This is a genomic window from Ralstonia sp. SET104 (genome assembly GCF_003851545.1).
In the GTDB taxonomy this organism is placed as follows: Bacteria; Pseudomonadota; Gammaproteobacteria; order Burkholderiales; family Burkholderiaceae; genus Ralstonia.
The window spans coordinates 1-54,948 of the sequence record NZ_BHVX01000001.1 but is presented as its reverse complement, the minus strand read 5'-3'; the positions used below and the strand labels follow the sequence as shown (position 1 = coordinate 54,948).

The following is a 54,948-nucleotide window of genomic DNA, read 5'->3' as shown; positions in this document are numbered from 1 at the left end:
CAGGATGCGGGGATACATGCCGCTTGTTTGGCGGCGTTCAAGGACGAAGTGATGGAGGGGCGGGTTCACGCCTTCTTTGTCTCGGTCAACAAGACAATGACGAAGGGGCAGAAGTTAAAGGCCTTCAACGAGGCTAAAAAGCGCTTTGCGGATGCGATGCTGGGGATGCCTAAGCGGAAGGAGCTCAAAGTCAAACTCCAGCTCATCAAAGACCAGTTTCCCCTAATGCGCCAGATTGGCGGCTACGGCGACCGGTGGCTTATGCACCCGCTGCCGACCATGAACGAGCCCGAGAAGGCCTTGTGCCATCTGACGGGCCGTCCTGAACCCGAGCTTGACGCAGACCGATTGGCCGAGATGTTCCTGTATGGCTCCATGTACGGTGCAGACCGGTTTATGGAGCTCATCCGCCGGCGCCTGAGTATTCTTGAGCGAGCCGTCTCGACGTCCAGCGCTGCCGGCCGAGTCTGGTACGGCTATGCACCGTACAACCCCCAAATCATCGAGAAGCTACTTCTTATCCTTCGGGTGTACTGGAATTACTGCTTCGTGCCCAAGGGCAGCGAAGATGGGAAGACTCCCGCCGAACGTCTCGGCCTGGCCAAGGGCCGCGTCCATGTCGAAGATATCGTGTACTTCGACCCTTATGGCGCTCACTGACGCGGCACCTGGTGCAACGGCGAGGCTATTTGAACGCCATCGTGAATGAGCTCGTTCCTACCAGTAATCCCCGGCGGCCATGGCGGAGCATCTCCCGGTGTCTCCCATGCTGTGAGCCACATCTCGGCGCCATCGGTTGAGTCAACTACGATGCAAGCGACGTACATGCCCTGATTGAACATGGCCTCGAGATACCGTTGGGCATCGGTTGCCGTCCCGACCTGCCCCTCGTATTTGAAGGTCTCGTTGTTCCAAATCCAATCGACCGGGCGGCCTTCGCAATCGCAAACTCGAAACCGTTCAACCCGTTCGGCAGCAACAAGCTGTGCGAAGCGGGAGATGAAAGTTTCGCGGATGGCATTGAACTGCTCCCGAAACGCTGCGCTGCCTCGCGGCGCATTCACGTAGTGTGGCATTGATATTCTTCTGGACGGCGAGTCCCGTCGCCTCATCAAATACGCATCAAATAAAAAACCCCTGTAAGTCAATAACTTACAGGGGTATTGTGCCGAATTAGGCTCTTTCAATCAACTGCGACGCCGACGCTTTGGGCCGCTCGTTTACCAACACCTTTGTAGAACGGGTAGCGCCAAAAGCGAGGTTTTTTTTGTTCTGCCAGAACGACAAGCCTGCGCCGCGCGCGCCTTAGCCTCAGCAAATTCTGATTTATAGTTCCGCCCATTGTTTTAACTAAGCCATAGCCCCTAAACTCTGCGCACTGCTTTCGGTGCCATAGAGAAAGTGGTCGAGGTGTGGAAGCCTCGTGACTAGCGGGCAAGTGCTGAGCATAGGCGCTTGTCCTCATTTGCTATGGCTTGGCTTCGTCTTCAAAGGGCGAGCCAGGCTTGAACGGCTTCGGCCGTGCCGATTGCTAGTTATCGGTCTTCCACCTTGCCTGTGCTCGCCCACCCTTCTTAGCTGCATCAGCAGGGTCGGGCACACGGTTCCATTCATCCCATGAACAGGACGCCCAATGACCCAAGCCACCCCCCGAACCCCCGAATCCTCCGAACCCTCCGAACCCTTTGACGCTCGCCGCCTGGAAGCGCACGACGCGCTGTATGACAAGCTCGGCAAGCTGCGCACGATGCTGAGCATGTTGCACGCCAGCGGTTTTGAACACTTCCGCCGCATGGAGGAACACCGACAAGCGGACTACCTGGGGGCGTGCATGGAGCTGGCCGACAGCGCGTATGCGGCCATGCTGACGGCCGATGGATTTGCCGGGTAGGCTGCGCGCCGCGTGTTGATGGCGCCACGCGCGCCGGTGTTCAGTGGAAAAACAACATGCGCATGTCAAAGGTGTGATGCGCTTCGGCCGCCATCAACACCATCAGCACCAGCAACGCGAGCGGCGGCATCAGGATGGCGTACACCAGCGCCAGCCGCTCCCACATCATGTGCATGAACACGGATACGATCAGCCCCGCCTTGGCAATCATCAACACGACAATCAGCACCCAGCGCGTGAGCCCTTCCACGCGAAAGTAGTCCACCAGATACGACAGCGTGCTCAGCACGAACAGCAGGCCCCAGATTTTCAGATAGACGCTGATGCTGTGCTGCTGGCCGTGGGCCTTTGGCGTTTGCGGCGCAGAAGAAAGGTCGCTGTGGTCCATGCCATGCCTCACCACAAATAGAACAACGCAAAGATGAACACCCAGACGAGATCGACAAAGTGCCAGTACAGGCCCGCGATCTCCACAATCTGGAAGTTGCCGTGTTCGGCAAAGCCGGGCTGCACGATCTTGCGCGCAATCAGCAGCAGGTAGATCACGCCGCATGTCACGTGAAAACCGTGGAACCCCGTAATCATGAAAAAGCACGCACCAAACTGCGCTGCGCCCAGCGGGTTGCCCCACGGGCGCACGCCTTCAATCACGATCAGCTTGGTCCATTCAAACGCCTGCAGGCACACAAAGCTGACGCCCAGCAGCGCTGTGGCCAGCATGAGCGCGGCGGCACGTTTGGCGTTGCGCCGGTAGCCAAAGTTGACGGCCATCGCCATGGTGCCGCTGCTGCTGATGAGCACGAACGTCATGATGGCGATCAGCAGTAACGGCACTTCCACGCTGCCGATCTTCATGCCGAACACCTCGGCGGTGTCGGGCCAGGGCGCCGTGGTTGACATGCGCACCGTCATGTAGCCGATGAGGAAGCTGCTGAAGACGAAGGTGTCCGACAGCAGGAAGATCCACATCATGGCCTTGCCCCACGGCACCTTGAAGGTTTCGCGGTCGGCCGACCAGTCATTGACGATGCCGGGCCAGCCCTGCGGCAGTCCGTCTTGCAGGGCGTCGGCCGAATGGGTCGGGAGCGTGGGGTTGCTCATGGCGTGGCTCCATACAGCGGCCCGCAGATGGCGCTGACAAACGCGGGCGTGATCCACCACATGGCCGCCAGCAGCACAAGCCACACGGCCAGCAGGAAGTGCCAGTACGTCGCGCACAGGGCGATGGCACGTTGGGTGCGGTCAGCATTGCTGCGCAGGCGTGCAACCGTGACCGCCCAGACGACGAGGCCGCCAGCCACGTGCGCCGCATGCAGGCCGGTGAACACGTAGAGAAAACTGTTGGACGGGTTGACCGCCACGCCCTGCCCGCTGGCCGACAGTTGCTGCCACGCCGCCCATTGGCCAAAGACGAACAGCGCTGCCAGCACGCCGCCTGCCAGCAACCAGATCGTGCGGCGCGCGTCTGTGCGGCGCGCCAACTCCATCGCCACACTGGCCAGCGCCAGCACGCCTGTGTTCCACCACAGCAGCACCGGGTGCGGCACAGGCATCCAGTCGGGCTCGCGCATGCGCATCGCATAGGCCAGGATCAGCAGCGAGAACAACGCCGTCACCACGGCCATGAAGACGCGCAAGCCAATGCGCGCCGCATACGGTGATGCGGGCGACGCATCGGGAACGAAATGGCGGGGCAGGGTCGTCATGCGCGCACCCCGCTGGCGTGGAGGATGTCCGCTTCGGTTTCCGGTGCTCCGGACGGCGGCTCGTTCTGCGGTACGAAGTCATCTGCGCGGCCGGGCGGGCTGTACTCATATGCCCAGCGGTACACCACGGGCAGCGCCGGCCCCCAGTTGCCGTGCACGGGCGGGGTCTGCGGGGTCTGCCATTCGAGCGTGGTGGCGCGCCACGGGTTGGCGTCGGCCTTCTTGCCGCGCGCAAGGCTCCAGGCCAGGTTGAAGAGGAACAGCAACTGCGCCACCCCCACGACAAACGCAATAACGCTGATGAACGTGTTCAGCGTCTGCGCAGACGGCGGGATGAAGCTATAGCCCTCGTATGCGTAATACCGGCGCGGCATGCCCAGCACGCCCAGGTAGTGCATCGGGAAGTAGATCAGGTACGTGCCGATGAAGGTGATCCAGAAATGCGCGCGGCCCAGCGTGTCGTTCAGCATGCGGCCCGTCACCTTGGGGTACCAGTGGTAAAGGCCGCCAAATACCACCAGGATTGGCGACACGCCCATCACCATGTGAAAGTGCGCCACCACGAAGTACGTGTTGGACAGCGGAATGTCTACGCTCACGTTGCCAAGAAACAGCCCCGTCAACCCGCCAATGACGAACGTGCTGATAAAGCCGATGGCAAACAGCATCGGCACGGTCAGGTGGATGTTGCCGCGCCACAGCGTGAGCACCCAGTTGTAGACCTTGAGCGCGGTCGGGATGGCGATGATGAGCGTGGTGGTGGCAAAGAAGAAGCCGAAGTACGGGTTCATGCCCGATACGAACATGTGGTGCGCCCACACGACAAACGACAGCACACCGATGATGAGAATGGCCCATACCATCATCCGGTAGCCAAAGATGTTCTTGCGCGCGTGCGTGCTGATGAGGTCTGACACGATGCCGAACGCGGGCAGCGCGACGATGTACACCTCCGGGTGCCCAAAGAACCAGAACAGATGCTGGAACAGCAACGGGCTGCCGCCGGCATGCGGCAGATGCTGCCCCATCGACACCACCGCAGGCACAAAGAAGCTCGTGCCCAGCGTTTTGTCGAGCAGCATCATGATGGCCGACACGAACAGCGCCGGAAACGCCAGCAACGCCAGCACCGTCGCTGTAAAAATGCCCCACACCGTGAGCGGCATGCGCATCAGCGTCATGCCGCGTGTGCGCGCTTGCAGCGTGGTGGTCACGTAGTTGAGCCCGCCCATCGTGGCCGCGACGATGAAGATGGCGAGCGACACCAGCATCAGCACGATGCCCCATTCGGTGCCCGGTGTGCCCGGCAGAATCGCCTGCGGTGGATACAGCGTCCACCCCGCGCCGGTCGGCCCGCCCGGCACGAAGAAACTCGCCACCAGCACCAGCACGGCCAGCAGGTACACCCAGTAGCTGAGCATGTTCAGAAACGGAAACACCATGTCGCGCGCGCCCAGCATCAGCGGGATCAGGTAGTTGCCGAAGCCGCCCAGGAACAGCGCCGTGAGCAGGTAGATCACCATGATCATTCCGTGCATGGTGACGAACTGGTAGTAGTGGTTGGCGTCAATAAAGGCAAACTTGCCCGGAAAGCCCAACTGCAGCCGCATCAGGTTTGACAACACGAGCCCCACCAGCCCGATGGCGATGGCCGTGAGCGAATACTGCACCGCAATGACCTTGTGGTCCTGGCTCCAGACGTAGCGCGTCCAGAAGCTCTGGGGGGTGTGGTCGTGATCGGTGTGGGCGTAGGACATTGATCCTCCTCGCTACGGTTTCGCGGTGGTGGCGGCAGCCTCGCCACCTTGCGACTTGATGTACGCCACCAGCGCTGACAGCTCCTGCTCGCTCAGATCGAACGTCGGCATGATCGGCGTGAAGCCTTTGACCACGCGCGCTTTCGGGTCGCGGATGAACGCGCGCAAATACGCCTCGTCGACGTGCGCGGTGCTGCCGTCGGCCATGGTTTCTGTCTTGCCGTAAAGGCCCTTCCAGGTGGGGCCCACACGCGGGCTGCCGTCTACGCTGTGGCAGGCAACGCAGCCCTTGGCCTGAGCAAGTGTCTGGCCTTGTGCGGCCAAAGCCTGTGCACTGCCGCCCGCAGCCGGCGGCGCGGCCTGCACCTTCGCTTTCTGGCTTTGCTCAAACGTGGCCTGCTGCGCGAGCCAGCGCGCGAACGATGCCTCATCTTCCACCACCACCACGCCGCGCATGTTGGAGTGCCCGATGCCGCAAAGCTGTGCGCACAGGATGTCGTAGCGGCCCGCCTTGGTGGGCGTGAACCAGAACGTGGTGATCATGCCCGGCACCATGTTCATCCGCGCGCGGAACGGCGGCACATAAAAGTCGTGCAGCACGTCGCGCGAGCGCGCCAGCACCTGGATCGGCCGGTTGATCGGCAAGTGCAGCTCGGGCGTTTCGATCAGGTAGTTGTCGCGCCCGTTCGGGTCGGCGGGGTTCATGCCGAACGGGTTGTCGTTGCTCATGTAGCGCACGTCGGTGGCGCCGAGCTTGCCGCCGGGGCCGGCAAAGCGGAAGCGCCATTGCCATTGCTGGCCGAGCACTTCCATCTGCAATGCGTTGGGTGGGGGCCGCACGTAGTCGGCATACACGAACAGGCCGGGCGCCAGCAGCGCCGCCACCCCCACGGTGGTGATGCCGATCAGCCACCATTCCAGGCGCTTGTTGTGCGGCTCGTAAGCGGCGCGTTGATTGGGCTGGCCATCGCGATGGCGGTAGCGCAGCAGGGCGGCAACCACAAAGAGATTGATGGCGACAAACAGCACGCCGGTGATGACGATGGTGATCGTCAGCGTGTCGTCCATGCGCACCCAGTTGGAGGCGATCGGGGTGATCCACCACGGGCTGGCAAAGTGAAACCCCACCGCCAGCACGACGATCAGCACGAGCGCAATCGCAAGGGCCATGCGCGCCTCCGCAGAGGGAATCCCTCAACACGCTACAGACAGGCTAGGTCGTGCATATGGATCGTGCAAGGCAACGTAAGGACGAGGCGCACCCCGCGCGCGGATCGCGCCGATGCGCCATCTGTGTGCTGCGCCGCAATGCAAAACGGCCGCCTCCGGCATGTGTTGCAAGAGGCGGCCGTCTTCCGTTGGCGCCGCTCCGCTTGCGGCGCTGCGGGAAAGAAAGACGATCAGCGTGTCAGTGCATCCTCATTGGCCCATCTGCTGCGCACGCCGCTCCAGCATGCCGTAGGTCATGGCGGCAACTACGCCAAACAGCAGGTTTGCCAGCAATGGCCCCGAGCCGCGCTCCGACGCAAACCACGGAAACACCGCTGTCATGCCGTAGAAATTCACCACGTACGCCACGATCCCGAACGCCAGGCCGATGGCCGCCAGCATGCCGGGGCTCGAATCGAAGTGGAAGGGCGCGATGATGGCCCCGAGAATCATTCCCATGATGGCGCCCAGCACGAAGTGCAGCACGAGAGCCACGGCCACGATGCTGTAGCTGAACAATGACATCTCTTCCAGCGCGCCTCGGCCCATCACCATGGCGGCGATCTTGTGGGTCGGGCGCCAGGGGCTTTCATTGAGCACCATGGTTGACCAGAAGAACTCCAGCACGATGACCAGTGCGCCGCCCACGATCCCGGCCACGCTGGCTGCGAGCCAATCCGGCATGCGGCGCTCCCAATGATGCGATTGCATGTGCAGTTCCATACGAACCTCCTGCCGATGTATCTACGTCAGCACTTAGGCATCGGAAGCGCCACTTGCGGTGCTGCAAAGCGCCGCGCGCCACGTGCCCTTGCCAAATCAGTCTGGCAGATACGGGTGCCAACGCAAGGTACAAAATCCATGCGCGTCGCACAGCACTACGGCGTTTTGCTCGAACGTGAGCATCAGCGTGTCGGCAATGGCCGGGTGGTCGATGAACAGGAGCAGGCTTGGCTCCGGTTGCCACGCATGGGTGGGCGCACCTTCTGGCGGGCCGCCTTCGCCCGAGAGCCACGACATTCCGCGGGCGATGGCCCAGGCAAGCAGCTCGGCTTGCCGCGCAGCGTTTTCATCAGCAGACACCGCGTGCGAGAACGGCTGATGCGCCGTCACGAACACCGCCCACGGTGCACTGGCTTGCGCGAGCAATGCAGCCACGCAGGGGTTGACGGCATCGATGCGCAGCAGCACGTCGCCCTGCGGCGCGCTGACGCGATACCGCGCGCTGCGGTAAGCGGCAATCAGCTCGGGCGTGGGGGCGGGTGGATGGCGGTGCATTGTTGCGTCGCATGGTCGCGGCCATCTGATTTGGCGCAACGCAAAAGGGCGGTGGATGTCACAGAATAGCGTGTGGGCCGCCAAGATGCGGCCCCGGCACGGTATTCCGACAACCACTCTCCTGCGAGGCTTGAACCATGTACAAGAAAATCCTGGTCGCCGTTGACGGCAGCGAAACCAGCAAGCTGGCCCTGGCCGAGGCTGTGCGCCTGGCCAAGGCATTTCAGAGCGCCGTACGTGCGGTCTATATCGTTGACAGCCCAGCCATGCTGTTCGACGTTGGCTATTACGACCCGACGGAGCTGCGCAAGTCCTTCATCGAAGCCGGCACCGCGCTGCTGGCCGACACCGCCGCGATGCTCACCTCTGCCGGTCTGGAGCAGGAAACCGTGCTGGTGGAAACCCAGAACGTAGGTGAGGATGTGGCGGCTGCCCTGCAGGCCGAAGCGGTGCGCAGCGGCGCCGATGTGGTAGTGATCGGCACGCATGGCCGCCGTGGCTTGGCGCATGTCATGCTGGGCAGCGTGGCCGAGAAGTTCATCCGCCAGGCGACCACGCCGGTGTTGCTGGTGCGCGGCCCGGCCAAGGGCTGAGCATCGGGTTGTACGTTAGGCAGGCAGGAAGTCTCCTGCCTGCGCCTGCCGGATATCATGCGGGGCTCAAGCGTTGCGAACGCACAGGCGCACGCCCAGATTGCCCCAGACAAACGTATCCGTTGCCATCCCGCCATGAATATCCATCCCGACGCCGCACAGCGTCGCGCCATCCGTACCCTGACCGCACTTGAAGGACGCGTGCTCGGCGTTCTGGTCGAGAAGCAGCACACGGTGCCCGACACCTATCCGCTGACACTCAACGCATTGGCCGCCGGTTGCAATCAGAAAACCGCGCGTGCGCCGGTCATGTCCGTGACCGAGGCGGAAATCCTCACCGCCATCGACGGGCTGAAATCGCAGAGCCTCGTGATGGAAGGCAGCAGCAGCCGCGTCCCGCGCTTCGAGCACAACATGAACCGTGTACTCGGTGTGCCGAGCCAATCCATCGCATTGCTCGCCACGCTGTTGCTGCGTGGCCCGCAGACAGCTGCCGAGTTGCGACTGAACGCCGCGCGGTTCCATGCCTTTGCTGACGTCTCGTCCGTTGAAGCGTTTCTGGATGAGATGGCCGAGAGCGATCCGCCCACTGTCGTGAAGCTGCCGCGCATGCCGGGCGAGCGCGAAAGCCGTTGGATGCACTTGCTGTGCGGTGAAGTCACGCAAGCCATGCAAGCAGACGTGCGGCACAGCGGCGCCATTGACGAGACCATCGCGCCTTCCGAATTTGAAGCGCTGAAGGCGCAGCAGAAGCAATTGGCCGACAAGGTGGCCAGGCTTCAGGCGCTTGTCGAGCAGATGGCAGGTGAGCTGGGTATTTCGATCGACAAGTCGATGCTGTAAAAACGCGGCCGGCCCCGGCGTCGGGCTGGCCGCGTTGCCGTCAGCCTATGCGCCTGCCGAGACAAACAACGTGCAGGCGCCTTCTTCTGCCGCAGACACATTGCGGCGGAAGCCCGAGAACAAGTCCCGCCCAACGCCCGCGTGGTAGTGCGACAGATCCGGCGGCGTCACCTTGCGGGCATTCCATTCCGCCTCTGGCACGCGCACTGACAGCGTGCCCGCTTGCGCATCCAGCACAACGATGTCGCCGTCGCGCACACGCGCCAGCGGCCCGCCGTTAAGCGCTTCTGGCGTGATGTGGATGGCCGCAGGCACCTTGCCCGATGCGCCTGACATGCGCCCGTCCGTTACCAGCGCCACCTTGAAGCCGCGTTCTTGCAGCACCGACAGCGTGGGCGTGAGCTTGTGCAGCTCGGGCATGCCGTTGGCAGCAGGGCCCTGATACGGCAGCACGGCCACAAAGTCGCGCTCCAGTTCACCCGCCTTGAAGGCGTGGATCAGATCGTCCTGCGCAAGGAACACGCGCGCCGGTGCTTCCACAAAACGATGCTCCGGCTTGACGGCCGACACCTTGATGACCGAGCGCCCGATGTTGCCGCCCAGTACGCGCAAGCCGCCGTCGGGTGAGAACGGCTCGGCCACGCCACGCACGATGTCGGTGTCGAGCGAGGCCGCGGCGCCATCGCGCCACACGAGCTTGTCACCGTCCAGGAAGGGCTCCTGCGCATGGCGGCGCAGGCCGCGTCCCATGATCGTCGTCACGTCGTCGTGCAGCAGGCCGGCATCGATCAGCTCGCGGATCACGATCGACAGGCCGCCCGCAGCCTGGAATTCGTTCACATCGGCCTTGCCGTTCGGGTACACGCGCGCCAGCAGCGGAATCACGCCCGACAGATCATTGAAGTCGTCCCATGTGAGCAGGATGCCCGCCGCACGCGCCATGGCAATCAGGTGCAGCGTGTGGTTGGTTGAACCGCCCGTGGCCAGCAGGCCGACGATGCCGTTGACGAAGGCGTGCTCGTCCAGCACGTCGGCAATCGGGGTGTATTGGTCGCCACTGAAGACGAGCCTGAGCGCCTGGCGCGCCGATTCACGCGTGAGCGCTTCGCGCAGCGGTGTGTTCGGGTTGATGAAGGCGGTGCCCGGCAGGTGCAGGCCCATCACCTCCATCAGCATCTGGTTGGAGTTGGCCGTGCCGTAGAACGTGCAGGTGCCGGCGCCGTGGTACGACTTGGACTCGGCTTCCAGCAGATCTGCACGCGAGAGCTTGCCCTGGGCGTAGAGCTGGCGCGTGTGGGCTTTTTCATCGTTGCTGATGCCGGTGGTCATTGGGCCCGCTGGTACGAACACGGCCGGCAGGTGGCCGAACGAGAGCGCGCCGATCACCAGCCCCGGCACAATCTTGTCGCACACACCCAGGTACAGCGCCGCGTCGAACATCTGGTGCGACAGCGCCACAGCGGTGGACAGCGCAATCGTGTCGCGCGAGAACAGCGACAGCTCCATGCCGTCCTGCCCTTGCGTCACGCCATCGCACATGGCCGGCACGCCGCCGGCAAACTGCGCGGTGCCGCCGGCATCGAGCGCCGCCTGCTTGAGCCATGCCGGAAACGCTTCCAGCGGCTGGTGCGCCGAGAGCATGTCGTTATATGCCGAGACGATGCCGATGTTCGGCCGCTCCAGCGCTTTCAGGCGGATCTTCGCTTCGCCCGGCATGGCCGCAAAACCGTGGGCGAGGTTCGTGCACGAGAGCAACGTGCGCTCGACCTTGCGGCCGGCGTTTTTGCGGGTGACGTCCAGATAGGCCTGACGGGGGCCGCGGCTGCGGTCGATGATGCGTTGGGTGACGGCGGCCAATGTGCGGTGCAGGGCCATGCGGGTTCTCCTGGGGGGTAAGTCCGGGCGGGACGGAATGCTGTAATTTTCCTACAAACGAGCCGGAAATGGTGCAGGGTTTTCCACAGGTGTCGAATCGGGTGCAACGCCGATAGCACCGTCGAGCACGCGAATTGCGTGCCAGAAGACGCACCAATGGCCGGACCTGCGACAAAAGGCGCGCCAAACACGCTTGCCTTGGCAGGCTCACGAACACCTTGCCTGCGATGTAGTAATACTACAAAATGAGCTTAAAACACGTGTTGTCCTGCTAGTCAGCTAGGCTAGCCTAATCGATGGCTCACACACAGGAGATGACGATGTCGGTGCCCGCATTCGACATGGTGTTGTTCGGCGGTACGGGCGATCTTGCCCGCCGCAAGCTGATTCCGGCCTTGTTCGATGCGCACCAGGGCGGCGAACTGCACCCGCGCGGGCGGATCTTCGCCATCGGCACGCAGCCGCTGGAGACCGCGGGCTACCTCGCCCTGCTTGAGCGCGAAACGCGTCCGACCATGCGCCTGTACTCCGGCGCGCCTGTCTCTGACGACGCCTGGGCCTCGTTTGCCGAGCGCATCGTCTATCAGCAGGTTGATGCCCGCAAACCTGAGCAGTTCGATGCGCTGGCTACCGCGCTGGGCGAGGATCGCGCCCCCGTAACGGTCTGCTACCTCGCGACCGCCCCCGGCTTCTTCATCGATATCTGCGCGCAGCTTGCCCGCGTTGGCCTGAACACGCCCAACGTGCGGCTGGTGCTGGAAAAGCCGCTGGGCACGGATCTGGCATCAAACGAGCGCATCAACTCTGCCGTGGCCGAGTTCTTTGCCGAAGACCAGATCTATCGCATCGACCACTACCTCGGCAAAGAGTCGGTGCAGAACCTGATGGCAATCCGCTTTGGCAACGCGCTGTTCGAGCCGCTGTGGCGCCGTGAGTGGATCAAAGACGTGCAGATCACCATTGCCGAGCAGCTTGGCGTGGAAAAGCGCGGCGATTTCTACGACGGTGTTGGCGCGCTGCGCGACATGGTGCAGAACCACCTGCTGCAACTGCTGTGCATCGTGGCAATGGAGCCGCCGTCGAGCCTGTCGCAAGACGCCATCCGCGACGAGAAGCTGAAGATTCTCAAGGCGCTCAAGCCGATCCCGCTGCAGGAAGTGCCCGAGAAGACGGTGCGCGGCCAGTATCTGGAAGGCGCCATCGCCGGGCAGCCGGTGCAGGGCTACTTGCATGAGCAGGGCATTCCGCCGGACAGCCGTACTGAAACGTTCGTCGCCATCAAGGCGGAGATCGCCAACTGGCGCTGGGCGGGTGTGCCGTTCTACCTGCGCACCGGCAAGCGCATGCCGCAGCGGCTGGCGGAGATCGTGGTGCGATTCCACGACGTGCCGCACGCGCTGTTTCCCAAGCCGCTCATTCAGTTTCCGGAGAACCGTCTCGTCATTCGCCTGCAGCCGGAAGAAAGCATCCGCCTGCAGTTCCTGACCAAGGCGCCGGGCGCGGCGCTGGGTTTGCAGCCTTCTACGCTGGACCTGGACTTTACCGACCACGGTGGCGTGCGCCACGCGGGTGCGTACGAACGCCTGCTGATGGACGCCGTTAACGGCAAGCTCGGTTTGTTTGTGCGCCGCGATGAGCAGGCCGAAGCCTGGCGCTGGGTCGAGCCCATCATCGAGGCGTGGAACGAGGCGCGCATTCCGCCCAAGGGCTATACGGCGGGCAGTTGGGGCCCGGCGGCATCGAGCGCGCTGCTCTCGCGCGACAACGCCGCCTGGCACGAGGAGATGTAATGGCGATGCGCTGGCACGCAGTTCCAGATGCAACGGCCCAAGTGCAGGCGTTGGCAGAATCAATCGCCAGCACGCTCACGCACGTGATCAACGAGCAGGGCAGCGCATGCCTGGCGGTTTCGGGCGGGCGTTCGCCCATCGCGCTGTTTGCCGCGCTGCGCGTGTTGCCGCTGCGCTGGGCCGATGTGTCGATCACCCTGGTCGACGAGCGGGCCGTGCCGCCCGAACATGCCGACAGCAACGCACGCCTGGTGCGCGAACATCTGCTGCGGGATGCGGCGGCCGTTGCGCGCTTCTTTCCGTTGGTGTTGCCGCCGCACGTGCATGGCGAATCGGTTGACGTGGATGCATGCGTGGCAACTGCCAATGATCCGTTTCAGCAACCTGACGTAGTGATTCTCGGCATGGGCGACGATGGGCATACAGCCTCGTTGTTTCCCGACGCGGTTGAACTGGGTGATGGCGTCGATCGCGCGCATGCGCCGGCCTATCTGCCGGTACGCCCCGGCGCGGCACCGCATCGGCGTATCAGCCTGAACCTGTCTGCGCTGTGTGCGGCGCGGCGGCTGTTCCTGTTCATCACGGGGCCGCTCAAGCGCAGCGTGTTCGAGCAGGCCGCGCACGGCGTGGCACAGCACGCGCTGCCGGTGAGCTACGTCATTCATCAGCGGGAGGTGCCGCTCGATGTCTATTGGACTGCATGAAGTGGGCGCGGGCCCCGTGGCCGATGTGACGGCCTATCCGCGGCTGGTGGCCGACGTGGGCGGCACCAATGCGCGTTTTGCGCTGGAGATGGCGCCGATGCGCCTGGCCCACATCGGCGTGCTGGCGGGCGACGACTACCCATCGCTGGAAGCGGCGATGCGCGCGTATCTGGCATCGCTGCCGCCCGAGATTGCGGCGGCCGGCGTGCGCCACGGTGCAATCGGTATCGCCAACCCGGTGCTGGGCGACCAGATCCGCATGACCAATCGTGACTGGGCATTTTCCATTGAAGCGATGCGGCAATCGCTGGGCTTCGACACGCTTGTCGTGCTCAACGATTTTGCGGCGCTGGCGCATGCGCTGCCATATCTGCCGGCGCAAGAGCTGGAGCAGGTGGGCGGCGGCACCAGCCTGGCCGATGCACCGCGCGCACTGCTTGGCGCTGGCACGGGGTTGGGCGTGGCGTCATTGCTGCCGACGCCGAACGGCCGTTTCATCGCCGTGGCTGGCGAGGGCGGTCATGTTGCCTTTCCGCCAATGAACGACGAGGAAGCCGTCATCTGGCGTTTTGCGCGCGAGCGCTTTGGCCACGTGTCGGCCGAGCGGCTGATTTCGGGCATGGGCCTGGAGTTGATCTACGAGGCGCTGGGCGCATGCTTTGATCTCTGGCAGCAAGGCCCCACGCTGCGCCGCGCGGCTGACATCACCGCCATCGCACTCGGCGAGATGGAAGACGCCGCTGGCGACCACGCGCGCTGCCGCTACGCCGTCGATACGTTCTGCGCGTTTCTGGGCACGATTGCGGCCAATCTGGCGGTCACGCTGGGTGCGCGCGGTGGCGTGTACATCGGTGGCGGCATCGTGCCGCGCCTGGGGCCGGCGTTTGCCAACTCACCGTTCCGGCGGCGCTTTGAAGACAAGGGCCGTTTCTCGGCCTACGTGGCGTCAATGCCGGTGTACGTGATTCGCTCGCCGTACCCGGCGCTGATCGGGTTGTGTGCCGCCATGGACCACGCGGTGGCGCAGGGGCACTGACTCGGCTTTACTCAGGTTGATCGGCGTGCTGGACGGCGCTGCCCTTGCGCAGCGCCACTTCCAGCACCAGCGCATCGAGCAGCGCCAGGTGCAATAGCCGCGCGACCATCGAGCGGTCGGCCACGGCATCGTCCACGCCAGCGGGCAACACGACATCGGCCAGCGCGGCCAGCGGGCTGTCGGGTGCCGTTACGGCAATCACGCGCACACCCAGTTCGCGCACGCGTTCCACGGCCGTCTGCAGTTCGGGCAACGCGCCCGATTTGGAAATGGCGATCACCACGTCGCCCGCCTGCAGCACGTTCAACGACATCGACACGAGATACGGATCGCTATACGCATTCGCGGGAATGCCGTAGCGGAAGAACTTCGTCTGGGCGTCCGCCGCGACCACGCCGGAGCTACCGAAACCGTACAGGTCAATGCGGTGGGCGCTGTCAACCAGCGCGACGGCCGCGTCGAGCGCGCGCGGGTCGAAGCGGTCTTGCAGCGCGGTGAGCGCGTCGATGGCGTTCTGCAACACGCGTGTGCCCGAGGGAGGTGCCGCATGGGCGTGTGCATGGGCGGGTGCCGTATCGCGGGCCACGTTGCCTTGCGCCAGCCGCAGCTTAAAATCTGACAGGCCATGGCAGCCCATTGAGCGGCAGAAGCGGATGACCGTGGGCTGGCTGACCCCGGCTTCACGTGCGATGGCCGCCACCGGCAGACTCAGCACGGTGCCTGGCTGGCGCAGCACCCAGTCGGCCACCTGGCGTTCGGCCGGAGAGAGCGACGGGCGCGCGGCGCGGATGCGCTCGCGCAGGTCGGCCGGTGAATCGGATGCGGCGGAGGAAGTGGCTTGCTGGGCGCTCATCTGGGCGCGGGTGTCGGTGGGTACAATCGCGTCACGATAAAGGCAAGCGGGGCCGGGCGCAACCGCCCGCAGGCCACCCCATCCCCCTCTGCCATAATTGTCACTTTCTCTGGATTGCCTTGGCGACCCAGGCCATTCATCGCTAGACTCTCCGCGTCCCTTTCGTGCCATAGAGAAAGGGGCCGAGGCGTGGAACCCTCGCACGTACCGGGCAAGAGTCGAGCATAGACACTTGCCCTCTGTCTGCTATGGCCTGGTTTGCCTTCATGGGCGAGCCGGGCGAGCGCGGCTTTGGCCGCCCCGATTGGTATGTGTCGGTGTTCCACCTCGTCTGTGCTCGCCCACCCTCATTTTGGGTGGCGCGCATCGTTCCAATTAACGGAGACCGAGCGTGACCCATCCCACCCACGATTCCCGCCCCGAAGCCTATATCGCCGTGCGCCTTGAAGCGCATGCGGAGCTGTTCGACAAGCTGTCAAAGCTGCGCACCTTCCTTGGCATGCTGCATGCCAACGCGCTGGACCACTTCCTCACCATGGACGAGGTCTGCAAAGCTGAATACCTCGGCACCTGTTCTGCGTGGGCCGATGCGGCATTCAACGCGCTCACCGTGTGGGACGGCGCGGATCGGTAGGCCGCCATGGCTGGCAATCGAATCTTGTTGGTTGAAGCCGACGCAGCAGCAGCCCAACAGCTATCGCAAGCGCTATATGGCAGCGGCCATCATGTGCAATGGGTCGATAACCTCGCGCAGGCGCAAGCCGCCGTGCAGGTCGTCTCGCCTGATCACGATAAAGGCAAGCGGGGCCGGGCGGAGCCGCCCGCAGGCCACCCCATCCCCCTCTGCCATAATTGTCACTTTCTCTGGATTGCCTTGGCGACCCAGGCCATTCATCGCTAGACTCTCCGCGTCCCTTTCGTGCCATAGAGAAAGGGGCCGAGGCGTGGAACCCTCGTGAACACCGGGCAAGAGTCGAGCATAGACACTTGCCCTCTGTCTGCTATGGCCTGGTTTGCCTTCATGGGCGAGCCGGGCGAGCGCGGCTTTGGCCGCCCCGACTGGTGTTCATCGGTGTTCCACCTCGTCTGTGCTCGCCCACCCCTCATTTTGGGTGGCGCGCATCGTTCCAATTAACGGAGACCGAGCGTGACCCATCCCACCCACGATTCCCGCCCCGAAGCCTATATCGCCGTGCGCCTTGAAGCGCATGCGGAGCTGTTCGACAAGCTGTCAAAGCTGCGCACCTTCCTTGGCATGCTGCATGCCAACGCGCTGGACCACTTCCTCACCATGGACGAGGTCTGCAAGGCTGAATACCTCGGCACCTGTTCTGCGTGGGCCGATGCGGCATTCAACGCACTCACCGTGTGGGATGGCGCGGATCGGTAGGCCGCCATGGCTGGCAATCGAATCTTGTTGGTTGAAGCCGACGCAGCAGCAGCCCAACAGCTATCGCAAGCGCTATACGACAGCGGCCACCATGTGCAATGGGTCGATAACCTCGCGCAGGCGCAAGCCGCCGTGCAGGTCGTCTCGCCCGATGTGCTGCTCATGGGCCTGCCATGGCCAGAGCGCCGGGTGCTCGACGTGCTGCGGGCCGTGCGAGCGGATGGACGAGCCGGCCGTCTGCCGATCATCGCGCTGTCCTGCTACGGCGATACACGCTCCCTGGTCGCGGCACTGGACGCCGGCGCGGACGACTACATGGTCAAGCCCTGCGACGCGGGTGAGCTACACGCCCGCATCCGCGCAGCGCTGCGCCGCCGCGCACCCCTGCAGGGCGACGAGGTGCTACAGGCCAACGGCTTGCGGCTTGATCCGCTCACGCTGGGCGTGATGGCGCAGACCGAAGCCGGGTTACGGCCGATCTCGCTCAGTCCGCTGGAATTCCGTCTGTTGCACTTTCTGGTAACGCATCCCCAGCGCGTGCATTCGCGCATGGAGTTGCTGGATCGCATTTGGGGCAGCGGCGTTCTCGCAGGTGAACGCATGGTGGATGTGCACGTGCGCAAGCTGCGCGTGGCGTTGGCGGGTACGCCGTGCAATGGCCGGATTCAGACGGTACGCGGTGGTGGCTACCGCTTGGTGGTGGATGGTGCCCCATGGTGAGCGCATGGTGAGCGCATGGTGAGCGCATGAAGCCCGCCAACGCTGGCATGCACGGCTATGCGAGCAAGCTCTGCGAAAGCGATACCGTTGTCGCAAATCTTGGTCGGCTTCTGCGCGCAGTGGGGCCGTCTGCGCGGCGGTTCTACAATGAGCCTTTCTCTGGCTCATTTCTTTTGTCATGCGCGTACTGCTCGTAGAAGACGACGAGATGATTGGCGACAGCGTGCGCAAGGGCTTGCGTCACGACGGTTTTGCCATTGACTGGGTGCGCGATGGTGAGGCCGCCGTGCAGGCTGTCACCGCACCTGGCGCCGCTGGCGCAGACCTTGGCGCTTCCATGTTCGACCTCATGCTGCTCGACCTCGGCTTGCCCAAGCGCGACGGGCTCGACGTGGTGCGCGAGGTGCGCCAGCGCGGCATCGCCATCCCCATCCTGATCCTGACCGCGCGCGATGCGGTGGCCGACCGCGTGGCAGGTCTCAATGCCGGCGCAGACGACTACCTCGTCAAGCCCTTCGACTTGCAGGAACTGGCGGCACGCATGCACGCGCTATTGCGCCGACAAGGGGGCCGCGCGGATCCACTCATGCGCCATGGCGAGGTGCTGCTCAACCCCGTCACGCGCGAGGTGCTGCGCGCCGGCCTGCCCGTCAAGCTGTCGGGGCGCGAGTTTGCAGTGCTGCATGCACTGCTCGCGCGGCCGGGCAAGGTGTGGTCGATCGCGCAGTTGCAGGACAACCTCTACGGCTGGGATGAGGAAGTCGGCAGCAACACGGTGGAGGTCTACATCCACGCACTGCGCAAGAAACTCGGCAGCCATTTCATCCAGAACATCCGCGGCGTGGGGTATGTGATTCCACGTGAGGCGCCCGCGTCGCCTGCGGAACCTGACGGCGGCGAAGCGCACCAATAAACCATGCAATCCATCCGCAAAACCCTGCTGTGGTGGCTGGCCGGCGGCCTGCTGGCAGGCATCGCCATTGCCACCGGCCTGATCTACACGCAGGCACGCCAGGAAGCCAACGCGCTGTTCGATTACCAGATGCAGCAGGTGGCCGCTGCGCTGCCAAGCCAGTGGATCGACCCGCCGCCGCCGGCGCTGGCCGGCATTGCGCGCGACGATGATGTCGTGATCCGTATCTGGGATGGCACCGGCCGCAGCCTGTATCTCTCGCACGCGCGGCCCGATCTGCCGGACCAGGCGGAGCTGGGTTTTTCCGATGCGAATACGCCGGAGGGCCCGTGGCGCATCTACAGCGTCGCGTTCGGGCCTGCCGTGGTGCAGATCGCACAGCCGTATAGCGCGCGGCACGAGGTGGCGGCGCGCATGGCGCTGCGTACGGTGGCGCCGCTGCTGATTCTGCTGCCGCTGCTGGGCTGGATAGTGTGGCTGGCGGTTGGGCGCGGGCTGGCGCCGCTGGGTTCGGTAGCCAAGCAGGTGCAGGCGCGCGATGCAGCGGCGCTGTCGCCGTTGCCCACGCAGGGGTTGCCTGACGAGATTCGCCCGCTGACCAATGCGTTGAACGATCTGCTCGCGCGTCTGGGCACCGCGCTTGCGCACCAGCGCGCGTTCGTGGCCGATGCCGCGCACGCTTTGCGCACGCCGCTGGCCGCGCTCAAGCTCCAGTTGCAGGTGGCTGACCGCGCCGAGGACGAAGACGAACGCCGCGCCGCCCATGCCGATCTGCATCGCGGTGTGGAGCGCATGATCCGCCTCGTCGGCCAGTTGCTGACGCTCGCGCGCCAAGAGCCGGGTGCGGCCGATACGCAGCGTGCATCGGTTGCACTCGATGCCGTGGCCGCCGACGTGGTGGCCGAACTGTCTCCGGCGGCTGTGCACAAAGGCATTGATCTGGGGATCGCGGTGGAATCGCAGCCTGCGGCCGTCATCGGCAATGCCGATGCACTGCGCGTCCTGATGGTCAATCTTGTCGACAACGCGCTCAGCTATTGCCCGCGCGGTGCCCGTGTTGATGTGTCGACGGGGCACACGCCCGGCGGTGGTGCGCAGCTTGTGGTGGAAGACAACGGCCCCGGCATCCCCGCCGAAGAGCGCGAACGTGTGCTCGATCGCTTCTACCGTCCGGCGCAGGCGCCCTCTGGCGGTAGCGGCCTGGGTCTGGCCATCGTCCGGGAGATTGCACAGGCGCATGACGCCACGCTGGCGCTGGAAGCGCGCGAGGGCGGCGGGTTGCGCGTCGTGCTGCGCTTTCCGTTCAAGGCCGACGTCTAACGGGGATTGCGCTTGCGTGACTGCATGGGCGACAACACATGGCGCCCCTTGAACGCTCGGCTGAACGCCGCCTCAGAGGTGTAGCCGACCCGGCCTCGCCTCACCCGCCTGATCTGATCGAATTTCCGGGTCGCAGCCATTGGCTGATCGTTGGACCCGGCTGGGAGGCGGTTGCCGCGAAAGCACGCTTGTGGGCTGAGGCGCACGCCAAAGGTGCCTAAGTGTGCGTTTAAGTTTGGATTAAGTCTGCGCGCCTACGATGCCTCCAACCGATGGGCACGACAGGCGACTCCGCAGGCCGTGGCCCACGTGCTGAGCATGAGAGGACACGACAATGACGCGTCAAACACTGGCACGCAGTGCGGCTGGCCTGGCCGCTGTAGTCGCCGTTGCGGGCGGCTATGCCTATCTGCAGAAAGACATGATTTCACGCGCGGTTGCTGCCCCCGTGGCCACCGCCACGGCAACGACTGCCCCGGCCTCCGGCGCGGCTCCGGTGGCCGTGGCCGCACCGATGGATTTCTCCGGCATCGTCGAGCGCTATGGCCCGGCGGTGGTCAATATCAGCACCACCGCGCATGCGCAGCGCACCAGCATGCAAGGTCTGCCGCCCGGCATGAGCCCGGATGATCCGTTCTCCGAATTCTTCAAGCGGTTCATGCCGCAGATGCCGCAGCAGCGCGGCGACCAGATCGTGCGCGGGCTGGGCTCGGGCTTCATCGTCTCGGCTGATGGTCTGATCCTGACCAACGCCCACGTGGTGGATGGCGCGCAGGAGGTCAACGTCAAGCTGACCGATCGCCGCGAGTTCAAGGCCAAGGTGCTGGGTGTGGACAAGCAGTCCGATGTGGCCGTGCTGCGCATCTCGGCCAAGAACCTGCCGGTGGTGCAGATCGGCAGCCCTGCCAACACTAAGGTGGGTGAGCCCGTGCTGGCCATTGGTTCGCCGTATGGTTTTGAGAACACGGTCACGGCGGGCATCGTGAGTGCCAAGTCGCGTTCGCTGCCCGACGATACGTATGTGCCCTTTATCCAGACCGACGTGGCCGTGAACCCCGGCAACTCGGGCGGCCCGCTGTTCAATCAGCGCGGCGAGGTGATTGGCATCAACTCGCAGATCTACAGCCAGACCGGCGGCTATCAGGGCCTGTCGTTTGCCGTGCCGATTGATGTGGCAATGAAGGTGGAGCAGCAGCTTGTGTCCACCGGCAAGGTCACGCGTGGCCGCCTGGGCATTGCGGTGCAGGAGGTCGATCAGTCGCTGGCCGATTCCTTCAAGCTGCCGCGGCCCGAAGGTGCGCTGGTCAATTCGGTCGAAGACGGTGGCCCCGCTGCCAAGGCTGGCCTGCAGCCGGGCGACGTGATTCTGCAGATTGGCGGTGCACGCATCGACCGTTCGGGCGATCTGCCTGAGCAGGTGGCTGACATCAAGCCGGGGTCTACCGTGCCGCTGCAGATCATCCGCCAGGGCAAGCCGACCACGCTGACTGTGACCGTCGGCGCCGCCAAGGACGCGAAGGTGGCATCCAGTGAGAAAGCTGCGCCCGACCAAGGCCGCCTGGGCCTGGCAGTGCGCCCGCTGCAACCGGAAGAGAGGCGCCAGAACGGTCTGCCCGGCGGCTTGGTGGTGATGGACGTCACCGGCCCGTCGGCCAAGGTCGGCATCCAACCGGGGGATGTGATCCTGTCGCTCAACGGTACGCCGGTGTCATCGGTGCAAGAGCTGCGCACGCTGGTGGATCGCGCCGGCAAGCATGTCGCCCTGCTGGTGCAGCGTGACGATACGAAGATCTTTGTGCCGGTGGATCTGGGTTGACGTAAATCCTGGCGCCGTTGCCGGAAGAAAAGACAGCGCTCATAGCGAAAACAACGTTTTCCGCACCCTGACCGGCTGGCTGTCCGCGTCAGGGTGAGAACTGTTCAAATGCTGCGAGCGCATGTGTCGCGTACATCATCGATGGGCCGCCCCCCATGTACACCGCTGTTCCAAGCACTTCCTCAAGCTCGGCTCGCGTGGTGCCCAGTTTGACAAGCGCCTGGACATGAAAGCCAATGCAGTCATCGCAGCGGCTGGCAATCGCAATACCTAGCGCCACAAACTCCCGCGTCTTCTTGCTCAGTGCACCTTCTTTCGTGCCTGCGGCAGCCAACTGGCTGAAAGCCGTCATCAAATCCGGTTGAGTCTCGCGCATGTGACGCATCTGTGTTGATACGTCTTTGACTATGGTCTTGAACTCCGGGATACCGCTCATGGAAGCTATCTCCGTCCTTTGGGAAATGCCATTCAATGGGGCCCGGCAACTGGTCGGCTGCCGGGCCAGTTGAAGTGAGGTTACTTTGCGTCAGCCTTTGGCGCGGCGCAGGTTTTCACGCCGAGGATGCTGTAGGCAGGGCAAACGCGCACGATGCCGGTCAGGAGTGGCACGATGCCAATCCAGCCCCAAGCACCAATGTGTCCCGTCGCGGCTAGGCCAATCAAGACCAGCCCAACAACGATTCGGAGGATGCGGTCGACTGTTCCAACATTGACTTGCATGGCGGGTTCCTTCTCACAAAATGGATTGCGCGGGTTCATTCACCAAGGCCAAACGGTTCGCGCATTCCGTTCAGCGAATGGGCGCTGCGCTGCGCGCCCTTAGAAAAATTCTTAGCCCTTATCAAAGATGGGGACATGATGTAACGCAACGAATTGCGAAGTCGCGTTGCAGCGTCGCCGCCCGGGGCCTGCCAGCGTGCATCTTTCGGTCTGTCGCCCTGGGGCCGCCAGTCGTTGCCTCGGGGCGCGCAGTCGGACGAGGCAACGATGTTTTCCATGGATTCACCGGGGGCGATTACGCGCGCTGCATGCTGGATTTCGTCCGTTCGATGATCTCGAAGACCACCATGCCGGCCACCATGGCCGCCACGAAGCCGACCGCCTTCGGATAGCCCGCACCAAGGGCGACGAGCGCGGGGCCAGGGCAGAAGCCCGCCAGGCCCCAGCCGATACCGAACGCGGCGCTACCCAGCACCAGCCTCGGCGTCACGGTTGTGCTTGCCGGCAACTGCACGGGCAACCCAAGGAATGAGCGTTTGCGGCGTTTGGCAATGAGGAACGCGAGTGAACCGATAACAATCGCACCGACCATCACAAAGGCCAGAGAGGGGTCCCACCGGCCTGCCAAGTCGAGAAAGCCCTGTACCTTGGCCGGGTTGGCCATCCCGGAAATCATTAGGCCGATGCCGAAAAGCAGGCCCGCGAACAATGCGGTAATGGCGGTCATGTCAGCCTCCAATCAGGTGCCGTTGCACGAAGACGGTCAGGAAGCCCGCCGCCATGAAGGTCAGGGTGGCAACCAGCGAGCGGATGGAGCCGCGCGAGATGCCGCACACCCCGTGGCCGCTGGTGCAGCCGCTGGCGTAGCGCGTGCCCAGGCCCACCAGAAAGCCGGCGACCAGGATTTCGCCCCAGCCGGCCTGGATATCCGCAATGGCCGGCCTGCCGAGCACGCCTGCAATAACAGGGGCACCGACCAGACCGGCAACGAAGGTCAGGCGCCAAGCCCAGTCGTTGCGTGGCAGGCTCAATAGGCCTCCCAGGATGCCGCTGATACCGGCGATACGGCCGTTAAACAGCACCAGCACGGCGGCGGCCGCCCCGATGATGAGCCCCCCGCCCAGTGACAGGCCAGGTGTGAAGTTGGCAACGTCAATCAGCATGTCTTCTCCTCTTCGCCATCGGCGCAGAACTGTTCGTAAAGGACGTTCATGACGGCAAGCGCCGGCCCACTTGCGACCGAATAGAAGATGCTCTTGCCGTCGCGGCGGGTCGCCACCAATCCGTTTTCGCGCAGGATGCCTAGCTGCTGTGAAAGCGTCGGCTGCCGGATACCCAGCCGCTCTTCCAGTTCGCCCACAGACAGTTCCTCTTGCGACAACTGGCACATCAGCAGCAGTCGGGCAGGATTGGCCAGCACCTTGAGCAAGGCGCAGGCGTTCGTCGCGGCGGCCTGCATGCTGGCGAGGTCGATAGTGGCGTGTGTCGTGTCCATGGCTTGCTTTCAATTTCAATAAAGATAGTATATAAAAAAATAAATTATTTTCCAGTAGATTGATGTGCGCCATAGGAGGCTCCATGCAGCCGATTGTTCAGCCGTTCTTCGACCCTGCAACCTGGACGGTGACCTACGTGGTTTATCTGGAAGGGCATATCGAGTGCGCCATCATCGACTCGGTGTTGGACTACGACCCAAAGTCGGGGCGCACGTCGACAGTGAGTGCCGATAAGGTCATCGCATTCGTGCGCGAGCATGGACTGCGCGTCGCGTGGATTCTCGAGACGCACGCGCACGCCGACCACCTCTCGGCTGCGCCCTATCTCAAGCACCATCTGGGCGGCCGTCTCGCTATCGGGCAAGACATCCGGCGCGTGCAGGGTGTGTTCAAGAAACTCTTCAATCTGGAGCCGGAGTTCCGGCAGGACGGATCACAGTTCGACCACCTGTTTGAAGATGGCGAGACGTTCGCCATCGGCGGGCTGACCGGCAAGGCGATTCACGTGCCAGGCCACACGCCTGCCGACATGGCGTATCAGATCGGGGATGCGGTTTTCGTCGGCGATACGCTGTTCATGCCGGACGTTGGCACGGCGCGTTGTGACTTCCCGGGTGGAAACGCGCACGAGCTGTATCGCTCCATCCGCAAGGTGCTGGACATGCCAGGCGAGACGCGGCTTTTCATGTGTCACGACTATCCGCCCGAAGGACGTGGTCCGGCCTGGGAAACGACGGTGCGTGACGAACGGAATCGCAATATCCACGTGCACGACGGTGTGACCGAGGCGCAGTTTGTCGCCATGCGGCAGGCGCGTGACGCGACGCTGGCAATGCCGACGCTGATTCTGCCTTCGGTGCAGGTCAACATCCGGGCAGGGGAGCTGCCTCCGCCTGAAGAGAACGGCGTGCGCTACCTGAAGATCCCGCTTAATGCCGTCTGAGGTCACATCGCAGACGCGAACCCGCGCGGCGTTTTGCCCGCAGTCACTGAGGTCTGAGAGAAGCATGCAATTCGGCATCCGAGCAAATCTGGGTCAGTTCTTGCAGCAGCTTCTGCAAGTGCTGCTGGTCGGCTTGACCATTGGCATGATGCGCAACGTCGTCCCGGCCTTGGCGGAGTCTGAGTTCGGTGTGCCGCGTGGGTCGTTCATGCTCTTGGTGGCGTTTGTTGTTGCCTTCGGTTTTGTGAAGGGCGCGATGAATTTCATCGCGGGGCGCCTGGCCGAACAGATGGGCCGCAAGCGCGTGCTGGTGTTGGGTTGGCTCGTTGCATTGCCCATTCCTCCTCTGGTCTATCTCGCACCCAACTGGTCGTGGGTTGTGTTCGCGACCATCTTGCTGGGCATCAACCAGGGATTGACCTGGTCCATGACCCAGACCGCAAAGCTCGATATCACGCGGGCCGATCAGCGCGGGCTGGTGATTGGTCTGAACGAGTTCTCCGGATACGTGGGCGTGGCCTTTGCGGGCGTCGTCACGGGATACCTTGCCTCAATGTTTGGCCCGCGGCAGGGCCTCCTGTGGTTCGGCAGTATGGTCATCGGATTGGCCACGATTCTTGCGTGGCTGTCCGTCGCTGAAACGCTGCCCTGGGCCCGCGACGAAGTCAGGCGTCATGCGACGTCAGCCGCAGAGGCACTGCGACCAAAATATCCGACGGCGGTCGGGGCGCAACCGACCACCGCAGAGATGTTTGCGCTGATGACGTGGCGGGACCGACGGATGGCTGCACTCAGCCAGGCGGGTATGGTCGAGAAATTCGTCGATGCCCTGGTCTGGGTGTTCTGGCCCGTTTATCTGCATCAGCACGGGGTAGGCTTGCCAGGCATCGGCTGGATTGTGGGCATCTACGGCTTTACGTGGGGCGCCGCGCAGTTCCTTACTGGAAAACTGTCTGACCGACTGGGCCGTCATCTGCTCAACGTCCTTGGGATGTGGATGTGCGGTGGCGGGGTCGTGCTGATGCCGCTGGGTGCGGGCTCAACGTGGTGGAGCGTCTGCGCCGCGATCGCGGGGCTCGGCATGGCCATGCTCTACCCGAACCTGAGTGCAGCGGTTGCTGACATCGCGCATCCGAACTGGCGGGCCTCGGCCATCGGCATCTATCGCTTCTGGCGTGATCTGGGTTATGGCATTGGCGGACTCGGACTGGGCATCAGTGCTGCGCTGGGCGGCAGCCTTCAAAGCGCGTTCTGGTTTGTCGCCGGCGCCATGTTCCTGTCTGGACTCTTGCTCTATGTGTGGGGTGAGGAGACCCATCCGCGTTTGAATCCGGCCGGCTGATAGCGCAGGCCCCGCTTGCGACGCATCCACGGTTAGAGGATTCACGTGAAAAACCTCAAGCGTGCTCTGTCGATGCCGCATATAGCCAAAAAACACTGCACTCGCATGTGCGGTTGACGAACATCAACATCGATACCGCCACAGTGCCTACATTTTTTTGTAGGCGCGTGGTTGAAGACCGCCTGCGTCGAGAGCGTGTTTGTTCAACCCACGGTGAGGTCGGCCATGCATGAGAGAGTTCTCATTTCTCCCGTCGAACTGGCGGAGATGATGAAAACCGGGCCACTGGTACTCATCGATACCAGAGACGCGGCCAGCTATGCCGAAGCGCATTTGCCTGGTGCGGTGAATATCCATGAAATCTTTACTTATTTGGCGACGTCAACGCCGCAAGGCGTGGCAGCTTTGCGGCAGGCATTTACCGAAGCCTTTGGCAAGGCTGGTTTGTCCGGGAAGGAAACAGCAGTCGTCTACGAGCAGTCGATGACGACCGGCTTTGGGCAGTCCTGCCGGGGCTACGTTCTGCTCCGTTACCTCGGCTACCCAAGAGACAAGATCAAGGTGCTCCATGGCGGCTTCAGCGCATGGCGCGCAGCGGCGCTACCCAGCACGACAGACGTACCGCCCCCGAAGCCCGTCCAGTTTCCGCTGGTAACGCAAGGAGGTCGCGTCCTCGTGGATCTGGAAGACATGAAGCAGGCCGTCGCAGACCCGCGTGTCGTGAAGCTCGATGTGCGGGATGTCGATGAGTGGATTGGCGAGAGTTCATCCCCCTACGGCAAGGATTTCTGCCCGCGAAAAGGCCGTATTCCCGGCTCGGTTTGGCTTGAGTGGTATCGCATGATGAAGCCGACCCCCACGGGGCCGATGTTCAAGTCAGCAGCAGAAATACTTGCCGAATGCGCGACGGTCGGGATTCGCCCGGATACCCCCGTCATCGTCTTCTGCTTCAAGGGGGCGCGCGCGTCAAATACGTTCGTCGCGCTTGAGGAAGCCGGCATCAAAGACGTGCGGCTATATCTCGGTTCCTGGAACGAGTGGTCGCGGGACCCTTCGCTTTCCATCGAAGCGGGACTGCCCTACTGATTGCAGTGCGCAGCCATCGCCATCGCACACCGGCGCGGGCATGTTGGCATCCATCTTTCGCCTGAGGAGATACATGATGAGAAAAGCCGTTCTGCTAGCCACGCTGTCTGCCGTGGTCCTTTCCAATGCCTCCGTTCTTGCCCAGCCGACCGCAGGTGCGAACAAGGGCAGTCAAGCTGCACAAGCGCAAACGAACGTGGCCGAGTTCGACAAGAAGACTGCGGTTGTTCGGGAAAACATGAAGAAGATGCAAGAAGAAATGGACAAGATTCGGCAAACCCAAGACCCAAAAGAGCGCCAGCGATTGCTCGATGAGCATTGGGTGACGATGCAGAGCACGATGAGCATGATGCGCGAGCTGTGGGGGCCGGGAATGATGGGCGGCCCTGGAATGCGCGGTGGTCCCATGATGGGCGGCGGCCCAATGATGGGGTGGCGGGGGATGGGAGGCTACTACTCACGGCTCACGCCCGAGCAGATGAAGGAACGCCAGTACATGGCTGACCAGTACATGAACCTCCACTACCAGATGATGGAGCAGATGATGCTGAACCATCAGATGTGGAGGCAGGCGCCACGGTAACGTCGATTCGATGAATGGTGCGACACCATGAAAACGCCAGCCTCCGAGCATGTTGTTCGTCCGTTCTGGCCACCCCTTCTTGCGGGCGTTGCTTTGGGGCTGGTTCTGCTCCTGACATTTCTGTTGACAGGGCACGGACTTGGCGCCTCGGGGTTCGTGACGCGCGTGACCGCATGGTTCGGCGTGGAGGTGGCTCCTTCCGCCACGCAAAGCAATGCGTACCTGGGGCCGCTGGTGGCTGACAGCAATCCGCTGGCCAACTGGATTACGTGGGAAGTGGTTGGGGTCGGGCTGGGCGCCTTCGCGGCAAGTTTGAGCGCTGGGCGGTTTCGGATTCGCCTCGACGGGACTCGACCTTACGGTGCGGCGCTTCGCGCGGTTCTCGCGTTATTCGGCGGCGTGTTGTCTGGCTTCGGGGCCCGCGTTGCTGCGGGCTGCACGAGTGGGATGGGGCTTTCCGGTTCAGCAGTTCTTGGCGTCGCCGGATTCATGTTCCTGGTCGCCTTCTTCGTTGCTGGACTGGTTGTCAGTCGCTTGGTCAAGGGAGGTCCGCAATGAGCTTTCCGGCAAATGATGCTGGCCTGGCTTCCGGGCTGTTGTGCGGTGTCCTGTTTGGGTACGTGCTGGAGAACGCCGGCTTTGGCAGCCCGTGCAAACTGACGGCGCAGTTCAGGCTTTCGGACTGGTCAGTGTTCAAAGTCATGTTTACCGCCATCGTTGTTGCCGCGCTTGGGCTGCAAATCCTCGCGCAGGGCGGCGTCGTCAATTTAGACAACGTATTCGTCCCGCCTGCCTATCTTGGCGCCGTTGCCATCGGTGGCGCCTTGCTTGGTGCTGGCTTCGCCATGGGCGGCTATTGCCCCGGGACATCTGTCGTGGGTTTGTTCTCCGGGCGGCTGGATGCGCTGCTGTTCGGTGCTGGCATGGTCATCGGCACGGGGGCATTTGCCATTGTGTTCCGGCTTGTCGAGCCCTGGACCACCTTGGGAGACACGGGAGGCAAGGATACGTTGCCCGAGGTGCTCGGCGCGCCCGTGTGGGGGGTATTGGCAAGCCTGGTCTTCATTGCATTCGTGTTGTTCGCGGTTGGTGCGTACTTTGAGCGCCGTCTCAAGGGCCCAATGACCGCCGACCAAGTCATGGATATCGACAGCGCTGCCGAAACATCATCGTCTGAAGGGGCCCGTATATGAAATCCGTGTGCAGTTCAAAACAGCGGCTATCACGCGCGTTGCCGGCACTCGCTATTGCGATGAGCTGTGCCGCCGCTGCTCCCACTGCTGCCACTGCCGTCGCAGCGGACGCGGCAGTCCGAGAGGGGCCGGATGTCGCGTCGGCCACGAAGGGGCAGCCGGGCAGCCCGTGTTCGCCTAAGCGTGAGTCGAAGTCAGGGGCTTCAGGAAGTCCATGCGCGCCGTCTCGACGCAACGCCAAAGACAGCCCTTGCGCGCCGGCAAAGGCTCGTGGTTCGCAGGGTTCAGAAAGCCCATGCGCGCCCAGGCGCTGAACAAAGATGCCGCAGCGTGCGACCGTCCGCCGATACCGGGCCGCTGAAAGTCTGGTGCAGGTGCAAGCCGCCTACGCGCGGCAAGGAAAGAGCATCGCTCTGGCCGCGATGGCGGGCAGTCATCGCTTCATGGAATGGAATCACTATCCGGCATTCGATCTCCGCGATGAAGCAGCAGGGACGATTGCCTACTACCACGCCCATGCAGCGTCAGACCGGCCAGTCAACGAGCATGGGCACTTTCATCTCTTTGTTTCCAGCGGCAGCAAACGGCCGGACGCCAGCGGCTATAGCCATCTTGTCGGCATTTCGGTGAATGCGCGGGGCGAGGCGTTCCGATTGTTTACGACGAATCGCTGGGTGACTGACGAGGACTGGCTGCCGGCAACGCACATCGTTCCAAGACTGGCCGGATTCCGATTGGCCACGGCTGGCAGGTTGGCGCCCGTGGCGCGCTGGCTAACCGCAATGACCTGCATTTATGCCGCAGACATCGGCGCTTTGCTTGAACAACGCGACGCTGTTGTCGAGTCACACGCCCGCGCAGAAGGGAAAGAGGCCGTGCTGGCAAGCAAGGAACTCCAGGTTCTGAGTCAGCAGATGATTGATGTTCCGAAACGCCTGCTGCAAATCGAAGAAGCGTTCGATTCTGCAGGGTGCGTTGTTATCTGAACGCGAGGAGACTGGTCATGGACCGAATTCGGTTTCTGTTGCTCGGGTTGACCCTTTCTGGCTCGGCGCTTGCGCTTGAGGTGCCAGGGCCGGTCGTCGACGCGGCCTGGTTGGCGCAGCATAGCAGCGAGGTGCAGATCGTCGATATCCGCAGCGACACACAATCATTCACGACACAGCCCGCCTACGAAACCGACACGAAGGCTGGTGGCAAGGTTCTTGTGGGCGTTGGCGGCCACATCCCGGGAGCCCTGCTGATTGACTTTCAGACCATCCGAACGGACAGGAAGATTGGCAATCTGGTTGTGAAGTACATGAACCCGGAGAAGCCGGAATTCGAGCACCTGATGCAGGCCGCAGGCGTGGTCGCGAACAAGCCGATTGTGCTTGTTGCCATGGGGCAGAGCGCCTCGGATATCGACCAGGCGACGCGGCTGTATTGGCAGTTTAAATACTACGGCGAGAAGAACATGGCCATTCTCGACGGCGGGTTGGCCGGCTGGCTCAACGAAGGGCGCAGCGTCAGCAGTGCAGCCAGTGCCCCCACGAAAGGGGATTGGGTCAGCACGGCTGAGGACAAAGCGCTGGTGGCTGAATCGAAAGATGTAGCGCAAGCGATGAAGAGCCATAAGACGCAGTTGGTGGACGCGCGTGACTTGCTCCAGTACTTCGGGCTAGCCAAGCGCTCCGACGTCAAGGACTACGGACATATTCCGGGGGCTCGCGTCTTTCCTCCCGACGTTCAAGTCAAGATGGAAGGCGGTGTCGCCAAATTTCTGCCATCTGCCGCTTACCAGTCTGTCTTGGAGCAATCCGGAATTCGGACAACTGCACCGGCCATCACGTACTGCAACACTGGGCACCTGGGCTCAGGGGCTTGGTTCGTGATGTCAGAAATCCTCAAGATGCCGAACGTTCGCCTGTACGACGGCTCAACGATGGAATGGACGCAGGAGAATCGGCCTATGGTCAGCGTACCGGTGCGCTGAACTGTGTAACGGGCTGGCCGGCGTCAGCCGCAATTGCAACTTGCGCAACGGCCACCGGGGTTCAAGGTTGCGGTGCGGGCAGGGGGGGCGTCAATCAGGTCTGCCATGACCTTCCTGCTCTTCGGACGATGAAGGCCGCGCCGCTTCTTTCATGGGATCAGCGTGCCGTGCAGAGCCGTGCCATTGCGCGGTCCAATGCGATACGGTGCAGCGTATCGAGCGATTTCTCATGCGCCACACGGCCGATTGCATTCGCCACCTGTGTCGGGCAATCCGTCTGGCTGCGGGCCGGGGCGGCATCGCGCAACGCTTGCAGGATGGATTTCTGCAGCCCGTCCAGCTTGGGCCGGATCACCTCCGGCAGGCTCTGCCGCTGCGCGGTGGGTGCGGCACCGGCCCGGCGCCAGTCGTTCAGCAGCGCGTACTGCACTTCCTTGTTTGCCTCGATCTGGTCTGTGAAGACATTCCCTGCGTCCGCCGCCGCCAAGCCGTAGCCGGGCGCCTCTGCCGAGACATTGGCAATGACCTTGGCCTCGCGCGCCGGGTCGTAGACCGGCTGCCCGCTATCCCATTTGCTCAGCGCCACCTGATCTGCGGTGACGAGGCGATCCGCCAGATGGCGGAGCAGCGGTGCGAAGGTGTTTTCCTGGGCGTGGGCCTGGGCGGCGCAGGCTGCCGCCAACAACAGGGCACAGGCGATTCGGGGTGTCATCAATGTGTTAAAGACGGTCTTCATGCTCGGTACCCGACGATTGCCGCGTGTCTTGCGGATGGGAGCGGCCATCATACCGAAGCCCCGATGACTCGGCGTGGACAACGTTGTTCCGATGCGCGCCAGTGCGCGCCGTTAGGCCGTTTGCACGTGCTGTCTGCCACAAACCCAGGTATCATGCGGGCTACGCGCCGTGTTTGTCTGTAAAGCCTGCGGCGGCGCGGCTAGCTGAGCATACGACGATGGATTTCTACCCCGATCTGGAAGGTTTGCCGCTGTTCGCCAAACCCGCTTTCGGCTGGGAGGAACAGGCGTCGGTATCACCAGCCGAAATTTCCCCCATCAAACCTCGCCGCCTGCGCCGATGGCGCGGCCCGATCACGCATTGGGAACGCGGCTACCGCTCCCACTACTATCGCGACAAGCGCGGCAAGAAACTCGGTGAAATCCACCTGAGCCCGCGCGGTCAGGCGCCGCTGCTCTATCGCTGGCTGGCCGGCACGCTCTCGGGCATCGAAGGGTCGCTCACGCACGCACGTATGCGGGTGGAAGAGGCGATCGGGTTTGGGATGCGGCAGATGGCGCTGTTCTAAGCGCCAGCCAGCCGCGCCGTCAGGCACGGTGGATGCGTCGCCTCTGGGTTCACCACGACCAGGAGAAACCCATGCCGACCATCGTCCGCATTTTCACAGACCACGCCGCCGCTGAAGCCGCCCGGCAGGCCGTGCTGAATACCGGTCTCACGCTGGAGCGTGTGGCGCTGTCGCATCAAGGTGACGAAGCAGGTGCCTTGTGCGGCAACTTCCTTTGCGGCGACTACGAGCCCGGCGGAGAAAACGCCGAGACCTACGAGCGCAAATTCCAGAACGTAGTCATTGGCGGCCGCTTCCTGCTGACCATCGATGCCGAACCGGCTCAGGTGGACGCCACCGAGGCCGCGCTCCAGCCAGCCGGCGGACACGCCGTGGACGACCTTGGCCCTACGCCCGAACGCTGAACGCTGAACGCATGCGCACGTGCGGCGATTCTGGAAGGCAAGGACTGCATTCGCCGAACCGGTCGTTGCCCGTGCGCCACCGGCTGTTAGATCAGGACAGCCTGTCGGCGCTTGTCGCGCTTAGAACTTGTGGCGCATGCCAATGAGTGCGCCCGTCTGACTGCTGCCCGCCAGGGCCGCTCCGCCGCTGCCCAGCGCCATGGATGAACCGTTGCGGTTCAGCGCACGGGCTGCGGTGAAGTACAGATCGGTTCGCTTGGAGAGCGCGTAATCGGCCTGCACGATAAACAGCCACGGGTCCTGATTGTTGGCGCGGTTGTCCAGGTAGTAGGCCGAGCCGGTTACGGACCACGCCGGTGTGAAGTTGTACGTGGCGCCAAGCCAATACATGTTCGAGCGCAGCGCCGTGGTCAACGCGGTGCTGCCGGTCGAACCGCCGTACTGCGAGCGTGCCCATCGATACCCCCCCACCAGCTTGACCGGCCCGAGCGCAGTCGCTGCGCCAAAGGCGAGATTCTTGTTCGACAAGTCTTGCGAGGCCACGCTGGAGCCTTGCGTCTGGTCATACGCCAGCGCAAAGCTGGTCGCGCCCATGGCATACGCAAGCTGTCCGCCGATCTGTCGGCCCGCCTTGCTGGCACCGGCGATTTCTGCGCCCAAGCCGGCGTCCCAGCCTGTGCTGTAGGTGGCTTCGACCGTCAGCCCGCCAAAGATGCCGAGATACTTGATCGCGTTGTCGATGCGCTGGGCGAATACTGCGTCCATTGACGTGATCGAATAGCGCGCTGCAACGCCCAGCAAGTCATACGTCTTGGCGAAGTCGTAGATGGGTGCATCCTGGCGGCCAAGCGTGACGGTGCCAGCGCTGCCCTGCAGCCCGCCATACGCACTGCGGCCGAACAGGCGCGATGTGCTGCCGGTGCCGTTGGCCAGCGTGCCGGTGTCGAGGTTGGTGCCGTTCTCCAGCAGGAACAGCGCCTTCATCCCGCCGCCGAGGTCTTCCACGCCACGCAGGCCGAAGCGCGAGCCTGACTGATTGCCCGGTTGCATGCGCACGACGGATGCGCTGCCGCCGCCGGTCTTCGGCACGTTGTTGATGACTTCGATGCCGATGTCCGCCACGCCATAGACCGTGACGCTCGATTGGGCGTGTGCGAAGCCGGCGGTCATGCCGACGGCCAGTGTGGCCAGTGTGGCCAGTGCGGCCGATTGCAGGTGTTTCATGAAATTCTCCCTGGGGTGTGTTGGTGTAGTGAGCAGGCAGCAGCCCGCCCGCCGGGCGGCGCGATGCCCGGCAGCTGGATGGGAACAATGGGAATGGGTGCTCAGTCGCCTTGCGTCGGCTCGGTAATGGCGGTTTCCGTCACTCGCACAAGCACCGTCATGACAAAAGAGATAGCCAACAGCCCGGCGAGAAACAGCAGCCCCGCCGTGGTGCTATGCGTCTGGCCTTTCAGATACCCGATGGCGAATGGCCCGACAAAGCCGCCGAGGTTGCCCACCGAGTTGATGACGGCAATCGATACGGCCGCAGTGGAACGCGTGAGAAACAGCGTCGGCAACGCCCAGAACGGCGACTTGAACGCATACAGACCGGCTAGGCTCAGGCAGATCATCACCATGGCCATAACGGGGTTGCCAATGAAGCCCGCGCCTACGAAGGTGAGTGCCGCCACGCCCAGCGGAATCGCTGAATGCAGCCTGCGCTCTGCGCGCTTGTCGGAGCGGCGCGACCACCAGATCATCACCACCGTCGCAAACACATACGGCAGCATGGCGATCAGCCCCACCTGCGTGTGCGACAGCGTGGACGAGAAGCCCTTGATGATCTGCGGCATCCAGTAACCGATGCCAAGGCTGCCGCACTGGTAGACGAAGTAGATGAACGACAGGTACAGCACCTTCGGATTTGCCATCACCTTGAGCGTGCCGAGGTGTGCGGCGGCGGGGCGTGCTTTTTTATCGCGCTCCAGCTCCGCCAGCAGCCAGTCGCGCTCGGCTTCGGACAGCCAGCGGGCATCCTTGGGGCGATCGGCGAGGTAGAGGTAGCACAGCACGCCACCGATGACTGCCGGTGCGCCCTCGAGCAGCAGCATCCAGCGCCAGCCGCTCCATTGCAGCCAGTGGACGTTGTCCATGATCCACGTGGAAAGCGGCGCACCGATGATGTACGAAACAGGAATCGCTGCCGTGAATAGCGCCACCGTGGTCGCCAACTCGCGTGCGCGAAACCAGTACGTCAGGTAGACGATGATGCCTGGGAAGAAGCCGGCCTCCGCCACGCCCAGCAAAAAGCGCAGCACATACAACTGCGTTGCGCTCTGCACAAAGGCGGAGACCATCGCCACGATGCCCCAGGTGACCAGGATGCGCGCGATCCAGCGGCGCGCACCGAAGCGGTTGAGCATGACGTTGCTGGGCACCTCGAACAGAAAGTAGCCGATGAAGAAGATGCCCGAGACGAAGCCGAAGGCCTCGCTGCTGAGCGCCAGCTCCTTGTTCATCTGCAGCGCCGCGTAGCCGATGTTGGCGCGGTCGAGATACGAAATGATGTAAAGCACGAACACGAACGGGATGATGCGCCAGGTGATCTTGCGCACGATCGCCTGTTCGTCGGGCGTGGCAAGCGCTTGCATATTCATCGTGTTGGTGGGCACCGAAGCGGGGGAATTGGACACGTCGTTCACCTTCACCTCAAGCCGGATGCGAGAACACCATGCAGACGGGGCTGCCGCTCTGCACGCTCAGGCCGGTGGGGCGCAGGCGCCCGCTGTGCGCATCGATGCCGAAAGCGACGATGGTGTCGCTGTCTTCGTTCAGTGCGTACAGGAAGCGGCCGTCGGGGGCGATGGTGAAGAAGCGCGGTGTGCGCCCGCCGGTCTTGTCCGCGCCAGTGAAGTGCAGCAGGCCCGTGGCGGCGTCGATGCGGAACACGGCGATGCTGTCGTCGCCGCGGTTGGATGCATAGACGAAGCGGCCTGCGGTATCCACTGCGATTTCTGACGCGCGGCTGTTGCCGGTAAAGCTGTCCGGCAGCGATGACAGCACCTGACGCGGTGTGAGCGTGGCGGTGGCAGCGTCATAGCCGTAGGTGGTGACGGTCGAATCCAGCTCGTTGACGACATAGGCAAAGCGGCCGTTCGGGTGGAACGCCACATGGCGCGGGCCCGCGCCTTCGCGCGCTTCCACAAAACTGGGCGCTGCGGGCGTCAGGCGGCCGTCGGCAAAGCGGAAGGCGAAGGTGCGGTCCAGCCCCTTGTCCGGGACGATGACAAAGCGGCCCGCCGGGTCGAACGGGTTGAAGTGCGGCTTGGCCTGTTTCTGCTCAACCCGGTGCGGGCCGACGGGGCCGTCGAGCTTGACCAATTGCGTGACCGCACCGAGCGCGCCGTCGCCGGCAATCGGCAGCACGGCCAGACTTGCGCCGATGTGGTTCGTCACCACGATGAATTTGCCCGACGGGTCGATTGCCAGATGCACGGGGTTCTTGCCCTGCGTGCTCTGCTTGTTAAGGAAAGTGAGCTGACCGCTGGCGCGGTCGACGGCGAAGGCACTGATGTCGCTCAGGTCGCCATGCACGGTGTAGAGCCGGTCGCCTGCGTGGTTCAGCGCCAGGAACGAGGGGTTCACCAGGTTGTTGACGAGCTGCACCGGCTCAAGCGCGGCGGTGTGCGTGTCGACGCGGAACACGCTGATCCCGTCGCCGCGGGCGTTGCGCTCGCGCGTGGTGCGCGAGCCAACGTAGGCATACATAGTCATGGGTTTCGAAGTCGTAGAGGTAAGGTGCGTGGCGGCCGCGGCCATGGTGGGCGTGCCCATGGACGCCAACGCGGCGGCGTGCAGCAGGCGCCGCCGCAGGCGGTTCGGCTCGGAAGAATGGGGCTCGGCGGGGGCCGGTTTCATACGCGTCTCCGTGCGTGTTTTTCGTGATTGGGGTTTCCACTTGATTGCATTTTTTCGTATACACATGCAAAAATACAGTCATGGAAAACACCTACACCCCACCTGAAGCGTCGCTAAGCGTTGGCGGCACCACTTATCGCTATGTCGATCTGCCGGCGATGTTTGGCAGCGTGCTCACGCGACTGCCGGTTGTGCTGCGGCTGTTGCTGGAGAACGTCATCCGCAACACACAAGGCGAAGAACGCCAGCGTGCAGTGAACGGTGTGCTGCGCTGGCTGAACAACGGCACCAGCGAAGAAGAGATCGCCTTCCAGCCGAACCGCGTGCTGATGCACGACACGACGAGCACGCCCGCGCTGGTGGACATCGCTGCCATGCGCGATGCATTGGCTGAAGCCGGGGCCGACCCGACCACGCTCAACCCGGTGCTGCCCGTGGATGTGTCGGTCGACCACTCGCTGGCCGTCGAGGCCTACGCGCAGCCCGATGCCGCCACGCGCAACCTGCAGATCGAGATGCGCCGCAACGCCGAGCGCTATCGCTTCCTGCGCTGGGCATCGAACACGCTGCGCGGCGTACGCATCCACCCGCCGGGCACGGGGATCATGCACACCATCAACCTGGAGCAACTGGCGACGGTCGCCACCGTGCAGACCATCGACGGTGCCCGGTGGCTCGTGCCCGATACCCTGATCGGCACCGATAGCCATACGCCGATGATCAACGGCATCGGCGTGCTCGGCTGGGGCGTGGGCGGCCTGGAGGCGCAGACCGTGATGTTCGGCATGCCGGTCATGCAGCGCATTCCGGATGTGATTGGCGTGCGACTGACCGGCGCGCTGCCGGCAGGCTCATCCGCCACCGATCTGGCATTGACGGCGACGAAGGCGCTGCGCGACATCGGCGTGTCGGGCGAGTTTGTGGAGTTCTTCGGCCCTGGCGTTGCCGCGCTCTCTGCAGGCGAGCGTTCTGTCGTTGCCAACATGGCACCCGAATACGGTGCGACCACGGGCTTCTTCCCCGTGGATACGCAGACGCTGGCCTACCTGCGCACGACCGGCCGTACGGAAGGCGCCATCGCGCGGGTGGAAGCATTGCACCGCCATGCAGGTTTGTGGTTCGACCCAGATAACACGCCGCGCTACACGCGCGTGGTCGAGATCGACCTGAACACCGTGCATCTGCACGTGGCAGGCCCGCGCCGGCCGCAGGATCTGCTGCCCTATGCGCAGACGGGGCGGGCGTTGTCCGCCATCGCGGGCGCCGCACAACCGAGCGCGACGCTGCCCGCGTACCCCGTTGCGATTGCCGCGATCACGAGCTGTACCAACACGTCGGACCCGGCGCAGCTGATCGCGGCGGGGTTGGTTGCGCGCCGTGCACGTGAACGCGGCTTGCGCGTGCCCGCGTGGGTGAAGACGTCACTGGGTCCAGGTTCACCCGCTGCCGCCGAATACCTCCAACGCGCTGGCCTGATGGACGACCTGTCGGCGGTGGGCTTCAACATCGTCGGCTTCGGCTGCACGACGTGCATCGGCAACTCCGGCCCGCTTACGGCGCCGATCCAGCAGGCGGTTGCGAAGGGCGAGACAGCGCCGGTGGCCGTGCTCTCGGGCAACCGTAACTTCCCGGGCCGCGTGCATCCGGACCTGAGCCTCGGCTTCATCATGTCGCCGCCGCTGGTGATTGCGTTTGCACTGGCGGGTGATGCCGCGCTCGATTTGAGCAACCAGCCGCTGCAAACCACCGCAGACGGCACCCCCGTCTATCTGCGCGACCTGTGGCCGATGCACGAAGAGATCGACGCGCTGGTCCGGCAAGGTACATCGCCAATGGACTATCGTCGCGCCTTTGCCGTTGCCACCGCCAACCCAATGTGGGCCGCCATCGATGCCCCCACAGCCGCCCGTTACCCGTGGGATGCGCAATCCACCGCGCTGCGTCGCCCGCCATTTGCATCGCTGGACGCCGGCAGCCAGCTCGGCGAGTTCGACGCCCACCCGCTGCTCGTGCTGGGTGATGACATCACGACTGACCACATCTCACCCGCCAGCGCGATTCCGAAAGACAGCTTCGTCGCCGATTTTCTTGTCGACCGAGGGGATGACCGCAATGACCTCAACGTCTTTGCATCGCGCCGCGGTAACTGGGAAGTGATGGTGCGTGCCGCGTTCTACAACAGGACGTTGGTGAACCTGCTGGTGCCCGGCGCGCCTGTCGCCCACACCGTGCATGTGCCGAGCGGCAAGGTTATGCCGATCCACGAAGCGGCGCAGTGCTATCACGATGAAGGTGCTTCGGTCGTGCTGCTGGCGGGCGCGCGCTATGGCACCGGCTCGTCGCGCGACTGGGCCGCCAAGGGGCAGCGGCTGCTCGGAATCCGGGCGGTCATTGCGGTAAGCTTCGAGCGCATTCACCGTTCCAATCTGATTGGCATGGGCATCTTGCCGCTGCGGTTTCCGGCGGGGGTGAATCCGCAGACGCTGAACATTCGCGCTTGGGACACGATTCACATCTCGGCGTTGCCGGAGCGGATCGAACCGCGTTGCACTGTTCCGGTTCGTATCCGGCGTGCAGATGGCAGCGAGGAGACGTTCGCCGCCGCCGCCGCCGTGGAGACACAGCTCGAAGCGACGTTGCTCCGACGCGGAGGCGTGATCCCCTCGATCCTTGGCGATACGTTGGCCGCAGCGTGATTGCCGCAGATGCCCGTGCCCATGACGCTACGCTATTGAAGGCCATGAAGCACGACCGCCCCATCGCTACGCAAATCGTTGATCTCATCCAGGCCGAGGGCCTGGAGGTCGGCGCGCATCTGCCCGCGCAGATGATTGCCGACCGGCTGCGCGTGTCGCGCTCGCCCGTGAACGAGGCACTGGCGCTGCTGCACGAGAAGGGCATCCTCGCGCGCGAGAAGAACCGCGGTTACTTTGTTGCCAAGCCGGTGACAGCACCTGCTTCGGTCGTCGCCATCGAGCTGGGCCTGGATGAAGACGACGTGGTGAGCCGCGCGTACTTCCAGATCGCGGATGACCGCCTCAAGGGCCTGCTGCCCGACGAATTTGCCGAGCAGACGATCCGCGCGCGCTATGGCCTGACTGCCACGCAACTGGGCGCTGTGCTCGGCCGCATCGCGCAGGAAGGCTGGGCCGAGCGCAAGCCGGGTTACGGCTGGCAGTTTTCGACCATGCTGACCACGCCCGACAGCCTGCTGCAGTCGTACCGCTTGCGGCTGGCGCTGGAGCCTGCGGCCTTGCTGGAGCCCACGTATCGGCTGGATGCCCGTGTCATTGAACGGCTGCGGGCTGCAGAGAATCACCTGCTCAATGGCGGTATCGAAACCGATACGGCAGACCAGCTCCACGACCGCGGCGTGCGCTTCCATGAATCGCTGGTGGAGGCGTCTGGCAACGCGTTCTTTATCGACACCATCCGCCGCGTCAACCGCGTGCGCCGGCTGCTGTCGTATCGCTCGATGCAGCACCGCGAGCGCTATCCAGAACACGCCAGGCAGCACCTTTACATCCTTGAACTGCTCGAACGCGAGCGCAACGAAGAGGCATCGGACATGATGCGCGCACACCTGCGCCACACGCTCGATGCCATCTCTAAGATCTCCCGCATCCTCACCCCTTAACACGCGCACCATGCCTATCGACTCGACCCTGCTTGCTGCACTCGCGCCCACCGGCGTTCTGCGTGCCTCCATCAATACGGGCAACCCGATCCTTGCGAGGCTGGATGCGCAGGGGCAGGCCGCCGGCGTATCCGTTGATCTGGCGCATGCGCTGGCGCAGCGGTTGGACGTGGCGTTGAAACTGGTCGTGGTCGATGCGGCTGGCAAGTCGGTCGATGTGGTGTCGCAAGAGCAGGCCGATATCGGCTTCTTCGCCATCGACCCACGCCGCGCTGCAAGTATCTCTTTCACTGAACCGTATGTGCTCATCGAAGGCTACTACCTCGTGCACAACGATTCGCCCATCCGCACCAATGCCGATGTGGATCACGCGGGCAACCGTGTCGTTGTCGGCAAGGGCAGTGCATATGATCTGTTTCTCACGCGCGAACTGCAGCATGCAGCGATCGTGCGTGCCCCCACGTCGCCGACGGTGGTGCAGACCTTTATCGACACGCATAGCGAGGTCGCCGCGGGCGTCAAACAACAGCTTGAAGCCGATGCCGCCAACGTGCCGGGCCTGCGCCTGCTGGACGAGCGCTTCATGGTGATTCGTCAGGCGATGGGCGTGCCGGCCAGCCGGGGCACGCAAGCCGCGGCATTGGTCGCGGGCTTTGTGGAAGAGATGAAAGCGTCAGGGTTTGTTGCGCAGGCGTTGCTGCGGCATGGGGTGGCAGGGGTGTCAGTGGCGCCGGCAATCAAGAACCCGAGTGCGATTGTTTCGCAGCTTTCCGGGCGCGCTTGATGCACAAGGCGACGGGGCGCGCCAGCAAGTTGCTTGCCAGCGGAGCTTGGTTTGGCGCCATGGCTGGCGCTTGGGCGCGCAACCGTGTTGCGCAAAACCTCTCGATTTGACAACGCTGTCAGTGTCTCCTTTTCTGGACTGGCTTTCCGTCCACCAGGCAGGAGATGACGATGTATCGACAGGTTCACTTTTTGATCCGGCGCCGCGCGGCCAACGTGGTTGCATGGCTGGCATTCGGTTTCGCGGCAGCGCCAGCGCTGGCCGATGTGGGCGTGGGTGCGGCCCTGCCGCCATCGCCCGACAAGCTTTACGGCGATCTGTTTGTGGCTGTGCAGACCGCGCAGGTGTATCCGGATCAGAAGACCTTTGTCGATGCGCTGCCCAAGGCCGCGCCGGCCGTCATCGTGCAGGCGTATCAGGTGCAGAGGAGCGTGCCGGGCTTCTCGCTCAAGGCGTTTGTCGATCAGTACTTCACGCCGCCGGTAGACACGCCGGTGACGCCGCCCACGGGGCAGTCCCTGCGCGCGCATATCAACTGGCTATGGCCAGCGCTCACGCGCACCACCACTACCGCGCCCGACAATAGCTCGCTCATTCCACTGCCGAAACCCTATGTGGTGCCCGGCGGCCGCTTTCGCGAGGGCTATTACTGGGACACCTACTTCACCATGCTCGGCCTGCAGGAAGCCGGCCGCGAAGACCTGGTCGACAACATGCTCGACAACTTCGCCTATGCCATTGATCAGTTTGGCCACATCCCCAACGGCAATCGCACGTATTACCTGAGCCGCTCACAGCCGCCGTTTTTTGCGCTGATGGTAGAGCTGGCCGCGCAGCAGGAAGGCGACGCGGCGCTCAAGCGCTACCTCCCGCAGTTGCGCAAGGAATACGCGTACTGGATGCGCGGTGCCGCCACCACACCGGCTGGGAAGGCGAACAACAATGTCGTTGTCATGCGTGATGGCGCCATGCTCAACCGCTACTGGGATGACCAGGACACCCCGCGCCCAGAGTCTTATCTGCAAGACGTGACCACCGCGCAGCAAACACCCGGACGCCCCGCCAACGAGATCTGGCGAGACTTGCGCGCGGCGGCCGAAAGCGGTTGGGATTTCAGCTCGCGCTGGTTTGGTGACAACGCCACGCTGGGCAGCATCCGCACCACGTCCATCGTGCCGGTGGACTTGAACAGCCTGATGTTCCAGCTGGAGAAGACCATCGCGCGCGGCTGCACTGCGGCGCGCGATTTTGCGTGCACGGTGGAGTATTCCGTGCACGCGGGCAAACGCGCCATCGCCATCGAGCGCTACCTGTGGCATCCCGCCGGCTACTACGCCGATTACGACTGGCAGCTCGGCCGCATCCGTGACAACCGTTCTGCCGCGATGACGTATCCGCTGTTCGTCGGCGCCGCGCGGCCCGATCGCGCATGGGCGACGTTGTGGTGGACGCAGCAAGCGCTGCTGCAGGTGGGCGGGCTGTCGACCACGACATTCAAGACCGGCCAGCAGTGGGACGCCCCGAACGGTTGGGCGCCGCTCCAATGGATTGCACTGCGAGGTGCGCAGCGATACGGCTGGCAACCACTCGCGCAGGCGATTGGTGAGCGCTTTCTCGGCAGTGTCGAGCAGCTATATGCCAGCCAGCAGAAACTCGTCGAGAAATATATCGTCGATGGAACCGGCACGGGTGGCGGCGGGGGTGAATATCCACTGCAGGATGGGTTCGGCTGGACCAACGGCGTCACGCTCAAGCTGCTCGATGTGTACGGTCGCGGGCAGTAAGCTGGCGGGCTCCTGCGCCACCTCCACCTTCACCTTCACCTCCACCGCCGGCGCAGTGCATACCCATCGAACTTGAAGGCGGCGTCCGCGAAGAGGCCGTTCAATCCATCCAGCGTTATTTCACCGCGCACATGGAAGCGCGCATCGGCAACATCCAGGCCGGTGCGCTGCTGAGCTTCTTTCTGGAAGAGATCGGCCCCGTGGCCGACAACCTCGCCGTACAAGAGGTGCAGGAACGCCTGCACGCGCGCGTGGCCGAGCTGGATCACGCGTGCTACCAGGCGCCCTTCGCGTACGGGAATAAATTCGACAAACGCCGATAGTTCCCGGCTACCATGCCCGGATTCCATCGCCCGGTTGTTCTCATGTCTTCCTTGCGTACATTCTTCAGCACGGCCTTGCGCTGGCAGTGCGGCCGGCAGGGCACGGGCTACGACAAGATGCTGCTGGCCACCGCGGTGTGGCCCATACCGTTCGACAGTTATCTGCTCCGCTATCCGGACGGCGCAGAGATTGCGCCGCATACCGATCCGGTCTCCAACGGCCGGCACTATCGCCTGAACATCGTGCTGAAATCGCCGCGTGCGGGCGGCGAGTTTGTCTGCGCCAACCCGATCTTCGAGACACCGCGCATCAAACTGTTCCGGCCCGATGCGTGCGAGCACAGTGTGACGCGTGTGGTGGGTGGCAGCCGATATGTGTTCTCGGTGGGATGGGTGTTGGGACGACGCGGCTGACGGTTGAGGGTGGAATCATGACGAATGCGTTTGCTGCCAACCCCTGGTTCCAAAGTCTGCCGCCCCGCGTTGCTGATGCCTTGCTCGAGGCCGCCACGCCCGTGCCTGTTGCGGCGGGCGCATTCCTGTTCCGTCAGGGCGATCCGATGGACGCCGGTTCGCACGCCTTCTTTGGCGTGGCGAGCGGCGCGCTCAAGTTGTCGATCTTCAATGCCGAGGGCGACGAGGCGATTCTCACCCTGGTTGAGCCGGGCAACTGGGTTGGCGGTGTGTCGACACTTGACCAGCGGCCGCGCGGCCATTGCGCCATCGCGCTGGAAGATTCCGGAGTGCTGGCTGTGAGCGTGGCGTGCTTTGAAGCGTTGATGTGCGATGCGGCATTTGCCGGCGCGATTGCGCGGCTGGTGGCGACGCGTTTGCGGCTTGCTTATGGATCACTGGCGAGTGCGGCACTGCAGGGCACGCGGGCGCGTGTGGCGCGGCGTATTGCTTCGCTGGCGCATGGCGACGTGTCGCTATCGGCGCAAGGGCGCGCAAGCATCTCCACTTCGCAAGACGCGCTGGCCATGATGCTGGGCATCAGTCGGCAGACGCTCAGCAAAGAGCTGCAGGCACTCGTTAAACTCGGTGCGATTCGCCTGCGGTATGGCCACATCGAGATTCAAGACATGGCGCTGTTGCTAGGCGCGAGCGAGGCCGGCGCAGACTAGCCCACCGCACGCAATGCCGCCAGCAGATCGTGGCCCGGCCAGCTCGGGCGTTTGGATGATTCGGTGGCAGATTCGGCGGCATGCACCAGCGCACACAGTTGCGCATTCACCGGGGCGCGTTGGCCCAGACGTTCCGCCAGGCGTACAACCTCGCCGTTGATCCAGTCGACTTCAGTGGGGCGCCCCGCAGCCAGATCGTCGGACATGGACGAGCGCGCCAGCGGATCCATGGCGAGCATCTTGCCGCCCAGTCGTGCAAACACTGCATCGGGCGTGGCCAGCAGGCGCGGAATCCACGTGGGTGGCACGGGCGTCAGCTTGGCGGGTTGGATGCCCGCGCGCGCCAGCAACCGCAGCGCTTCGGTTTGCGCCAGCGCCAGGCAACGCCGATACGCGCGCTGCGACAGCTCTTCTTTCAACGGCCGGTTGGCCAGTGCGTTGATGGCGTTGTTCAGGTTGAGCAGCAGCTTGGCCCATTGCACTGCTGCCATGTTGGCCTGTTCCATGAGTGGCAGACCCGCGCGGCGGAAGTCATCCAGAAATGGCTGCAGCATGGGGGATGCCGCCACCTGCAGCTCACCGCCCGTGCCTTGGTGGAAGGCGCCGGGTTCCGGCTGCATGACGTTGAAAGGCACCATGCCGGCCAGCACGGTGTGATGCGGCAAGGCGGCGCGCAGCACATCGGCATTGCCCAGGCCGTTCTGGAAGCTGATGACGATTGCACCCGTGCGCAGCACAGGGCTCAGCGCATTGCCAACGGATGGCGTGGCGGCGGATTTGACCGTCACCAGCACGAGGTCAGCATCGGCTGCCGCGTTGGGGTCGGTCACGTAGCGCGCGCCGGCAGCCGGCACTTGCCAGCGGCCGTTGCGATAGTCCGTCAGTGTCAGGCCGTGTGCGCGCAGCTCGTCGCCGATGCGCGCGCGGCCGACCAGCGTGACGTCTGCGCCCGCGGCCAGCAGGCGGCCCCCCAGATAGCAGCCGATCGAACCGGCCCCCACGATACAGATCTTCGTCATGCGTCTCCTTGTTGTTGTGCACCCCCTCAAGCCAGGCGCGGCACCTCGTACACGAGAGACGGCTGGAGGGTGTCGATGGCTTCCACCGGCTCTGGCGGGCGCCACATGAACAGCGAGAAGGTCATTTTCTCGGGCGTCACGTCGATGATGGTAAAGCCGTTCTTCTCGGTCGGGCGCAAGGCTTCCTGCATGGCGACGGACAGCGCGGGTGTGGTTTCGATGCTGCGAAACGCCGAGGGAAAGGCGAGGTCGCCGGTGCCCAGCGTGCCAGTCATGACCGTGTGGACCGGGTGTGCAAACGCCAGATCGCCCGAGCGCGACATCGACCCGGCCGCCGACGCGTGGAAGTCGCCCTGCACGATCACGGCCGCACGCTGCTTCTGCCCGGCAAGCGCAGCCACCAGGCGCTGATGCTGCGTGTGCCAGCCGGCCTGCCAGCCGGGCTTCGGTTGGTTGGCGACCAGGCGCCCCGTCTTTCTGTCGAGCAGGTCCGGATACCAGTCGCCCAGCTTGCCCGATGAATATGCAAATGGCAGCGACGGCACGTGGAAGAAGTGCGCCGTATCTTCCGCACGGGTGCGTGCGACCAGCCAGTCTTCTACCCACTGCGGCACCACGCGTGCGTGGATGCCCTTGTTGTCGAGAAAGCGCCGGCAGTCGTACAGAACGGCTTCGAGCAGCGCGCCGTAGCGCAGGGTGCCGAAGGCGCTGTTGGTGTCGGCAGGCATGCCGGCTTTGTCACCGCCGGGCAGCCATACGGGGCGATTGGTGTCGGGCAGGAACTCAGGGTAATAGCGATGCTGCGTAAGCTCCGCGCCCACCAGCCCGTACGGCTCGGGCGGAAGCGTGGCGACCTTGTCGTCAAACTCGTCGTTCTCGAACGTGTCGTGGTCATCGGTCAGGAAATACGCGGGCGTGGAGCGCAGTGTGGTGCCGTACAGCCCGCTGATCTGGTAGTCGCACACGCGGGTGAAGATCGCTTCGTTTTTCGGGTGCGACATCGGCACCGACATGTCGAGTGCGCCGCCAAACCTGGCCCACATCAGCTCGCGCACCTGGCGGGCGAAGGGTTTGTTCTGCGAGGTTTGCAGATCCCAGTAGATGTGGTCGCCGTTGGCGATGACGGTATCGGGCGCGAACGACATGCCGCGTGCCAGCAGACGGCGGCGTGCGGCCATGTCGAGCCACGCAGTCTTGCCGGCCACTGGCGGCCCGTCGTAGCCGCCCGCACATGTGTAAGCGAGGATGCGCAGACGTGCGGGTGTGGCATCGGGGGCAGGGAAAGTACGCAGCGGCCACGCGTCAGCCAGCGGCTTGCCACCCCCATCGACAATGCGCAGTGTGTATTGCGTGGCGGGCTGCAGGCCGCGCACGTCAAAGCGCCAGAAGCGGCCGGTCGCATCCGTTTGCTCGCCGGCGACACGCTTGCCGTTGACCAGCAGCCAGGGCGCATGCGCGAGCGGAGCCTGAAACGATGCCTTGATGAGAAAGCGATCATGGCTGGCAGCCGGAATCAGGTGTGCGAGCTGACCGGCGTGCCATTTGGTGTCGGTTGCATCGGTTGCATCGGTGGCGGCATGTGTGGCTGCCAGCGCGCCTTCGGGCAGGTTCAGGCCCAGCGCGCCAAGGCCAGCGACGGCGGCGCCGAGGGTCAGGAAATTGCGCCGGCTCATGCCGTGCGGTGGGGTGTGGTGCGGTGGTGTACGGGAGGGCATCGTCCATTCTCTGGCGTGGTGCGGAGACGCCATCGTGCCGAGTCGTGCACGGGCTGAATGTTCAGCTTTTGACAATTTAGGGGTAGCCCCCAATGCGACGGGTGCATCGCACCCGTTGTGCAGGCAGCGCCATATATGCCGGGCAGATGAACACCTGAAACCGTATTGCCACGTCGTTCGCCTGCGTGGCGTGCCAATGCCCCAAAAAAAGACAACGCCCCGATGGCCGAAGCCGCCGGGGCGTTGTCATGTCAGGCGACGCTGATGTTTCGGCTTAGTAGCCCCACACCTGCATTTCATCCAGCGAGTAACCCCACTCCGTGGCGCGTTGCGTGCCGTACATGCGTACATAGCGGCCGCTGCCCTTGAGGTTGGAGAGGACTGCGTGACCCCACGCTGCGCCGTTGGTGGTCGAGTAGATGTTCGTCCAGTTCACGCCGTCGTTGGAGGTCTGGATCGAATACACCTTGGCGCCCGCGTCCCAGTACAGGTCGACGCCGTTGATGGTGCGGGTCGAGCCCAGATCCACCATCAGCCACTGCGTGCCGGCGGCGCTACCTTCGATCGAGTCCCAGCGCGTGTTGACGGTGTCGCCGTCAAAGGCGTTGGCGGGGGCGACGGTGTCGTCGTAGCTGGACGATGCGCTGGCCGGTCGGCCTTGCGAGAGCAGCACCGTCTGCTGTGCGACGTTCGACGTGGCGGCGCCGGCATAGTAGTTCGAGCCGAGCTTGGCCTTGGTTGTGTCCGAGTTCACGCCAAACTGCGACAGGCTCCAGCGCTGGCCGGTGGTCGCGTCGCCCAGGAAGAGCTGATAGCCGCCGTTGGTGGTCGACGAGAAGAACACGTAGTTCGTGTTGTTCACGGGCGATGGGTCTGAGTTGTTGCTGTTGCAGTCGTTGAGCGGCAACTGGTTCGGTGCATCGCTCGGGTTGAGCTTGGTGTAAATCTGATCGGCCTGGCTGGCGGCGTCGAGCCAGCGGGCGTAGAACACGGTGCCATCGGCGCGCACGATCGGGTAGTACGTAGCCAGGCCCGCCGGGGTGTCAAAGGCCACCTTGGTGGTGCTGCCCATCGTCTGCTTGTACAGGCCCATGCCTGCGCCCGTGCCCGTGGCGTAGTACATGGCGGTGCCGTCCGGCGTCGGGAACGGCATCGAGTCTTCCACCGTCGGCGCGGTGCGCGTCAAGTTCACGAGCGAGGTGAACACCGGGCCCGAACTGGTGTACGACAGCGCCGCCTGCATCACGTCGCCGTTCTGCTTGAACAGCAGCGACTTGCCGTCGGCGCTGAACTTCGGATCTTCATTGCGCGTCTGGCCGGTGCTGTTGGTCAGGTTGATCGGCATGCTGGTCGAGCCGACTTGCCAGAAGAACACGTTCCACGCGCCGTTGGTGATGCCCATGAAGGCAATCCACTTGCCGTCGGGGCTGAACACCGCGTTCATCGGGTCCTGGATGCCCCAGGCCGCCTTTGATACCTGCGTGAGCGAGCGTGCGGCGAAGTCGTAAATGAAGATCTGGCTGGTGCCGTCGCCGTAGCTGACGTAGCTGTGGTACGCCAGCTTGCCGGTCAGGCTGGCCGGGAATGTGCTGTTGGATTGCGTGGCGGGATTAGCAACGCAGTTGGCCAGGGTGGGCGCAGAAAAGAGCGCAAGCGCTGCGCCGGCAACCAGGCCCAGAGAGAGGAATCGGGTACGCATGAAACGGGACATCCTGTGCAAAGTGAGTTAATGGCGGGAGCCGCCGCGGTAATCACTCATCACTTTTCTGAATTTGGGCAAAGCTTCGCCAATCCCGGAAAGATCCGAGTTGAAAAAGCGCCACAAACCGGGGGAGTGACGAGCGTGAAGGACGCGCCAAAAAACCCTGTTGCTTCGTACCGTCGTGTTTCTTGTCGGGGTCTCGACTACATCGAGAAGGCGAGTCACGGGCGAGACTGTAAGGGTTTCGCTGACTATCTGAAAGCGCAATAAGAAAGGCGTTTTCAGCCTAAATTGCCGCCGTGGGAGCGGCGCGCCACATACATGTGTAAATCTGACACGTCAATTTTTTCAAACGTCGATTAGCCTGCACGTATAACGTCGTTATTGTTATTTTTACTGCGACACTTTGTCGCGTGGCTGGGGCGCAATCCTTGCTGTGTGTCGCACTCTCGCATCATTCGGATGTGGCGCCAGCGCACGCTTTGCGGCGTTTTCGACACCGCGCCTAGACATGTGCACAGGTGGGCACTCAGGCAAAGGTCGCGCGCAAAACGGGAAACCGAGAATACGAATTTCGCTTACCCCGGACGCTGTAGGAGGAATTGTCAGGGGCGGAAAGCTGCAGTGGTAATCACGCCCGAATGTCGCATTACGATCGCATTTAAATAATCGCTCTGTTTCTTGCGCAAGGCATGGCGATTATCTGGATGTTTATCGATGTTTTGCGTTGTTTATATATTCGATAAAACCAAATGCATGCATTAACCACGAATGCTGGGTAATTCGCTCGGATTATTGATGGCTCGAGCACGCCAGCGAGTGCCGCCAGCAAAACGCAAGGCTGATCACGCTTTTCGCCGCGCTGGAAATATGAAAACCACCGACGGGATGGGCGCTCATAATCTGCGCGCAGCTATGCGGCCATCGACCCGGCGTGGCAATGCGGCCAACACGCGCACGCCAGCATCGGCGTGCTGATGGCCAACAAAAATCTTGCCGGATGCCGCCGCGCCCCTGAAAGGCATCAAGCGCCAGACGCTGCACTAGCTGCCCGAAGGCAACGCGGCAGCCAAAGTCGCGGCCATCCCGGAGATGACCGAGCGCAACGTGAACTTCCACATCCGCAATGCCATCACCAGGCTCCACGCCGCCAACAAGACGCCAGTGGTGGTGAAAGCCGCGCTGCCTGGGCCGATTCCGTTAATGCTGTAGCGTTGCCTCAATGTTTCAGGCCGTGGCGCGCACGGGCGGGGCCGGGTGCATGGCTTCCAGATAGAAACCGTCGTCGCTTTGCTTGGCACGCCGTTTGGCCAGCGCCGCAGCGGTGCCGATGTCGTCGCTGTTGCGCGCGGCGCCCGGGTGCACGTGCAGCGCGCCTACGGCCATCGTCACGAAGCGGAAGAACGCCGGCAGGCCCTTGCGATCTTCAGCGTGGATGCCGCCGGCTGCGCGGTCTGTGGGCGTGTACATGGCAAGCGCGTTGGCATTGAACGCCGCCATGGCTTGCGTGATGCGCGCTTGCCAGTCGGCACTCTGAAACAGGATCAGGAAGTCATCCCCGCCCACGTGGCCGAGAAAATCGCGCGTGGGCTCGCACGCGGCGGCCAGCACAGCGGCACCCATCTTGAGCATTTCGTCGCCCTGCCAGTAGCCGTACTGGTCGTTGAAGGGTTTGAAGTGGTTGAGGTCAACATAGCAGGCGTAGAACTCCGCCCGCGCTTCCAGCAACCGTTCAATGTGCAGGTTCAACGGGATGTTGCCCGGCAGGAACGTGAGCGGGTTGGCGTAGCGTGCGGCCTCGATGCGGATTTCGGTTACGGTGCGCACCAACTCTTCACCGGTGCCCAGGCCCAGGTAGCGGCCGTGCTCGGTGATGATGAAACCGTCGGTCAGGTAGCGCTGGTCTTCGTTCATCAGCAGCGCCGACATGTCTTCCAATGAAGCGGATTTCTCCACCAGCACCGGCTGCCGGTTGGCAAACGTCAGGGCGGGTTTCTTGCCGTACAGCTCGCGGTGATACGGCATCGCATAGCGGTCGATAAAGGCGCGGCGCGCGATGAGCGCGAGCGGGCGTTCGTCTTCATCGAGCAGCGCCACCGCGGGCAGATCGGGGTGGCGGTTGAACAGATGCAGCACGTCGTCATTGCTGCAGCGCAGGGGCAGCGTGGGGGCCAGGCGCAACAGCTTGCTGGCCGTAATGGCGCGCCAGCCTACGCGCACCGCCTGCGGAAACACCGCAATCTGTGAAGATTGCAGCACGCGCGCTGCGTGGCTCGACATGTCGATGGCGGGTTTGTCTTGCGGGCGTGCAAGGAAGAAGCCCTGCCCAAAGCGGATGCCCAGATCGCGCACCACGCCCAGCTCGTCTTCGGTCTCCAGCCCTTCGGCAATGATGCTGGTCGCGCCGCCGTTGAGCGTTTGCTGCAGCGTGCGCGCTATGTCCAGCTTGGCCGGGTGCTTGGCGATGTCGCGCACGAAGTATTTGTCCAGCTTGATGAAGTCGGGTGTGAGTTCGATCAGCAGGTTCAGGTTGGCATTGCCGGTGCCGAAGTCGTCCAGTGCGCATTGCAGCCCAAAGTCGCGCGCCATCGACAACGCCTCGGCAAAGCTGGCCAGATCGTCGATGGGTGTCTGCTCGGTCAGCTCGATGACGATGCGCGAGGGGTGCAGGTCGTGGTCGGCAATCGCGTGCAGCAGGCGGGCATGGTCTTGCAGCAGCTGGCGCACGCCTTGTGCGCTGAAATTCAGAAACAGCTTGCCCGGCAGGCGCATCGCCGAGAAGCTGGCGATGGCCAGCCGCGCGGCGGTGGTCTCCAGGGCAATCGTGCCCGCGGTGTCCGACGCTGCGGCAAACAGCGCCGCGGGCGATTCCATGGCCGAGCCGGGCGGCCCGCGCAGCAGTGCCTCGTAGCCAAGCACCTCGGTGGTGGACAAGCGGAAGATCGGTTGAAACACCGTGCGCAACATCTCGGGTGCAAGACCCGCGGGCAGGGGAAGCGGTGAAAAAGTCATGACGTTGGCAGCAGACGCAAGATCGGACATTCCGCCTAAACGGACTCCTGAGGGAGGCCTGAACACAGTATTAAATGAAATTTTTATGACGCTAGGAGCGACGCGGGTTGGCGGGTGACGGCCCCCACCAAAGAGGGGCGTGGTTCAGAATGCGGGGCGCGCCTGCGTCTTCTTCGGGCGCCGCCCAATGTGATCCGTTGATGTTGTGTTTGACCCTCGCATTGTGTGAGGTCCTAGCCTGTGTCCAAGCCAGGTGACAGGAGCAACCATGTTGTTGAAAGTGGGTGATCTCGCCAAACGCTGCGGCCTGACGGTGCGCATGCTGCATCACTACGACGCCATCGGTCTGCTCACGCCTTCGGCCCGCTCCAACAGCGGCTACCGGCTGTACGACAAGGCTGACATTGCTCGTCTGCACCAGATCCAGGCGTTGCGCGCTTCGGCATGTCGCTGGCCGACGTCGGGGCTTTCCTGGCCAATCCGGACATTCCCCTGACCACGATCGTAGAGCGGCGCTGGTGTCGACCGTGCAGGATGCGATGACGCGCCAAGTGGCCTCGCGCAGCAACGAAGCGCAGGCGCTGGCCAAGCAGTGGATGGCACTGCTCGCGCAGGACGCAGCGCCGGCCCCGATCCTCGCGGCCAAGCTGCACACGATGCACATTAACGAGCCCGCATTGCAGGAGCGCACGGGCATCAGCCTGCAGATGCTCGACTTCATCATGGAGGCGGCCAACGAAACCAAGCTGACGATCTATGCGAAGTACCTGTCGCCACGAGAGCTGCAATTCATGCGCGAGAACTTCGGCAAGCGTGCCAATGAATGGCCGGCCCTTATTGCGGAGGTGCGGCAGCATCTGGCCAACGGCACGCCGCCGCACGCATCTGCCATGCAACAGCTTGCCCGGCACTGGGTTGATCTGTTTCGCGCGTATGCAGGCGACGATCCGCAAACGCAGGCCAAGATGCGCGTGGCGATGGAGCGCGAGCCAGAGCTTTCTGACAGCCCGTGGATGGGGCCTGATCTGATCGCCTATGTGCGTGAGGCGATGCAAGGGCTGACGGCGGCGGCGTAAGCGGGCAAGTGTGTTGTGAAAAGGCGCCTGCTGATCAGGCAGGCGCCTTGGGTGCGCGGTGCATTGGCTGTGGGGCTGTGGGGCGGCTATGGGGCTTTGGGCTATTGGCCAGCCAGCGCCGCAACCGCGCGGTTGAATGCGCCAGGGTTGGCGATGTTCATGCCATGAGAGGCACCGGCGATGGTTTGGCGCTCAGCACCCTTGATCCATGTCTGGAGCTTTTCGACGGTGTTCCGGAACATGCGCGGGCTCTTCTGCCCGTCGATCAACAATGTCGGGCACTGGATTTCACTGGCGGCTTCGGGCGTATAGGCGGGCAGCGGATCGCGCAACTGCTTGGGCAGCGTGAGCGCGTTGTCGAGCGCCATCGTGCGGAAGCTCTGCGTGCTCTTGCCCCAGAAGCCGGGCATGGTGACAGAGTCCACAAACAGATTCAGGCCGGCGTCGAATTCGCCTTGCTCGATCAGGTCTGCGGCCTGTGCTCGCAACGCCTGGGTGGCGGGCGGCAATTGGCCGGTAGCGGCCGACGGTGTGGCCTGCAATGGTCCGCCGGGGTCGGCAAGCGTGAGCGTCTTCACCAGGTGTGGGTATTGGCGCGCCAGATGAAACGCCACGCAGCCGCCGCGCGAGTGGCCGACCAGATGCACGGGGCCCAGGCGCAGCGCTTCAATGAACTCCGCCATCTCTGTCACATGCCCCGCCCAGCTGAAATCGCCGTGTCCAAACGCGTGGGTTTCCGGCCAATAGTGGCCCAGGCTCGGCGCAACGCAGCGGAAGTGCTTCGACAACGCGGCGAGTTGCGGATCCCAATAGCGGTAGTCGCACAACGACCCATGCACAAAGACCATCGGCTCGCCGCTCCCGGCCTCCACGTAGGGCACGGAGGTGCCTGAAGCTGTGGAAGCAAAAGCGGGTTGGGGCCATACACCGGCAAGGGCCAGTGTCGTCAGGGGCGTTCGCGCGTTCATTGTTGAAATTCCATTTTTCCCAGACTTTGCTGCACCGCGATAGAAAAGAAAATCGCATAATATTGATGGGATCTTTCAGTTTTTCTGATACCAAAAAACAGGCGACTGCACATGCGTACCGAGATGAAGGCCCTTGACGTCGACGTTCTCACCATGATCGTTGCTGTTGCAGACACGGGCACGATCAGCCGCGCTGCTGAGCTTGTGTACCGTTCGCAGTCAGCGGTGAGCATGCAGATCAAGACGCTGGAATCTGCGCTGGGCAAGGCACTCTTTGTACGCAAGCCGCGTAGCGTGGTGCCTACACAAGACGGAGAGGTGCTGCTGGCCTATGCGCGCCGGATCATTGCGCTGCGCGATGAGGCGTGGGCGGCGGTTGTCCGGCCGGATGTGACGGGCCGTGTGGTGATTGGCGTACCGGACGACTATGCGTCGTCGTTGTTTCCGCCGATTCTCAAGAAATTTTCGGCCAGCTATCCCAAGGTCGAAATCCAGGTGATCGGCCTGCCAAGCGTTGCACTGGCGCCAATGCTGCGCGAGGGTACGGTGGATCTGGTCTGCGCGACGCGGGTCAAAGGGCTGACTGGCGAGTTCTTGCGGCATGAGCCGATGGTGTGGGCAGCCGGCCCTGGGGCAACGGAAATCTGGCGTGAACGTCCCCTGCCCATCGCCGTGTTTTTACCGGGAAGCGTCGCACGCGAGAAGGCGATCCGCAGCCTTGAGCGCGCAAAGATCGCGTACCGCACCTCGTATGAGAGCCCGAGCCTGCTGGGCCTGCTGACAATGGCCCGAGCGGGCCTGGCCATCACGCCGCTGGCACGGTGTGCCGTGCCGTCTGACTTTACGTTGCTCGGGGCCACGCACGGCTTGCCAGAGATCGGCTCGCTCGAGATTGTTCTTGCGCGCAGCGTCACGTCGAACCGGCCGCCCTGCGATTTCCTTGCCGAGCGCATCGTCGCCGAGCTGCACGCGTAAGGGCCCGCCGCGTGAGGGATGGCTTGCCGAGCGCTGGCCGCGTTCGAGCTGGATGCGGGCATCCATGACCGCGCAGTGCCGCGTGGCTTCGTTCACGCAGGCTTTCTGCGGGCAATAAAAAAGGCTATGTCTGAATAAACTGTTGAGGTCGTGCTCTGCCCAGGCTGAGCGCGATACATAACGGC

Annotated in this window: 56 protein-coding genes and 1 pseudogene (1 of these 57 only partly in view); 32 read left to right on the top strand and 25 right to left on the bottom strand. The window is 63.4% G+C overall.

Translation table 11 applies throughout. From position 1 onward, the window contains the following. Positions 1-660, top strand: partial view of a hypothetical protein gene (locus tag PSUB009319_RS00290; RefSeq protein ID WP_124380269.1) — the 3' end only. Its footprint begins 867 nt before the window's first position; the window shows 660 of its 1,527 coding nt (coding positions 868-1,527); its start codon lies beyond the left edge, outside the window; the stop codon is at positions 658-660. On the opposite strand, the gene PSUB009319_RS00285 is transcribed toward PSUB009319_RS00290, so the two are convergent. Continuing rightward, the gene (locus PSUB009319_RS00285; RefSeq protein ID WP_124380268.1) at positions 654-1,076 is read right to left on the bottom strand and encodes a hypothetical protein; all 423 of its coding nucleotides are present in this window, start codon (positions 1,074-1,076) and stop codon (positions 654-656) included. The two genes, PSUB009319_RS00290 and PSUB009319_RS00285, sit on opposite strands and share 7 nt — an antisense overlap. A 557-nt stretch (positions 1,077-1,633) precedes the next feature. Between PSUB009319_RS00285 and PSUB009319_RS00280 the strand changes: the two genes are divergently transcribed. Continuing rightward, complete coding sequence (locus PSUB009319_RS00280; protein ID WP_124380267.1) at positions 1,634-1,891, top strand: hypothetical protein; 258 nt, start codon at positions 1,634-1,636, stop codon at positions 1,889-1,891. A 40-nt stretch (positions 1,892-1,931) separates the two neighbouring features. On the opposite strand, the gene PSUB009319_RS00275 is transcribed toward PSUB009319_RS00280, so the two are convergent. The 7 genes from PSUB009319_RS00275 to PSUB009319_RS00245 all read right to left on the bottom strand — a co-directional run bounded on the left by PSUB009319_RS00275 (position 1,932) and on the right by PSUB009319_RS00245 (position 7,841). After that, the gene (locus tag PSUB009319_RS00275; RefSeq protein ID WP_124380266.1) at positions 1,932-2,279 is read right to left on the bottom strand and encodes a cytochrome C oxidase subunit IV family protein; all 348 of its coding nucleotides are present in this window, start codon (positions 2,277-2,279) and stop codon (positions 1,932-1,934) included. Between the two features lie 8 nt (positions 2,280-2,287). Continuing rightward, on the bottom strand, positions 2,288-2,992 hold the full coding sequence (locus PSUB009319_RS00270; protein ID WP_124380265.1) for a heme-copper oxidase subunit III family protein: 705 nt from the start codon (positions 2,990-2,992) through the stop codon (positions 2,288-2,290). Further along, entirely contained in the window at positions 2,989-3,597 is a 609-nt protein-coding gene (locus tag PSUB009319_RS00265; RefSeq protein WP_124380264.1) for a cytochrome c oxidase subunit 3, read from the bottom strand. The genes PSUB009319_RS00270 and PSUB009319_RS00265 overlap by 4 nt, the downstream gene beginning before the upstream one ends. Next, complete coding sequence (gene ctaD / locus PSUB009319_RS00260; protein ID WP_124380263.1) at positions 3,594-5,354, bottom strand: cytochrome c oxidase subunit I; 1,761 nt, start codon at positions 5,352-5,354, stop codon at positions 3,594-3,596. Before ctaD ends, PSUB009319_RS00265 begins: the two co-directional genes overlap by 4 nt. Positions 5,355-5,366: 12 nt before the next feature. Further along, positions 5,367-6,524: a c-type cytochrome gene (locus tag PSUB009319_RS00255; RefSeq protein ID WP_124380262.1), complete on the bottom strand. Its 1,158-nt coding sequence runs from the start codon at positions 6,522-6,524 to the stop codon at positions 5,367-5,369. A gap of 249 nt (positions 6,525-6,773) precedes the next feature. Further along, the gene (locus PSUB009319_RS00250) at positions 6,774-7,286 is read right to left on the bottom strand and encodes a hypothetical protein (protein ID WP_124380261.1); all 513 of its coding nucleotides are present in this window, start codon (positions 7,284-7,286) and stop codon (positions 6,774-6,776) included. 96 nt (positions 7,287-7,382) lie between these two features. Next, positions 7,383-7,841 (bottom strand): DUF3293 domain-containing protein, encoded by a 459-nt coding sequence (locus PSUB009319_RS00245; RefSeq protein WP_124380260.1) that lies wholly within the window; start codon positions 7,839-7,841, stop codon positions 7,383-7,385. A 137-nt stretch (positions 7,842-7,978) separates the two neighbouring features. Here PSUB009319_RS00245 and PSUB009319_RS00240 point away from each other — a divergent pair, with 137 nt between their 5' ends. Both PSUB009319_RS00240 and PSUB009319_RS00235 read left to right on the top strand, forming a co-directional pair. Further along, entirely contained in the window at positions 7,979-8,434 is a 456-nt protein-coding gene (locus PSUB009319_RS00240) for a universal stress protein (protein WP_124380259.1), read from the top strand. A gap of 135 nt (positions 8,435-8,569) precedes the next feature. Further along, on the top strand, positions 8,570-9,277 hold the full coding sequence (locus tag PSUB009319_RS00235; RefSeq protein ID WP_124380258.1) for a YceH family protein: 708 nt from the start codon (positions 8,570-8,572) through the stop codon (positions 9,275-9,277). Positions 9,278-9,322: 45 nt separating this feature from the next. Here the strand turns inward: PSUB009319_RS00235 and edd are convergent, their stop codons facing one another. Further along, positions 9,323-11,152, bottom strand: coding sequence for a phosphogluconate dehydratase (gene edd, locus PSUB009319_RS00230; protein ID WP_124380257.1), 1,830 nt, complete (start codon positions 11,150-11,152; stop codon positions 9,323-9,325). Positions 11,153-11,472: 320 nt separating this feature from the next. Here edd and zwf point away from each other — a divergent pair, with 320 nt between their 5' ends. The 3 genes from zwf to PSUB009319_RS00215 are packed head-to-tail and all read left to right on the top strand — an operon-like array spanning position 11,473 to position 14,682. Next, entirely contained in the window at positions 11,473-12,942 is a 1,470-nt protein-coding gene (zwf, locus tag PSUB009319_RS00225; RefSeq protein WP_124380256.1) for a glucose-6-phosphate dehydrogenase, read from the top strand. Continuing rightward, positions 12,942-13,646 carry a 6-phosphogluconolactonase gene (gene pgl, locus PSUB009319_RS00220; RefSeq protein ID WP_124380255.1) on the top strand — a complete coding sequence of 235 codons (705 nt, stop codon included), beginning with the start codon at positions 12,942-12,944 and terminating at the stop codon, positions 13,644-13,646. Before zwf ends, pgl begins: the two co-directional genes overlap by 1 nt. Then, a complete protein-coding gene (locus tag PSUB009319_RS00215; protein WP_124380254.1) occupies positions 13,627-14,682 on the top strand; it encodes a glucokinase in 1,056 nt (351 codons plus the stop codon). The genes pgl and PSUB009319_RS00215 overlap by 20 nt, the downstream gene beginning before the upstream one ends. A 7-nt stretch (positions 14,683-14,689) precedes the next feature. Here PSUB009319_RS00215 and PSUB009319_RS00210 read toward each other — a convergent pair whose 3' ends face one another. Next, entirely contained in the window at positions 14,690-15,535 is an 846-nt protein-coding gene (locus PSUB009319_RS00210; protein WP_124380253.1) for a MurR/RpiR family transcriptional regulator, read from the bottom strand. 391 nt (positions 15,536-15,926) lie between these two features. Here PSUB009319_RS00210 and PSUB009319_RS00205 point away from each other — a divergent pair, with 391 nt between their 5' ends. The 6 genes from PSUB009319_RS00205 (at position 15,927) to PSUB009319_RS00180 (ending at position 21,694) form a co-directional block, all read left to right on the top strand. Next, positions 15,927-16,169 carry a hypothetical protein gene (locus PSUB009319_RS00205; RefSeq protein WP_260392770.1) on the top strand — a complete coding sequence of 81 codons (243 nt, stop codon included), beginning with the start codon at positions 15,927-15,929 and terminating at the stop codon, positions 16,167-16,169. 513 nt (positions 16,170-16,682) lie between these two features. Then, positions 16,683-16,925, top strand: a complete 243-nt coding sequence (locus PSUB009319_RS00200; protein ID WP_260392770.1) for a hypothetical protein — start codon at positions 16,683-16,685, stop codon at positions 16,923-16,925. 6 nt (positions 16,926-16,931) lie between these two features. Further along, the gene (locus PSUB009319_RS00195; protein ID WP_124380252.1) at positions 16,932-17,645 is read left to right on the top strand and encodes a winged helix-turn-helix domain-containing protein; all 714 of its coding nucleotides are present in this window, start codon (positions 16,932-16,934) and stop codon (positions 17,643-17,645) included. A gap of 178 nt (positions 17,646-17,823) precedes the next feature. Then, positions 17,824-18,558 carry a response regulator transcription factor gene (locus PSUB009319_RS00190; RefSeq protein ID WP_124380251.1) on the top strand — a complete coding sequence of 245 codons (735 nt, stop codon included), beginning with the start codon at positions 17,824-17,826 and terminating at the stop codon, positions 18,556-18,558. Positions 18,559-18,561: 3 nt separating this feature from the next. Beyond that, on the top strand, positions 18,562-19,878 hold the full coding sequence (locus tag PSUB009319_RS00185; protein WP_124380250.1) for an ATP-binding protein: 1,317 nt from the start codon (positions 18,562-18,564) through the stop codon (positions 19,876-19,878). Positions 19,879-20,212: 334 nt separating this feature from the next. After that, positions 20,213-21,694, top strand: coding sequence for a DegQ family serine endoprotease (locus tag PSUB009319_RS00180; RefSeq protein ID WP_124380249.1), 1,482 nt, complete (start codon positions 20,213-20,215; stop codon positions 21,692-21,694). Positions 21,695-21,782: 88 nt separating this feature from the next. Here PSUB009319_RS00180 and PSUB009319_RS00175 read toward each other — a convergent pair whose 3' ends face one another. The 6 genes from PSUB009319_RS00175 to PSUB009319_RS00150 all read right to left on the bottom strand — a co-directional run bounded on the left by PSUB009319_RS00175 (position 21,783) and on the right by PSUB009319_RS00150 (position 23,909). Continuing rightward, a complete protein-coding gene (locus PSUB009319_RS00175) occupies positions 21,783-22,130 on the bottom strand; it encodes a carboxymuconolactone decarboxylase family protein (protein ID WP_124380248.1) in 348 nt (115 codons plus the stop codon). A gap of 80 nt (positions 22,131-22,210) precedes the next feature. Further along, positions 22,211-22,414 (bottom strand): DUF2892 domain-containing protein, encoded by a 204-nt coding sequence (locus tag PSUB009319_RS00170; protein WP_124380676.1) that lies wholly within the window; start codon positions 22,412-22,414, stop codon positions 22,211-22,213. 35 nt (positions 22,415-22,449) lie between these two features. After that, positions 22,450-22,692: a hypothetical protein gene (locus PSUB009319_RS00165; RefSeq protein WP_124380247.1), complete on the bottom strand. Its 243-nt coding sequence runs from the start codon at positions 22,690-22,692 to the stop codon at positions 22,450-22,452. 17 nt (positions 22,693-22,709) lie between these two features. Further along, a complete protein-coding gene (locus PSUB009319_RS00160) occupies positions 22,710-23,141 on the bottom strand; it encodes a YeeE/YedE family protein (protein WP_124380246.1) in 432 nt (143 codons plus the stop codon). A gap of 1 nt (position 23,142) precedes the next feature. Next, positions 23,143-23,577 carry a YeeE/YedE family protein gene (locus PSUB009319_RS00155; protein WP_124380245.1) on the bottom strand — a complete coding sequence of 145 codons (435 nt, stop codon included), beginning with the start codon at positions 23,575-23,577 and terminating at the stop codon, positions 23,143-23,145. Beyond that, a complete protein-coding gene (locus PSUB009319_RS00150) occupies positions 23,571-23,909 on the bottom strand; it encodes a metalloregulator ArsR/SmtB family transcription factor (protein WP_124380244.1) in 339 nt (112 codons plus the stop codon). The genes PSUB009319_RS00155 and PSUB009319_RS00150 overlap by 7 nt, the downstream gene beginning before the upstream one ends. Before the next feature lie 83 nt (positions 23,910-23,992). Here PSUB009319_RS00150 and PSUB009319_RS00145 point away from each other — a divergent pair, with 83 nt between their 5' ends. The 8 genes from PSUB009319_RS00145 (at position 23,993) to PSUB009319_RS00110 (ending at position 31,032) form a co-directional block, all read left to right on the top strand. Beyond that, on the top strand, positions 23,993-24,853 hold the full coding sequence (locus tag PSUB009319_RS00145) for an MBL fold metallo-hydrolase (RefSeq protein WP_124380243.1): 861 nt from the start codon (positions 23,993-23,995) through the stop codon (positions 24,851-24,853). Between the two features lie 64 nt (positions 24,854-24,917). Then, entirely contained in the window at positions 24,918-26,195 is a 1,278-nt protein-coding gene (locus PSUB009319_RS00140) for an MFS transporter (RefSeq protein WP_124380242.1), read from the top strand. Between the two features lie 225 nt (positions 26,196-26,420). Beyond that, on the top strand, positions 26,421-27,281 hold the full coding sequence (locus tag PSUB009319_RS00135) for a sulfurtransferase (RefSeq protein WP_124380675.1): 861 nt from the start codon (positions 26,421-26,423) through the stop codon (positions 27,279-27,281). Between the two features lie 40 nt (positions 27,282-27,321). Further along, positions 27,322-27,864: a hypothetical protein gene (locus PSUB009319_RS00130; protein WP_260392769.1), complete on the top strand. Its 543-nt coding sequence runs from the start codon at positions 27,322-27,324 to the stop codon at positions 27,862-27,864. Positions 27,865-27,891: 27 nt separating this feature from the next. Then, on the top strand, positions 27,892-28,422 hold the full coding sequence (locus PSUB009319_RS00125; protein ID WP_124380241.1) for a YeeE/YedE thiosulfate transporter family protein: 531 nt from the start codon (positions 27,892-27,894) through the stop codon (positions 28,420-28,422). Continuing rightward, entirely contained in the window at positions 28,419-29,057 is a 639-nt protein-coding gene (locus PSUB009319_RS00120; protein ID WP_124380240.1) for a DUF6691 family protein, read from the top strand. Before PSUB009319_RS00125 ends, PSUB009319_RS00120 begins: the two co-directional genes overlap by 4 nt. Before the next feature lie 320 nt (positions 29,058-29,377). Then, on the top strand, positions 29,378-30,043 hold the full coding sequence (locus PSUB009319_RS00115) for a hypothetical protein (RefSeq protein WP_124380239.1): 666 nt from the start codon (positions 29,378-29,380) through the stop codon (positions 30,041-30,043). Positions 30,044-30,060: 17 nt separating this feature from the next. Beyond that, a complete protein-coding gene (locus PSUB009319_RS00110) occupies positions 30,061-31,032 on the top strand; it encodes a sulfurtransferase (protein ID WP_124380238.1) in 972 nt (323 codons plus the stop codon). A gap of 157 nt (positions 31,033-31,189) precedes the next feature. Here PSUB009319_RS00110 and PSUB009319_RS00105 read toward each other — a convergent pair whose 3' ends face one another. After that, complete coding sequence (locus tag PSUB009319_RS00105; protein WP_374704174.1) at positions 31,190-31,768, bottom strand: chorismate mutase; 579 nt, start codon at positions 31,766-31,768, stop codon at positions 31,190-31,192. A gap of 218 nt (positions 31,769-31,986) precedes the next feature. Here PSUB009319_RS00105 and PSUB009319_RS00100 point away from each other — a divergent pair, with 218 nt between their 5' ends. Together PSUB009319_RS00100 and PSUB009319_RS00095 are read left to right on the top strand one after the other, a co-directional pair. Then, on the top strand, positions 31,987-32,337 hold the full coding sequence (locus PSUB009319_RS00100) for a hypothetical protein (protein ID WP_124380237.1): 351 nt from the start codon (positions 31,987-31,989) through the stop codon (positions 32,335-32,337). A 71-nt stretch (positions 32,338-32,408) separates the two neighbouring features. After that, positions 32,409-32,741: a hypothetical protein gene (locus PSUB009319_RS00095; RefSeq protein ID WP_185453384.1), complete on the top strand. Its 333-nt coding sequence runs from the start codon at positions 32,409-32,411 to the stop codon at positions 32,739-32,741. A 120-nt stretch (positions 32,742-32,861) separates the two neighbouring features. Here PSUB009319_RS00095 and PSUB009319_RS00090 read toward each other — a convergent pair whose 3' ends face one another. The 3 genes from PSUB009319_RS00090 to PSUB009319_RS00080 form a co-directional block, all read right to left on the bottom strand. Then, entirely contained in the window at positions 32,862-33,965 is a 1,104-nt protein-coding gene (locus tag PSUB009319_RS00090) for a porin (protein WP_124380236.1), read from the bottom strand. Positions 33,966-34,066: 101 nt separating this feature from the next. Further along, positions 34,067-35,377, bottom strand: a complete 1,311-nt coding sequence (locus tag PSUB009319_RS00085) for an MFS transporter (RefSeq protein WP_124380671.1) — start codon at positions 35,375-35,377, stop codon at positions 34,067-34,069. Positions 35,378-35,435: 58 nt separating this feature from the next. Further along, the gene (locus PSUB009319_RS00080) at positions 35,436-36,644 is read right to left on the bottom strand and encodes a lactonase family protein (protein WP_124380235.1); all 1,209 of its coding nucleotides are present in this window, start codon (positions 36,642-36,644) and stop codon (positions 35,436-35,438) included. A gap of 80 nt (positions 36,645-36,724) precedes the next feature. Here PSUB009319_RS00080 and acnA point away from each other — a divergent pair, with 80 nt between their 5' ends. The 7 genes from acnA to PSUB009319_RS00045 all read left to right on the top strand — a co-directional run bounded on the left by acnA (position 36,725) and on the right by PSUB009319_RS00045 (position 44,296). Beyond that, positions 36,725-39,340 carry an aconitate hydratase AcnA gene (gene acnA, locus PSUB009319_RS00075; protein WP_124380234.1) on the top strand — a complete coding sequence of 872 codons (2,616 nt, stop codon included), beginning with the start codon at positions 36,725-36,727 and terminating at the stop codon, positions 39,338-39,340. Between the two features lie 44 nt (positions 39,341-39,384). Then, positions 39,385-40,281, top strand: coding sequence for a GntR family transcriptional regulator (locus PSUB009319_RS00070; protein WP_124380233.1), 897 nt, complete (start codon positions 39,385-39,387; stop codon positions 40,279-40,281). A 10-nt stretch (positions 40,282-40,291) separates the two neighbouring features. After that, positions 40,292-41,065: an ABC transporter substrate-binding protein gene (locus PSUB009319_RS00065; RefSeq protein WP_124380232.1), complete on the top strand. Its 774-nt coding sequence runs from the start codon at positions 40,292-40,294 to the stop codon at positions 41,063-41,065. 170 nt (positions 41,066-41,235) lie between these two features. Then, positions 41,236-42,849 carry an alpha,alpha-trehalase TreA gene (gene treA, locus PSUB009319_RS00060; protein WP_260392767.1) on the top strand — a complete coding sequence of 538 codons (1,614 nt, stop codon included), beginning with the start codon at positions 41,236-41,238 and terminating at the stop codon, positions 42,847-42,849. A gap of 59 nt (positions 42,850-42,908) precedes the next feature. Next, on the top strand, positions 42,909-43,172 hold the full coding sequence (locus PSUB009319_RS00055; RefSeq protein ID WP_124380230.1) for a DUF2164 domain-containing protein: 264 nt from the start codon (positions 42,909-42,911) through the stop codon (positions 43,170-43,172). A 42-nt stretch (positions 43,173-43,214) separates the two neighbouring features. Next, complete coding sequence (locus tag PSUB009319_RS00050; RefSeq protein ID WP_124380229.1) at positions 43,215-43,586, top strand: 2OG-Fe(II) oxygenase; 372 nt, start codon at positions 43,215-43,217, stop codon at positions 43,584-43,586. Between the two features lie 17 nt (positions 43,587-43,603). Continuing rightward, positions 43,604-44,296, top strand: coding sequence for a Crp/Fnr family transcriptional regulator (locus PSUB009319_RS00045; RefSeq protein ID WP_124380228.1), 693 nt, complete (start codon positions 43,604-43,606; stop codon positions 44,294-44,296). Here PSUB009319_RS00045 and PSUB009319_RS00040 read toward each other — a convergent pair. From PSUB009319_RS00040 to PSUB009319_RS00020, 4 genes are all read right to left on the bottom strand, one after another. Then, positions 44,293-45,315: a 2-dehydropantoate 2-reductase gene (locus tag PSUB009319_RS00040; protein WP_124380227.1), complete on the bottom strand. Its 1,023-nt coding sequence runs from the start codon at positions 45,313-45,315 to the stop codon at positions 44,293-44,295. The genes PSUB009319_RS00045 and PSUB009319_RS00040 overlap by 4 nt on opposite strands. Before the next feature lie 26 nt (positions 45,316-45,341). Then, on the bottom strand, positions 45,342-47,030 hold the full coding sequence (locus tag PSUB009319_RS00035; protein ID WP_124380226.1) for a twin-arginine translocation signal domain-containing protein: 1,689 nt from the start codon (positions 47,028-47,030) through the stop codon (positions 45,342-45,344). A 274-nt stretch (positions 47,031-47,304) separates the two neighbouring features. After that, positions 47,305-48,729: a discoidin domain-containing protein gene (locus PSUB009319_RS00030; RefSeq protein WP_124380225.1), complete on the bottom strand. Its 1,425-nt coding sequence runs from the start codon at positions 48,727-48,729 to the stop codon at positions 47,305-47,307. Between the two features lie 1,230 nt (positions 48,730-49,959). Then, the gene (locus tag PSUB009319_RS00020) at positions 49,960-51,774 is read right to left on the bottom strand and encodes a phosphodiesterase (protein ID WP_124380224.1); all 1,815 of its coding nucleotides are present in this window, start codon (positions 51,772-51,774) and stop codon (positions 49,960-49,962) included. A gap of 238 nt (positions 51,775-52,012) precedes the next feature. Here PSUB009319_RS00020 and PSUB009319_RS00015 point away from each other — a divergent pair. Further along, positions 52,013-52,820 (top strand): annotated as a pseudogene (locus PSUB009319_RS00015) (MerR family transcriptional regulator). A gap of 101 nt (positions 52,821-52,921) precedes the next feature. Here PSUB009319_RS00015 and PSUB009319_RS00010 read toward each other — a convergent pair. Further along, on the bottom strand, positions 52,922-53,788 hold the full coding sequence (locus PSUB009319_RS00010; protein ID WP_124380223.1) for an alpha/beta fold hydrolase: 867 nt from the start codon (positions 53,786-53,788) through the stop codon (positions 52,922-52,924). Between the two features lie 123 nt (positions 53,789-53,911). On the opposite strand from PSUB009319_RS00010, the gene PSUB009319_RS00005 reads away from it, so the two are divergent. Beyond that, entirely contained in the window at positions 53,912-54,763 is an 852-nt protein-coding gene (locus PSUB009319_RS00005; protein WP_185453395.1) for a LysR substrate-binding domain-containing protein, read from the top strand. Positions 54,764-54,948 lie beyond the last annotated feature (185 nt).

Bases quoted from the DNA above. Each gene is read 5' to 3' on its own strand.
- PSUB009319_RS00165 (WP_124380247.1), bottom strand. From the start codon at position 22,692: ATGGAAAACATCGTTGCCTCGTCCGACTGCGCGCCCCGAGGCAACGAC.
- PSUB009319_RS00245 (WP_124380260.1), bottom strand. From the start codon at position 7,841: ATGCACCGCCATCCACCCGCCCCCACGCCCGAGCTGATTGCCGCTTAC.
- PSUB009319_RS00120 (WP_124380240.1), top strand. From the start codon at position 28,419: ATGAGCTTTCCGGCAAATGATGCTGGCCTGGCTTCCGGGCTGTTGTGC.
- PSUB009319_RS00170 (WP_124380676.1), bottom strand. From the start codon at position 22,414: ATGCAAGTCAATGTTGGAACAGTCGACCGCATCCTCCGAATCGTTGTT.
- PSUB009319_RS00125 (WP_124380241.1), top strand. From the start codon at position 27,892: ATGAAAACGCCAGCCTCCGAGCATGTTGTTCGTCCGTTCTGGCCACCC.
- PSUB009319_RS00270 (WP_124380265.1), bottom strand. From the start codon at position 2,992: ATGAGCAACCCCACGCTCCCGACCCATTCGGCCGACGCCCTGCAAGAC.
- PSUB009319_RS00045 (WP_124380228.1), top strand. From the start codon at position 43,604: ATGACGAATGCGTTTGCTGCCAACCCCTGGTTCCAAAGTCTGCCGCCC.
- PSUB009319_RS00030 (WP_124380225.1), bottom strand. From the start codon at position 48,729: ATGCGTACCCGATTCCTCTCTCTGGGCCTGGTTGCCGGCGCAGCGCTT.
- PSUB009319_RS00265 (WP_124380264.1), bottom strand. From the start codon at position 3,597: ATGACGACCCTGCCCCGCCATTTCGTTCCCGATGCGTCGCCCGCATCA.
- PSUB009319_RS00240 (WP_124380259.1), top strand. From the start codon at position 7,979: ATGTACAAGAAAATCCTGGTCGCCGTTGACGGCAGCGAAACCAGCAAG.
- PSUB009319_RS00005 (WP_185453395.1), top strand. From the start codon at position 53,912: ATGAAGGCCCTTGACGTCGACGTTCTCACCATGATCGTTGCTGTTGCA.
- PSUB009319_RS00195 (WP_124380252.1), top strand. From the start codon at position 16,932: ATGGCTGGCAATCGAATCTTGTTGGTTGAAGCCGACGCAGCAGCAGCC.
- PSUB009319_RS00115 (WP_124380239.1), top strand. From the start codon at position 29,378: ATGCCGCAGCGTGCGACCGTCCGCCGATACCGGGCCGCTGAAAGTCTG.
- pgl (WP_124380255.1), top strand. From the start codon at position 12,942: ATGGCGATGCGCTGGCACGCAGTTCCAGATGCAACGGCCCAAGTGCAG.
- PSUB009319_RS00235 (WP_124380258.1), top strand. From the start codon at position 8,570: ATGAATATCCATCCCGACGCCGCACAGCGTCGCGCCATCCGTACCCTG.
- PSUB009319_RS00035 (WP_124380226.1), bottom strand. From the start codon at position 47,030: ATGCCCTCCCGTACACCACCGCACCACACCCCACCGCACGGCATGAGC.
- PSUB009319_RS00215 (WP_124380254.1), top strand. From the start codon at position 13,627: ATGTCTATTGGACTGCATGAAGTGGGCGCGGGCCCCGTGGCCGATGTG.
- PSUB009319_RS00100 (WP_124380237.1), top strand. From the start codon at position 31,987: ATGGATTTCTACCCCGATCTGGAAGGTTTGCCGCTGTTCGCCAAACCC.
- PSUB009319_RS00180 (WP_124380249.1), top strand. From the start codon at position 20,213: ATGACGCGTCAAACACTGGCACGCAGTGCGGCTGGCCTGGCCGCTGTA.
- zwf (WP_124380256.1), top strand. From the start codon at position 11,473: ATGTCGGTGCCCGCATTCGACATGGTGTTGTTCGGCGGTACGGGCGAT.
- PSUB009319_RS00175 (WP_124380248.1), bottom strand. From the start codon at position 22,130: ATGAGCGGTATCCCGGAGTTCAAGACCATAGTCAAAGACGTATCAACA.
- PSUB009319_RS00250 (WP_124380261.1), bottom strand. From the start codon at position 7,286: ATGGAACTGCACATGCAATCGCATCATTGGGAGCGCCGCATGCCGGAT.
- PSUB009319_RS00070 (WP_124380233.1), top strand. From the start codon at position 39,385: ATGAAGCACGACCGCCCCATCGCTACGCAAATCGTTGATCTCATCCAG.
- PSUB009319_RS00190 (WP_124380251.1), top strand. From the start codon at position 17,824: ATGCGCGTACTGCTCGTAGAAGACGACGAGATGATTGGCGACAGCGTG.
- PSUB009319_RS00105 (WP_374704174.1), bottom strand. From the start codon at position 31,768: ATGAAGACCGTCTTTAACACATTGATGACACCCCGAATCGCCTGTGCC.
- PSUB009319_RS00090 (WP_124380236.1), bottom strand. From the start codon at position 33,965: ATGAAACACCTGCAATCGGCCGCACTGGCCACACTGGCCACACTGGCC.
- PSUB009319_RS00020 (WP_124380224.1), bottom strand. From the start codon at position 51,774: ATGTCCGATCTTGCGTCTGCTGCCAACGTCATGACTTTTTCACCGCTT.
- ctaD (WP_124380263.1), bottom strand. From the start codon at position 5,354: ATGTCCTACGCCCACACCGATCACGACCACACCCCCCAGAGCTTCTGG.
- treA (WP_260392767.1), top strand. From the start codon at position 41,236: ATGTATCGACAGGTTCACTTTTTGATCCGGCGCCGCGCGGCCAACGTG.
- PSUB009319_RS00110 (WP_124380238.1), top strand. From the start codon at position 30,061: ATGGACCGAATTCGGTTTCTGTTGCTCGGGTTGACCCTTTCTGGCTCG.
- PSUB009319_RS00145 (WP_124380243.1), top strand. From the start codon at position 23,993: ATGCAGCCGATTGTTCAGCCGTTCTTCGACCCTGCAACCTGGACGGTG.
- PSUB009319_RS00275 (WP_124380266.1), bottom strand. From the start codon at position 2,279: ATGGACCACAGCGACCTTTCTTCTGCGCCGCAAACGCCAAAGGCCCAC.
- PSUB009319_RS00280 (WP_124380267.1), top strand. From the start codon at position 1,634: ATGACCCAAGCCACCCCCCGAACCCCCGAATCCTCCGAACCCTCCGAA.
- PSUB009319_RS00160 (WP_124380246.1), bottom strand. From the start codon at position 23,141: ATGACCGCCATTACCGCATTGTTCGCGGGCCTGCTTTTCGGCATCGGC.
- acnA (WP_124380234.1), top strand. From the start codon at position 36,725: ATGGAAAACACCTACACCCCACCTGAAGCGTCGCTAAGCGTTGGCGGC.
- PSUB009319_RS00080 (WP_124380235.1), bottom strand. From the start codon at position 36,644: ATGAAACCGGCCCCCGCCGAGCCCCATTCTTCCGAGCCGAACCGCCTG.
- PSUB009319_RS00040 (WP_124380227.1), bottom strand. From the start codon at position 45,315: ATGACGAAGATCTGTATCGTGGGGGCCGGTTCGATCGGCTGCTATCTG.
- PSUB009319_RS00155 (WP_124380245.1), bottom strand. From the start codon at position 23,577: ATGCTGATTGACGTTGCCAACTTCACACCTGGCCTGTCACTGGGCGGG.
- edd (WP_124380257.1), bottom strand. From the start codon at position 11,152: ATGGCCCTGCACCGCACATTGGCCGCCGTCACCCAACGCATCATCGAC.
- PSUB009319_RS00140 (WP_124380242.1), top strand. From the start codon at position 24,918: ATGCAATTCGGCATCCGAGCAAATCTGGGTCAGTTCTTGCAGCAGCTT.
- PSUB009319_RS00065 (WP_124380232.1), top strand. From the start codon at position 40,292: ATGCCTATCGACTCGACCCTGCTTGCTGCACTCGCGCCCACCGGCGTT.
- PSUB009319_RS00135 (WP_124380675.1), top strand. From the start codon at position 26,421: ATGCATGAGAGAGTTCTCATTTCTCCCGTCGAACTGGCGGAGATGATG.
- PSUB009319_RS00050 (WP_124380229.1), top strand. From the start codon at position 43,215: ATGTCTTCCTTGCGTACATTCTTCAGCACGGCCTTGCGCTGGCAGTGC.
- PSUB009319_RS00085 (WP_124380671.1), bottom strand. From the start codon at position 35,377: ATGCAAGCGCTTGCCACGCCCGACGAACAGGCGATCGTGCGCAAGATC.
- PSUB009319_RS00130 (WP_260392769.1), top strand. From the start codon at position 27,322: ATGTTGGCATCCATCTTTCGCCTGAGGAGATACATGATGAGAAAAGCC.
- PSUB009319_RS00150 (WP_124380244.1), bottom strand. From the start codon at position 23,909: ATGGACACGACACACGCCACTATCGACCTCGCCAGCATGCAGGCCGCC.
- PSUB009319_RS00285 (WP_124380268.1), bottom strand. From the start codon at position 1,076: ATGCCACACTACGTGAATGCGCCGCGAGGCAGCGCAGCGTTTCGGGAG.
- PSUB009319_RS00010 (WP_124380223.1), bottom strand. From the start codon at position 53,788: ATGAACGCGCGAACGCCCCTGACGACACTGGCCCTTGCCGGTGTATGG.
- PSUB009319_RS00210 (WP_124380253.1), bottom strand. From the start codon at position 15,535: ATGAGCGCCCAGCAAGCCACTTCCTCCGCCGCATCCGATTCACCGGCC.
- PSUB009319_RS00095 (WP_185453384.1), top strand. From the start codon at position 32,409: ATGCCGACCATCGTCCGCATTTTCACAGACCACGCCGCCGCTGAAGCC.
- PSUB009319_RS00185 (WP_124380250.1), top strand. From the start codon at position 18,562: ATGCAATCCATCCGCAAAACCCTGCTGTGGTGGCTGGCCGGCGGCCTG.
- PSUB009319_RS00255 (WP_124380262.1), bottom strand. From the start codon at position 6,524: ATGGCCCTTGCGATTGCGCTCGTGCTGATCGTCGTGCTGGCGGTGGGG.